General features: G+C 73.2%; 50 protein-coding genes and 2 tRNA genes (2 of these 52 only partly in view). 36 read left to right on the top strand and 16 right to left on the bottom strand.

Annotation, left to right across the window (positions count from 1 at the left end):
* On the bottom strand, nt 1-192 hold the start of the coding sequence (locus tag LUZ64_RS15720) for a lysylphosphatidylglycerol synthase transmembrane domain-containing protein (protein ID WP_095582148.1). Its footprint begins 2,574 nt before the window's first position; 192 of the gene's 2,766 nt are visible here — the first part of the coding sequence; it begins with the start codon at nt 190-192; the stop codon falls past the left edge of the window.
* Between the two features lie 186 nt (nt 193-378).
* On the opposite strand from LUZ64_RS15720, the gene LUZ64_RS15715 reads away from it, so the two are divergent.
* From LUZ64_RS15715 to nudC, 5 genes are all read left to right on the top strand, one after another.
* Nucleotides 379-765, top strand: a complete 387-nt coding sequence (locus tag LUZ64_RS15715) for an MGMT family protein (protein ID WP_276522576.1) — start codon at nt 379-381, stop codon at nt 763-765.
* A 230-nt stretch (nt 766-995) separates the two neighbouring features.
* Nucleotides 996-4,673 carry a UvrD-helicase domain-containing protein gene (locus LUZ64_RS15710; RefSeq protein ID WP_095582150.1) on the top strand — a complete coding sequence of 1,226 codons (3,678 nt, stop codon included), beginning with the start codon at nt 996-998 and terminating at the stop codon, nt 4,671-4,673.
* Nucleotides 4,674-4,717: 44 nt separating this feature from the next.
* Complete coding sequence (locus LUZ64_RS15705) at nt 4,718-8,290, top strand: ATP-dependent helicase (RefSeq protein WP_232390250.1); 3,573 nt, start codon at nt 4,718-4,720, stop codon at nt 8,288-8,290.
* A gap of 47 nt (nt 8,291-8,337) precedes the next feature.
* Nucleotides 8,338-9,738, top strand: a complete 1,401-nt coding sequence (locus LUZ64_RS15700) for a dipeptidase (RefSeq protein ID WP_095578687.1) — start codon at nt 8,338-8,340, stop codon at nt 9,736-9,738.
* A gap of 55 nt (nt 9,739-9,793) precedes the next feature.
* Nucleotides 9,794-10,741 carry an NAD(+) diphosphatase gene (gene nudC / locus LUZ64_RS15695; RefSeq protein WP_095578688.1) on the top strand — a complete coding sequence of 316 codons (948 nt, stop codon included), beginning with the start codon at nt 9,794-9,796 and terminating at the stop codon, nt 10,739-10,741.
* A gap of 68 nt (nt 10,742-10,809) precedes the next feature.
* Here the strand turns inward: nudC and LUZ64_RS15690 are convergent, their stop codons facing one another.
* Nucleotides 10,810-11,067, bottom strand: coding sequence for a mycoredoxin (locus LUZ64_RS15690; RefSeq protein ID WP_087926380.1), 258 nt, complete (start codon nt 11,065-11,067; stop codon nt 10,810-10,812).
* A gap of 145 nt (nt 11,068-11,212) precedes the next feature.
* Here LUZ64_RS15690 and LUZ64_RS15685 point away from each other — a divergent pair, with 145 nt between their 5' ends.
* The 5 genes from LUZ64_RS15685 (at nt 11,213) to LUZ64_RS15665 (ending at nt 15,034) form a co-directional block, all read left to right on the top strand.
* Nucleotides 11,213-13,414 carry an ATP-dependent DNA helicase UvrD2 gene (locus LUZ64_RS15685; RefSeq protein WP_232390249.1) on the top strand — a complete coding sequence of 734 codons (2,202 nt, stop codon included), beginning with the start codon at nt 11,213-11,215 and terminating at the stop codon, nt 13,412-13,414.
* Nucleotides 13,415-13,557: 143 nt separating this feature from the next.
* Nucleotides 13,558-13,857 carry a hypothetical protein gene (locus LUZ64_RS15680; protein ID WP_095578689.1) on the top strand — a complete coding sequence of 100 codons (300 nt, stop codon included), beginning with the start codon at nt 13,558-13,560 and terminating at the stop codon, nt 13,855-13,857.
* Nucleotides 13,858-13,995: 138 nt separating this feature from the next.
* Nucleotides 13,996-14,358 (top strand): WhiB family transcriptional regulator, encoded by a 363-nt coding sequence (locus tag LUZ64_RS15675; protein ID WP_095578690.1) that lies wholly within the window; start codon nt 13,996-13,998, stop codon nt 14,356-14,358.
* Nucleotides 14,355-14,681: a putative WhiB-interacting protein gene (locus LUZ64_RS15670; RefSeq protein ID WP_095578691.1), complete on the top strand. Its 327-nt coding sequence runs from the start codon at nt 14,355-14,357 to the stop codon at nt 14,679-14,681. The genes LUZ64_RS15675 and LUZ64_RS15670 overlap by 4 nt, the downstream gene beginning before the upstream one ends.
* A gap of 161 nt (nt 14,682-14,842) precedes the next feature.
* Entirely contained in the window at nt 14,843-15,034 is a 192-nt protein-coding gene (locus tag LUZ64_RS15665; RefSeq protein WP_170116640.1) for a hypothetical protein, read from the top strand.
* Between the two features lie 18 nt (nt 15,035-15,052).
* On the opposite strand, the gene LUZ64_RS15660 is transcribed toward LUZ64_RS15665, so the two are convergent.
* Together LUZ64_RS15660 and LUZ64_RS15655 are read right to left on the bottom strand one after the other, a co-directional pair.
* A complete protein-coding gene (locus LUZ64_RS15660; RefSeq protein WP_095578693.1) occupies nt 15,053-16,417 on the bottom strand; it encodes an ABC1 kinase family protein in 1,365 nt (454 codons plus the stop codon).
* Nucleotides 16,418-16,459: 42 nt separating this feature from the next.
* Nucleotides 16,460-17,599, bottom strand: coding sequence for a ThiF family adenylyltransferase (locus LUZ64_RS15655; protein ID WP_232390248.1), 1,140 nt, complete (start codon nt 17,597-17,599; stop codon nt 16,460-16,462).
* 249 nt (nt 17,600-17,848) lie between these two features.
* On the opposite strand from LUZ64_RS15655, the gene LUZ64_RS15650 reads away from it, so the two are divergent.
* The 4 genes from LUZ64_RS15650 (at nt 17,849) to LUZ64_RS15635 (ending at nt 21,787) form a co-directional block, all read left to right on the top strand.
* Nucleotides 17,849-18,445 carry a M48 metallopeptidase family protein gene (locus LUZ64_RS15650; RefSeq protein ID WP_095582199.1) on the top strand — a complete coding sequence of 199 codons (597 nt, stop codon included), beginning with the start codon at nt 17,849-17,851 and terminating at the stop codon, nt 18,443-18,445.
* A 119-nt stretch (nt 18,446-18,564) separates the two neighbouring features.
* Complete coding sequence (locus LUZ64_RS15645; RefSeq protein WP_232390247.1) at nt 18,565-20,310, top strand: TerD family protein; 1,746 nt, start codon at nt 18,565-18,567, stop codon at nt 20,308-20,310.
* A 17-nt stretch (nt 20,311-20,327) separates the two neighbouring features.
* Nucleotides 20,328-21,011: an AIM24 family protein gene (locus LUZ64_RS15640; protein ID WP_095584070.1), complete on the top strand. Its 684-nt coding sequence runs from the start codon at nt 20,328-20,330 to the stop codon at nt 21,009-21,011.
* 17 nt (nt 21,012-21,028) lie between these two features.
* Entirely contained in the window at nt 21,029-21,787 is a 759-nt protein-coding gene (locus LUZ64_RS15635; RefSeq protein ID WP_095584048.1) for an AIM24 family protein, read from the top strand.
* Nucleotides 21,788-21,876: 89 nt separating this feature from the next.
* On the opposite strand, the gene LUZ64_RS15630 is transcribed toward LUZ64_RS15635, so the two are convergent.
* Nucleotides 21,877-22,398, bottom strand: coding sequence for an NUDIX hydrolase (locus LUZ64_RS15630; protein WP_095584049.1), 522 nt, complete (start codon nt 22,396-22,398; stop codon nt 21,877-21,879).
* On the bottom strand, nt 22,395-23,852 hold the full coding sequence (locus LUZ64_RS15625; protein ID WP_095584050.1) for a zinc-dependent metalloprotease: 1,458 nt from the start codon (nt 23,850-23,852) through the stop codon (nt 22,395-22,397). The genes LUZ64_RS15630 and LUZ64_RS15625 overlap by 4 nt, the downstream gene beginning before the upstream one ends.
* Nucleotides 23,853-24,046: 194 nt before the next feature.
* Here LUZ64_RS15625 and LUZ64_RS15620 point away from each other — a divergent pair, with 194 nt between their 5' ends.
* The 4 genes from LUZ64_RS15620 (at nt 24,047) to LUZ64_RS15605 (ending at nt 27,462) form a co-directional block, all read left to right on the top strand.
* Nucleotides 24,047-25,171, top strand: coding sequence for an SDR family oxidoreductase (locus tag LUZ64_RS15620; protein ID WP_095584051.1), 1,125 nt, complete (start codon nt 24,047-24,049; stop codon nt 25,169-25,171).
* Nucleotides 25,172-25,267: 96 nt separating this feature from the next.
* Nucleotides 25,268-25,735 (top strand): molybdenum cofactor biosynthesis protein MoaE, encoded by a 468-nt coding sequence (locus LUZ64_RS15615; protein ID WP_095584052.1) that lies wholly within the window; start codon nt 25,268-25,270, stop codon nt 25,733-25,735.
* A gap of 337 nt (nt 25,736-26,072) precedes the next feature.
* Nucleotides 26,073-26,252 carry a hypothetical protein gene (locus LUZ64_RS15610; protein ID WP_095584053.1) on the top strand — a complete coding sequence of 60 codons (180 nt, stop codon included), beginning with the start codon at nt 26,073-26,075 and terminating at the stop codon, nt 26,250-26,252.
* 121 nt (nt 26,253-26,373) lie between these two features.
* Entirely contained in the window at nt 26,374-27,462 is a 1,089-nt protein-coding gene (locus LUZ64_RS15605; protein WP_095584054.1) for a YlbL family protein, read from the top strand.
* A gap of 95 nt (nt 27,463-27,557) precedes the next feature.
* Here LUZ64_RS15605 and LUZ64_RS15600 read toward each other — a convergent pair whose 3' ends face one another.
* Complete coding sequence (locus tag LUZ64_RS15600; protein ID WP_232390246.1) at nt 27,558-28,151, bottom strand: PPA1309 family protein; 594 nt, start codon at nt 28,149-28,151, stop codon at nt 27,558-27,560.
* 144 nt (nt 28,152-28,295) lie between these two features.
* Between LUZ64_RS15600 and LUZ64_RS15595 the strand changes: the two genes are divergently transcribed.
* The 4 genes from LUZ64_RS15595 (at nt 28,296) to LUZ64_RS15575 (ending at nt 33,692) form a co-directional block, all read left to right on the top strand.
* A complete protein-coding gene (locus LUZ64_RS15595; RefSeq protein ID WP_095584055.1) occupies nt 28,296-31,235 on the top strand; it encodes a UPF0182 family membrane protein in 2,940 nt (979 codons plus the stop codon).
* A gap of 53 nt (nt 31,236-31,288) precedes the next feature.
* Nucleotides 31,289-31,362: transfer RNA gene (locus LUZ64_RS15590), tRNA-Met, on the top strand.
* Nucleotides 31,363-31,609: 247 nt separating this feature from the next.
* Nucleotides 31,610-33,481: a tetratricopeptide repeat protein gene (locus tag LUZ64_RS15585; protein WP_095584056.1), complete on the top strand. Its 1,872-nt coding sequence runs from the start codon at nt 31,610-31,612 to the stop codon at nt 33,479-33,481.
* Nucleotides 33,482-33,618: 137 nt separating this feature from the next.
* Nucleotides 33,619-33,692: transfer RNA gene (locus LUZ64_RS15575), tRNA-Met, on the top strand.
* A gap of 128 nt (nt 33,693-33,820) precedes the next feature.
* On the opposite strand, the gene LUZ64_RS15570 is transcribed toward LUZ64_RS15575, so the two are convergent.
* Nucleotides 33,821-34,237 carry a Fur family transcriptional regulator gene (locus LUZ64_RS15570; RefSeq protein ID WP_095584057.1) on the bottom strand — a complete coding sequence of 139 codons (417 nt, stop codon included), beginning with the start codon at nt 34,235-34,237 and terminating at the stop codon, nt 33,821-33,823.
* A gap of 144 nt (nt 34,238-34,381) precedes the next feature.
* Here LUZ64_RS15570 and LUZ64_RS15565 point away from each other — a divergent pair, with 144 nt between their 5' ends.
* Nucleotides 34,382-35,875, top strand: coding sequence for a catalase (locus LUZ64_RS15565; protein WP_095584058.1), 1,494 nt, complete (start codon nt 34,382-34,384; stop codon nt 35,873-35,875).
* 135 nt (nt 35,876-36,010) lie between these two features.
* Here the strand turns inward: LUZ64_RS15565 and LUZ64_RS15560 are convergent, their stop codons facing one another.
* Both LUZ64_RS15560 and hisN read right to left on the bottom strand, forming a co-directional pair.
* Nucleotides 36,011-36,412, bottom strand: a complete 402-nt coding sequence (locus LUZ64_RS15560) for a CBS domain-containing protein (RefSeq protein WP_095584059.1) — start codon at nt 36,410-36,412, stop codon at nt 36,011-36,013.
* A 263-nt stretch (nt 36,413-36,675) separates the two neighbouring features.
* Nucleotides 36,676-37,470 carry a histidinol-phosphatase gene (gene hisN / locus LUZ64_RS15555; RefSeq protein WP_095584060.1) on the bottom strand — a complete coding sequence of 265 codons (795 nt, stop codon included), beginning with the start codon at nt 37,468-37,470 and terminating at the stop codon, nt 36,676-36,678.
* Between the two features lie 125 nt (nt 37,471-37,595).
* Here hisN and LUZ64_RS15550 point away from each other — a divergent pair, with 125 nt between their 5' ends.
* Nucleotides 37,596-38,291, top strand: a complete 696-nt coding sequence (locus LUZ64_RS15550; RefSeq protein WP_095584061.1) for a TetR/AcrR family transcriptional regulator — start codon at nt 37,596-37,598, stop codon at nt 38,289-38,291.
* On the opposite strand, the gene LUZ64_RS15545 is transcribed toward LUZ64_RS15550, so the two are convergent.
* Entirely contained in the window at nt 38,284-39,984 is a 1,701-nt protein-coding gene (locus LUZ64_RS15545; RefSeq protein WP_095584062.1) for an ABC transporter family substrate-binding protein, read from the bottom strand. The genes LUZ64_RS15550 and LUZ64_RS15545 overlap by 8 nt on opposite strands.
* A 169-nt stretch (nt 39,985-40,153) precedes the next feature.
* Here LUZ64_RS15545 and LUZ64_RS15540 point away from each other — a divergent pair, with 169 nt between their 5' ends.
* From LUZ64_RS15540 to LUZ64_RS15530, 3 genes are read left to right on the top strand one after another with little or no spacing between them, the layout of a single operon-like run.
* Nucleotides 40,154-41,137, top strand: coding sequence for an ABC transporter permease (locus LUZ64_RS15540; RefSeq protein WP_095584063.1), 984 nt, complete (start codon nt 40,154-40,156; stop codon nt 41,135-41,137).
* Between the two features lie 25 nt (nt 41,138-41,162).
* Complete coding sequence (locus LUZ64_RS15535; protein ID WP_095584064.1) at nt 41,163-42,134, top strand: ABC transporter permease; 972 nt, start codon at nt 41,163-41,165, stop codon at nt 42,132-42,134.
* Nucleotides 42,131-44,236 (top strand): ABC transporter ATP-binding protein, encoded by a 2,106-nt coding sequence (locus LUZ64_RS15530; RefSeq protein WP_095584065.1) that lies wholly within the window; start codon nt 42,131-42,133, stop codon nt 44,234-44,236. The genes LUZ64_RS15535 and LUZ64_RS15530 overlap by 4 nt, the downstream gene beginning before the upstream one ends.
* Here LUZ64_RS15530 and LUZ64_RS15525 read toward each other — a convergent pair.
* The 4 genes from LUZ64_RS15525 to LUZ64_RS15510 form a co-directional block, all read right to left on the bottom strand.
* The gene (locus LUZ64_RS15525; protein WP_095584066.1) at nt 44,202-44,525 is read right to left on the bottom strand and encodes a DMT family transporter; all 324 of its coding nucleotides are present in this window, start codon (nt 44,523-44,525) and stop codon (nt 44,202-44,204) included. The genes LUZ64_RS15530 and LUZ64_RS15525 overlap by 35 nt on opposite strands.
* Before the next feature lie 84 nt (nt 44,526-44,609).
* Nucleotides 44,610-45,614, bottom strand: coding sequence for a ribosome small subunit-dependent GTPase A (rsgA, locus tag LUZ64_RS15520; RefSeq protein WP_095584067.1), 1,005 nt, complete (start codon nt 45,612-45,614; stop codon nt 44,610-44,612).
* Nucleotides 45,615-45,630: 16 nt separating this feature from the next.
* Nucleotides 45,631-46,992, bottom strand: coding sequence for a 3-phosphoshikimate 1-carboxyvinyltransferase (gene aroA, locus LUZ64_RS15515; RefSeq protein ID WP_095584068.1), 1,362 nt, complete (start codon nt 46,990-46,992; stop codon nt 45,631-45,633).
* A gap of 27 nt (nt 46,993-47,019) precedes the next feature.
* Nucleotides 47,020-47,733: a M50 family metallopeptidase gene (locus LUZ64_RS15510; RefSeq protein ID WP_095584069.1), complete on the bottom strand. Its 714-nt coding sequence runs from the start codon at nt 47,731-47,733 to the stop codon at nt 47,020-47,022.
* Nucleotides 47,734-47,774: 41 nt separating this feature from the next.
* Between LUZ64_RS15510 and LUZ64_RS15505 the strand changes: the two genes are divergently transcribed.
* From LUZ64_RS15505 to def, 8 genes are all read left to right on the top strand, one after another.
* Nucleotides 47,775-48,593 carry an SOS response-associated peptidase gene (locus tag LUZ64_RS15505; RefSeq protein ID WP_095584072.1) on the top strand — a complete coding sequence of 273 codons (819 nt, stop codon included), beginning with the start codon at nt 47,775-47,777 and terminating at the stop codon, nt 48,591-48,593.
* Between the two features lie 300 nt (nt 48,594-48,893).
* On the top strand, nt 48,894-49,520 hold the full coding sequence (locus tag LUZ64_RS15500; RefSeq protein ID WP_372472008.1) for an alpha/beta hydrolase family protein: 627 nt from the start codon (nt 48,894-48,896) through the stop codon (nt 49,518-49,520).
* A 323-nt stretch (nt 49,521-49,843) separates the two neighbouring features.
* Nucleotides 49,844-50,524, top strand: a complete 681-nt coding sequence (locus LUZ64_RS15495) for a sigma-70 family RNA polymerase sigma factor (RefSeq protein ID WP_199843852.1) — start codon at nt 49,844-49,846, stop codon at nt 50,522-50,524.
* Nucleotides 50,521-50,856 carry a mycothiol system anti-sigma-R factor gene (rsrA, locus tag LUZ64_RS15490; protein ID WP_095581541.1) on the top strand — a complete coding sequence of 112 codons (336 nt, stop codon included), beginning with the start codon at nt 50,521-50,523 and terminating at the stop codon, nt 50,854-50,856. Before LUZ64_RS15495 ends, rsrA begins: the two co-directional genes overlap by 4 nt.
* A gap of 226 nt (nt 50,857-51,082) precedes the next feature.
* Entirely contained in the window at nt 51,083-52,429 is a 1,347-nt protein-coding gene (locus tag LUZ64_RS15485) for an HD-GYP domain-containing protein (protein WP_095581540.1), read from the top strand.
* Nucleotides 52,426-53,772, top strand: a complete 1,347-nt coding sequence (locus LUZ64_RS15480; RefSeq protein WP_232390245.1) for an HD domain-containing protein — start codon at nt 52,426-52,428, stop codon at nt 53,770-53,772. The genes LUZ64_RS15485 and LUZ64_RS15480 overlap by 4 nt, the downstream gene beginning before the upstream one ends.
* A 245-nt stretch (nt 53,773-54,017) precedes the next feature.
* On the top strand, nt 54,018-55,004 hold the full coding sequence (locus LUZ64_RS15475) for a tetratricopeptide repeat protein (protein WP_087926344.1): 987 nt from the start codon (nt 54,018-54,020) through the stop codon (nt 55,002-55,004).
* Nucleotides 55,005-55,074: 70 nt separating this feature from the next.
* Nucleotides 55,075-55,704, top strand: a complete 630-nt coding sequence (def, locus tag LUZ64_RS15470) for a peptide deformylase (RefSeq protein WP_095582370.1) — start codon at nt 55,075-55,077, stop codon at nt 55,702-55,704.
* Nucleotides 55,705-55,775: 71 nt separating this feature from the next.
* Here def and LUZ64_RS15465 read toward each other — a convergent pair whose 3' ends face one another.
* On the bottom strand, nt 55,776-56,204 hold the full coding sequence (locus LUZ64_RS15465) for a YciI family protein (protein WP_095582371.1): 429 nt from the start codon (nt 56,202-56,204) through the stop codon (nt 55,776-55,778).
* Nucleotides 56,205-56,407: 203 nt separating this feature from the next.
* Between LUZ64_RS15465 and LUZ64_RS15460 the strand changes: the two genes are divergently transcribed.
* A protein-coding gene (locus LUZ64_RS15460) for a hypothetical protein (protein ID WP_095582372.1) crosses the window boundary here: on the top strand, nt 56,408-56,727 show its 5' end (the start). Its footprint extends 328 nt past the window's final position; the window shows 320 of its 648 coding nt (coding positions 1-320); its start codon is at nt 56,408-56,410; the stop codon falls past the right edge of the window.

Raw genomic sequence — 56,727 nt, 5'->3', positions numbered from 1 at the left:
GCCGGAGACCCGGTCGATGTTCGCCTCCCCGCCCTCGCAGGCGTACGCGTCGTCACCGGCCGGCTTGCCCGTGGCGGAAGGATCCGCTCCGGGGCCGTCGCCGGACGCGGGCAGCTCTCCGGGGGCGCCGGCCTCTTCCCGAGGTCCCGCGCCCTGCTGCCGGTCCGTCTTCTCTTCTTGGTCTCGTATCACCAGTCACCGCCCGGAAGATGGTGGCATGGCCCCGCCGGGCGAGGGGGCATCAGGGTGCATTTCGGGGGCGCGGACTCCGGATCGTACGCCCTGTAGTGCGAAGACGCACTCTGGGTGATCTTCGCGGGGTCCCGGTAGGGGCCCGTGGACCGTGCGCTGTCCGTGCCGTGCGGCAGTATGGGCCGGATGAGCGAGGACGTGCGAGCGGGCGACAGCGCCTCCGGAGCGCCCGGCGAGCTGCCCGAGTACGCGGAGCGGGTGCTGGCCGTCGCCGAGCTGATTCCGCCCGGCCGGGTGATGACCTACGGGGACGTCGCCGAGTGGCTGGGCGAAGGGGGACCCCGGCAGGTCGGCCGGGTCATGGCGCTCTACGGCGGCGCGGTGCCGTGGTGGCGCGTGGTGCGCGCCGACGGCGCCCTGCTGCCGGGCCACGAGCTGCGGGCACTCGACCACTACCGCGAGGAGGGCACCCCGCTGCGGGAGGCCGGCCGGTCCGCCGGGGGACACCTGCCCCGGCTCGCCATGGCGCGGGCCCGGTGGGACGGCGACCCCGATGTGACTCCTCACACCTGACAGGATCCGCCGCCCGGGTGTCGCGGGACCACTCCGTGGCCGCTCCCCCCAAGGGCTGACCCGAACGGGTGAGGCCCCGACAGCCGTACCCCGGCTCCACGGACACCCTGCGCCCCGGCGGCCGGCTGGCGTAGCGTCGGTGGTCGCCGTCATTCCCAGGTCCCCCGCCCGGACCTCCGGCACCCACCGACGCACGACCCTCCGCACCCCCACCAGGACCGGCAACCCACGTGAGCTCCTCCCTTCCGCCCGGCGCGACCCGCCCGTCGCACCCCACGGGTACGTACCGGCTCGTCCGCACCCGGCCGGGCCCCTCGGCCCCTCCTGAGCTGGACGCACGCCAGCGCGCGGTGGTTGACCACGGGGACGGGCCGCTGCTGGTCCTCGCCGGACCCGGCACGGGGAAGACGACGACGCTGGTCGAGGCGGTCGCGGAGCGGGTGCGGCGGGGCACCGACCCGGAGCGGATCCTCGTGCTGACCTTCAGCCGCAAGGCCGCCGTCGAGCTGCGCGACCGGATGGCCGACCGGCTGGGCCGCCTCGGCGGCGTCCAGGGGCCCCGGGCGACGACCTTCCACTCGTACTGCTACGCCCTCGTCCGCGCCCACCAGGACGTGGACCTCTTCATCGACCCGCTGCGCCTGCTGTCCGGCCCCGAGCAGGACACCGTCGTGCGCGAGCTGCTCGCCGGCCAGGCCGAGCTGGAGCGGGCCGGGCGCGCCCGTGTGACCTGGCCCGACGAGCTGCGGGCCTGCCTGACCACCCGCGGGTTCGCCGACGAGGTCCGCGCCGTCCTCGCCCGCAGCCGCGAGCTCGGGCTCGGCCCCGGCGCCCTCGGTGACTTCGCCCACCGCACCGGCCGGCCCGACTGGGCCGCCGCCGCGTCCTTCCTCGCGGAGTACCTGGACGTCCTCGACGCCCGGGGCGTGCTCGACTACGCCGAGCTCGTCCACCGCGCCGTCCTGCTCGCCGAACGGGCCGAGGTCGCCGCGGACCTCGCCCTGCGCTACGACGCCGTCTTCGTCGACGAGTACCAGGACACCGACGCCGCCCAGGCGCGGCTGCTGCGCGCGCTCGCGGGCGGCGGCCGGACGCTGATCGCCTTCGGCGACCCGGACCAGTCGATCTACGCCTTCCGCGGCGCCGACGTCAACGGCATCCTCGAGTTCCCCGACGCCTTCCCGCGCCGCGACGGCACGCCCGCGCCCGTCGAGGTGCTGACCACCTCGCGCCGCTCCGCCGCGCACGTCCTCGCGGCCACCCGGCTGCTCACCGCCCGTATGCCCCTCACCCGCCTCCCCGCCCGGGCGGTACGCGCCCACCGGGAGCTCGCCGCCGTGCGCGAGGGCGGCCGGGTGGAGGCGTACACCTACCCGACCGCCGGCGCCGAGGTCGACAACATCGCCGACATCCTGCGCCGCGCCCACCTGGAGGACGGCGTCCCCTGGCACGGCATGGCGGTCCTCGTCCGCGCCGGCGCCCGCTCCCTGCCGGCCCTCCGCCGCGCCCTGACCTCGGCGGGCGTCCCCGTCGAGACGGACGGCGACGACATCCCCCTGCGCCACGAACCGGCGGTGGCCCCCTTGCTGACGGCCTTGCGCGCGGTCGCCGAGGCGGGGGCGCCCACGGGGGCGCCCGAAGGGGCGGTTCCCGGGGCGGGTGAGGAGGAGCCGGCGGCCGGCGACGCGCGGGGCGCGGCACGCACTGCGACTCCCGGGGCACCTGGCGCGGTGATCGCCGACGCTCATGGCGAGGCTGCTCCGGCGGGTGCCGACACCGGTGCCGACACCGCCGGCGTCCAGGCACCGGCCGGCCGTGGCGCCTACGGGCCGGGCCGGGATGCCCAGGCCCAGGACACGGGCGCGGCCCACGCCCCCGGGGGGACTCCTGGGGAGGGCGGCGTGGACAGCGCTGCCGGTATGCCGGTTCCGGAATTCTCGGATGCCTCCGGTGGCCCGGGCGCCCCCGGCGCCGACCACCCGGCCCCCGGAGAAGACGTGCCGGCGGATGACGCCGGGACGTCCTGGCTCGACGCCGAGACCGCGCTCGCCCTGCTCACCTCCCCGCTCGGCGGGATGGACGGCGCCGACCTGCGGCGGCTCGGGCGGGCGCTCCGGGAGGAGGAGCGGGCCGCCGGCGCCGAGGTGCCCCGGCCGTCCGACGTGCTCATCGCCGAGGCCCTCGCGGAGCCCGAGCGGCTCGCCGCGCACGCGCGCTCGTACGCGCGGGGCGCCCAGGTGCTCGGCAAGCTGCTGCGGCGCGTCCGCGAGATCCTCGCGGCCGGCGGCACCGCCGAGGAAGCCCTCTGGGCGCTCTGGAACGGCACCCGCTGGCCCGACCGCCTGCAGGGCGCCGCGCACCGCGGCGGTGCCGCCGGCCGCAACGCCGACCGCGACCTGGACGCCGTGTGCGCGCTGTTCGAGACCGCCGCGCGCGCGGAGGACCGTACCGGCGGCCGGGGCGCCCTGAACTTCCTGGACGAACTGGAGGCCCAGGACATAGCGGCCGACGTCCTTACGCGCAAAGCCGTGCGCCCCGACGCCGTAAGGCTGATGACCGCACACCGCTCCAAGGGCCTGGAGTGGCGGCTCGTCGTCGTCGCGGGCGTCCAGGAAGGTCTCTGGCCCGACCTGCGGCGCCGCGGCTCGCTCCTGGAGGCCGACCGCATCGGGCGGGACGGCCTCGCCGAACCGCTCAGCCCCGGCGCGCTCCTCGCCGAGGAGCGCCGCCTGTTCTACGTGGCCGCCACCCGCGCCCGCGACCGCCTGGTCGTCACCGCCGTCAAGGCGGCGGCCGAGGACGGCGACCAGCCGTCGCGGTTCCTCGCCGAGCTGGGCACCGAGCCCGTCGACGTCACCCAGCGCCCCCGCCGCCCCCTGGCCGTGGCGGCCCTGGTGGCCGAGCTGCGGGCCACCACCGTCGACCCCGCCGCCTCGGACGCCCTGCGCGCCGCCGCCGCCGAACGGCTCGCCCGGCTGGCCGCGCTGCGCGACGACGAGGGCCAGCCGCTCGTACCGTCCGCCCACCCCGACCGCTGGTGGGGCCTGAACGAGCCCACGCACAGCGAGGTGCCGCTGCGGGACCGCGACCACCCCCTCGCGCTGTCCGGCTCGGCCCTCGGCCAGCTCGCGGGCGGCCCGGGCTCCTGCTCGCTCCAGTGGTTCCTCGGCCGGGAGGTGAAGGCCGACGCCCCGGCCACGGCCGCCCAGGGGTTCGGCAACGTCGTGCACGTCCTCGCCGACGAGGTCGCCTCCGGCCGCACCCCGGCCGACCTCGCCGTCCTGATGGAGCGCCTCGACTCGGTGTGGGACGCGCTCGCCTTCGACGCCCCCTGGAAGTCCACGCAGGAGAAGGAGAACGCCCGCGCGGCCCTGGAGCGCTTCCTGCGCTGGCACGTCATGGAGCGCGGCGGCCGGGCGGCCGTCGCGACCGAGCACTCCTTCGACGTGACCCTGAAGGCCGCCGACCACCTGGTGCGCATCCGGGGCTCCATGGACCGCGTGGAGGCCGACCGGCACGGCCGCGCCTACGTCGTCGACTTCAAGACCGGCAAGAGCCCGGTGTCCGCGGGCGACGTCGAACGCCATCCGCAGCTGGCCGTCTACCAGCTCGCCGTCGAGCACGGCGCCGTCGACGACCTCTTCGCGGGCGCCCGGCCCGCGGCGGGCGGCGCCGAGCTCGTCCAGCTCCGGCAGGGCGCCGCGAAGCGGGACGGCGGGGACACCGTCCCCAAGGTGCAGGCGCAGCAGCCGGTCGGTGACGGCGAATGGATCGGCGACCTGCTCGCCGAGGCGGCCGGGCGGGTCCTGGAGGAGCGTTTCTCCCCGCGCCCCGGCCAGCACTGCGCCCACTGCTCCTTCCGCGCGTCCTGCTCCGCCCGCCCCGAGGGCCGGCAGATCGTCGAATGACGCGCGATGACCGGCTGTCGGTGGCGCCCGTTAGCGTGGATGCCGTGACCCCGCGCCTGACCGACCCCGAGCAGCTCAAGGAGCTCCTCGGCATCCCGTTCACCCCGGAGCAGACGGCCTGCATCACCGCGCCGCCCGCCCCGCAGGTCATCGTGGCCGGCGCCGGGTCCGGCAAGACCACGGTCATGGCCGCCCGGGTGGTCTGGCTGGTCGGCACCGGCCAGGTCGCCCCCGAGCAGGTCCTCGGCCTGACGTTCACCAACAAGGCGGCGGGCGAGCTGTCCGAGCGGGTGCGCAAGGCCCTCGCCGAGGCGGGCGTCACCGGCTCCGACGTCCCCGCCGACCCCGACCAGGCACCCGGCGACCCCCAGATCTCCACCTACCACGCCTTCGCCGGGCGCCTCCTCAAGGAGCACGGCCTGCGCATCGGCCTGGAGCCCGGCACCCGCCTCCTCGCCGACGCCACCCGCTTCCAGCTCGCCGCCCGGGTCCTGCGCACCTCGCCCGGCCCCTACCCGGCGCTCACCCGCTCCTTCGGCGACCTCGTCCCCGACCTCCTCGCCCTCGACGGAGAGCTCGCCGAGCACCTCGTACGGCCCGAGGAGCTCCGCGCCCACGACACCGCGCTGCTGGCCTCCCTGGAGGGCGCCCGGCTCTCCAACGCCGACCTGCGCAAGATCCCCGAGGCCGCCCGCGCCCGCCTCGAACTCCTGGAGCTGGTGGAGGCCTACCGCCGGGAGAAGTCCCGGCGCGACCTCCTGGACTTCGGCGACCAGATCGCCCGCTCCGCCGAGCTCGCCCTCACCCGCCCCGAGGTGGGCCGCATCCTGCGCGAGCAGTTCGCCGTCGTCCTCCTCGACGAGTACCAGGACACCTCCGTCGCCCAGCGGCTCCTGCTCTCCGGCCTCTTCGGCGGCGGCACCGGCCACGCCGTCACCGCCGTCGGAGACCCCTGCCAGGCCATCTACGGCTGGCGCGGCGCCTCCGTGGCCAACCTCGACGACTTCCCGCTCCACTTCCCGTACGCCGACGGCCGCCCCGCCCAGCGGTTCGCGCTCAGCGAGAACCGCCGCAGCGGCGGCCGCCTCCTCGACCTGGCCAACGGCCTGGCCGCCGAGCTCCGCGCCCGCCACGAGGGCGTCGAGGCGCTGCGGCCCGCCCCCGGCGCCGAGCGGGAGGGCGTGGTGCGCTGCGCCCTGCTGCCCACCCACGCCGAGGAGCTCGACTGGCTCGCCGGCTCCCTCGCGCACCTGGTGCGCACGGGCACCCGCCCCGGCGACATCGCCGTCCTGTGCCGCACCGCCACGGACTTCGCGCAGATCCAGGCCGCGCTCGTCGCGCGCGACCTTCCCGTCGAGGTCGTCGGCCTCTCCGGCCTGCTGCACCTGCCCGAGATCGCCGACCTCGTCGCCGTCTGCGAGGTGCTCCAGGACCCCACGGCCAACGCCGCGCTCGTCCGGCTCCTGACCGGCCCGCGCTGGCGGATCGGCGCCCGCGACCTCGCCCTGCTCGGCCGCCGCGCCCGTACGCTCGTGCCTTACGGCAGCACGGGATCCGACCCCGACCGCCGGCTCGCCGAAGCCGTCGAAGGCGTCGACCCCGCCGAGGTGATCTCCCTCGCCGACGCCCTCGACACCTTTCTCACGGCCGACGGCGCCGACGACGGCCTGCCGTTCTCGGCCGAGGCCCGCGTCCGCTTCGCCCGGCTCGCCGCGGAGCTGCGCGACCTGCGGCGCTCGCTGGCCGACCCGCTCATGGACGTCCTCCACCGGGTGCTCGCCACCACCGGCCTGGAGGTCGAGCTCTCGGCGTCGCCGCACGCCCTGGCCGCCCGCCGCCGCGAGACCCTCGCGCAGTTCCTGGACATCGCCGCGGGCTTCGCCGCCGTCGACGGCGAGGCCACGCTCCTGGCCTTCCTCGGCTTCCTGCGCACCGCCGCGCAGTACGAGAAGGGACTCGACAGCTCCCTGCCCGGCGGCGAGAACACCGTCAAGGTCCTCACCGCCCACAAGTCCAAGGGCCTGGAGTGGGACGTGGTCGCCGTCCCCGGACTGGTGACCAGGACGTTCCCCAGCGAGCAGGCCCGCGAGTCCTGGACGGCCCAGGCCAGGGTCCTCCCGCACGCCCTGCGCGGCGACGCCGACACCCTGCCCGAGGCCGGGCAGGGCGGCTGGGACGCCAAGGGCGTGACCGCCTTCAAGGCCGCCATGAAGGAACACCAGCGGATCGAGGAGCTCCGCCTCGGCTACGTCACCTTCACCCGGCCCCGGTCGCTGCTCCTGGGCTCCGGCCACTGGTGGGGCCCCAGCCAGAAGAAGCCCCGCGGCCCGTCCGCCTTCCTGGAGGCCCTGCGCGCGCACTGCGAGGCGGGCCACGGCGAGATCGAGATCTGGGCCGACGCCCCGGAGGAGGGCGCGGAGAACCCCGCCCTGGACGAGCCGGACACGGACCGCTCCTGGCCGCTGCCCCTGGACCCGGCGTCCTTCGCCCGCCGTAAGGAGGCCGCCGCCGCCGTCCTGGCCCACCTCGACCGCCTGGCCGAGCCGCGGGAGGAGTGGCCGAGCGTGACGGGGCCCGTCCACGACCCCGAGTGGCCGCCCCCGCCCGAGGACGACCCGGAGGGCGAGGAGCACGCCTCCTTCGAGCCTTTCGAGCCCTTCGAGCCCTTCGAGGAAGAGCCGGAGCTCGCCGACTGGGACGCTCTGACGACCGTCCGGCCCGAGCCCACGGCCGCACCGGATGCCGTGGTGCCCCCGCCCGCCGCCGCACCGGGCCTGGTGCCGCCCGCCGTTCCGGTCTCCGGGACCGCGTCGCCCGAGCCCGTGGCCGCTCCGGACGTCGTGCTGCCCGCCCCCCGGCAGGCACCGCCCCAGCCGCCCCGCCCGCCCGCGGGGGGCTCCCTGACACCCGAGGAGGCCCGGCTGGCCGGCTCCTGGGACCGCGACCTGGACGCCCTCGCCGGCGAGCTGCGCCGGGCACGCGCGCGCGTGCGCGACGTGGCCCTGCCGTCGTCCCTCAGCGCCACCCAGCTGGTCCGCCTCGCCGCCGACCCGGACGGCTTCGCGCGCGAGCTGGCCCGGCCCATGCCCCGGCCGCCGCAGCCCGCCGCGCGCCGCGGCACCCGCTTCCACGCCTGGGTCGAGTCCCGCTTCGAGGCGCTGCCGCTGCCCCTGCTCGGCCCCGACGAACTGCCGGGCGCCGACGACGACGCGTACGACGGGCCCGGTCAGGAGATCACCGACGAGCGGGACCTCGCCGCGCTCAAGGAGGCGTTCGAGCGCACCCCGTACGCCCGCCGCGCCCCTTACCGCGTGGAGGTGCCCTTCCAGCTCACCCTCTCGGGCCGAGTGATCCGCGGCCGCATTGACGCCGTCTACCGCGAGCGCGGCCCCGAGGGCGACACCTTCGAGATCGTCGACTGGAAGACCGGCCGCACCCAGGACGCGGACCCCCTCCAGCTCGCGATCTACCGCGTCGCCTGGGCCGAGCTCCACGGTCTGCCCCTGTCGTCGGTCACCGCCGCCTTCGTCTACGTGCGCGACGGCGAGACGGTCCACCCCGCCGGCCTCCCCGACCGGGCCCGCCTGGAGGAACTCCTGCTCGGGGAGCGGATGTGACCAAGCCCGGTCATGGTCACGCCGCGTGTCCGGATAGGCTCGATGCCATGAGCGACTCACCGGACAGCGCCGTCCGCGCGTTTATAGAGGGCCACCGCGCCGCCTTCCTCGACGACCTCGTCGAATGGCTCCGCATCCCGTCCGTCTCGGCCGAGCCCGCGCGCGCCGGCGACGTCCGCCGCAGCGCGGAGTGGCTGGTCGCCAAGCTGGCCGGGACCGGCTTCCCGACCGCCGAGATCTGGGAGACCGGCGGCGCCCCGGCGGTGTTCGCCGAGTGGCCCTCGGGCGACCCCGACGCTCCGACCGTGCTCGTCTACGGCCACCACGACGTCCAGCCCGCCGCCCGCGAGGACGGCTGGCACACCGAGCCCTTCGAGCCCGTGATCAAGGACGGCCGGATGTACGGCCGCGGCGCGGCCGACGACAAGGGCCAGGTCCTCTTCCACACGCTGGGTGTCCGTGCCCACCTGGCCGTCACCGGCCGTACGGCCCCCGCGGTCAACCTCAAGATGCTCATCGAGGGCGAGGAGGAGTCGGGCTCGGCCCACTTCGCCGACCTCGTCCGCGCGAACGCCGACCGCCTCGCCTGCGACACCGTGATCGTGTCCGACACCGGCATGTGGTCCGAGGACACCCCGACCGTCTGCACGGGCATGCGCGGCCTCACCGACTGCCAGATCGACCTCTACGGCCCGGACCAGGACATCCACTCCGGCACCTTCGGCGGCGCCGTGCCCAACCCGGCCACCGAGGCCGCCCGGCTGGTCGCCGGACTGCACGACGAGGACCGCCGCGTCGCGATCCCGGGCTTCTACGACGGCGTCGTCGAGCTGACCGATCACGAGCGCGAGCTCTTCGCCCAGCTGCCCTTCGACGAGAAGCGCTGGCTGCGCACCGCCCACTCGCACGCCGCGCTCGGCGAGGCCGGCAGCACCGTCCTGGAGCGCATCTGGGCCCGCCCCACCGCCGAGGTCAACGGCATGAGCGGCGGCTACCAGGGCCCCGGCGGCAAGACGATCGTGCCGTCCAGCGCCCAGCTGAAGCTGTCCTTCCGGCTCGTCGCCGGGCAGGACGCCGACGCAGTGCAGCGGGCCGTCCGCCAGTGGGTGGCCGACCGCCTGCCGGAGGGCATCCGCCACGAGATCACCTTCTGGGGCGCCACCCGCCCCTGCCTGACCCCGCTCGACCACCCGTACCTCCAGTCCGTGGTGCGGTCGATGGAGCGCGCCTTCGAGCAGAAGATCCTCTTCACCCGGGAAGGCGGTGCGGGCCCCGCCGCCGACCTCCAGGACGTGCTCGGCGTCCCGGTGCTCTTCCTGGGCATCTCGGTGCCCTCGGACGGCTGGCACGCGCCGAACGAGAAGGTCGAGCTGGACCTGCTCATGAAGGGCGTCGAGACCGCCGCCCACCTCTGGGCCGACCTCGCGGAGACCGGGCGCGCCCGTTAGCGCGTCACCGCCCTTGACGTACCACCACCATTCGCAGGGGGAGTTGGAAGCAGCCGTGACCACCTGGACCGATCTCGCCGCCGCCCGGCCCATCACGCTCAGCGGCGACAGCGGCATCGACCGCGCCGCGCACCACCGCCTGGACGAGGCGTGGCTGGCCGCCGCCTGGAGCCACCCCTCCACGCGGGTGTTCGTGGTCTCCGGGGGGCAGGCGCTGATCGACGACACCCCCGACGGCCGCACCGAGCTCGTCATGACCCCCGCCTTCGAGGCGCCGGTGACGGAGACGCACCGCTACTTCCTGGGCGAGGACGAGGACGGCATCGCCTACTTCGCCCTCCAGAAGGACGCCCTGCCGGGCCGGATGGACCAGTCGGCGCGCCCCGCCGGGCTGCGCGAGGCGGGGCTGCTGCTCTCGCCGCGCGACGCCGGTCTGCTCGTCCACGCGGTGGCGCTGGAGAACTGGCAGCGGCTGCACCGCTTCTGCTCGCGCTGCGGCGAGCGCACGGTGGTGGCCGCGGCGGGCCACATCCGCCGCTGCCCGGCCTGCGGCGCCGAGCACTACCCGCGCACCGACCCGGCCGTGATCATGCTGGTCACGGACGACGCCGACCGGGCGCTGCTCGGCCGGCAGATGCACTGGCCGGAGGGCCGCTTCTCGACGCTCGCGGGCTTCGTGGAGCCGGGCGAGTCCATCGAGCAGGCGGTGCGCCGGGAGGTCGCCGAGGAGGCGGGCGTGGTCGTCGGCGAGGTGGAGTACGTCGCCAGCCAGCCCTGGCCCTTCCCGTCCAGCCTGATGCTCGGCTTCATGGCGCGGGCCACGTCCTCCGACATCCAGGTGGACGGCGAGGAGATCCACGAGGCCCGCTGGTTCTCGCGGGACGACCTGCGGACGGCCTTCGCCTCGGGCGAGGTGCTGCCGCCGACGGGCATCTCCATCGCGGCCCGGCTGCTGGAGCTCTGGTACGGCGAGCCGCTGCCGCAGAGCCCGACCTGGAGCTGACACGACGGCGGGGGCGCCGACTCCGTGGAGTCGGCGCCCCCGCGGTCACCTGAGGGCCGTGGCGCGCGTCAGGACGCGAGCGCCTGCTTGACCTGGGCCAGGGACGGGTTGGTCATCGTGACCGAGGCGCCGCCGCCCACCGGGGTCACCAGGACCGTCGGGACCGTCTGGTTGCCGTCGTTCGCCTTCTCGACGAAGGCCGCCGACTCGGCGTCGTGCTCGATGTTGATCTCGTTGTACGCGATCCCCTCGCGGTCCAGCTGGCTCTTCAGCCGCCGGCAGTAACCGCACCAGGTCGTGCTGTACATCGTCACGGTGCCCGACATGCGCCCTCGCTCTCCTCGGTGATGGGTGTTGTTCCGGTGGTAGAACGTGCACCCGTCCCCAGCCATTCCCGCATTAGTACGACCGGCTCGTCCCGCCTGTGGACGACATTCCCGGTCGCCCCCGCGGACCTGGCAGCATGGCGGAGTGACAGCAGCAACGCACTCCTCCCTCTTCCCGCCGGTTCCGGACTCCCCGGACGCGGTGCTCGACGGGCTCGACCCCGAGCAGCGCGCGGTGGCGACGGCCCTGAGCGGCCCGGTGTGCGTGCTGGCCGGAGCCGGCACGGGCAAGACCCGCGCGATCACCCACCGCATCGCCTACGGCGTCCGCTCGGGGGTGCTCCAGCCCTCCAGTGTGCTCGCCGTCACCTTCACCAACCGCGCCGCGGGCGAGATGCGCGGCCGGCTCCGCCAGCTCGGCGCGGGCGGCGTCCAGGCCCGGACGTTCCACTCCGCCGCCCTGCGCCAGCTCCAGTACTTCTGGCCCAAGGCCGTCGGCGGCGAGGTCCCGCGCCTGGTCGAGCGGAAGGTCCAGCTGGTCGCCGAGGCCGCGGCCCGCTGCCGGGTCCGCCTCGACCGCAATGAGCTGCGGGACGTCACGGGCGAGATCGAATGGTCCAAGGTCACCCAGACGGTCCCCGAGGACTACGCCCCCGCCGCCGCCAAGGCCGGCCGGGAGGCCCCCCGCGACCCCGCCGAGATCGGCCGGATCTACGCGATGTACGAGCAGCTCAAGCGCGACCGCGGCGTGATCGACTTCGAGGACGTCCTGCTGCTCACCGTCGGCGTCCTCCAGGACCGGCACGACATCGCCGAGACCGTCCGCCGCCAGTACCAGCACTTCGTGGTCGACGAGTACCAGGACGTCAGCCCGCTCCAGCAGCGGCTTCTGGAGCTGTGGCTCGGCGACCGGGACAATCTCTGCGTGGTCGGCGACGCCAGCCAGACGATCTATTCCTTCACCGGTGCCACCCCCGACCACCTGCTGAACTTCCGCACCCGCCACCCGCGCGCCACGGTCGTCAAGCTCGTCCGGGACTACCGCTCCACGCCCCAGGTCGTGCACCTGGCCAACGGCCTGCTCTCGCAGGCCCGCGGCCGGGCCGCCGAGCACCGCCTGGAGCTGATCTCGCAGCGCGACCCCGGCCCCGAGCCCGGCTGGGCCGAGTGCGCCGACGAACCGGCCGAGGCCGAGGGCACCGCCCGCCGGGTCCGCGATCTCATCGACTCCGGGGTGCCCGCCAGCGAGATCGCGATCCTCTACCGCATCAACGCCCAGTCGGAGGTCTACGAACAGGCCCTCGCCGACCTCGGGGTGCCGTATCAGCTGCGCGGCGCCGAGCGGTTCTTCGAGCGCCCGGAGGTCCGCGAGGCAGGGCTGCTGCTGCGGGGCGCCGCCCGGGCCGGCGGCCACACCGACCCCCAGCTCGCCGGTGCCGACGACGTGCCCTCCCAGGTGCGGGCCGTGCTCGGCACCCGCGGCTGGAAGCCCGAGCCGCCCGTCGGCTCCGGCGCGGTCCGGGACCGCTGGGAGTCCCTGGCGGCCCTGGTGCGGCTCGCCGAGGACTTCGTCCGGGCCCGGCCCGACGCCACCCTCGCCGATCTGGTCGCCGAGCTCGACGAGCGGGCGAGCGCCCAGCACGCGCCGACCGTCGAGGGTGTGACTCTCGCCTCACTTCACGCGGCCAAGGGCCTCGAATGGGACGCCGTCTTCCTCGTCGGTCTCACCGAGGGCATGATGCCGATCACTTACGCCAAGACCGACGAGCAGATCGAGGAGGAGCGCAGGCTGCTCTATGTGGGCGTGACCCGGGCCCGCTCCCACCTCTTCCTGTCGTGGTCGCTCTCCCGCGCCCCTGGCGGCCGGCCCGTCCGGCGCCCCAGCCGCTTCCTGAACGGCCTGCGGCCGGGCTCCGCCGCCGCTCGCGCGGCCGGCGGCCCCCGGTCCGGCAGCACCGCCGCGGGTGCCCCGGGCGGCGTCCCCGGCGGCGAGCGGCCCGCCCGCAAGCGGCGCGGGCCCGCCCGCTGCCGGGTCTGCGGGCGCACGCTGACCGACGCGGGCGAGATCAAGCTGATGCGCTGCGAGGACTGCCCCTCCGACCTCGACGAGGCGCTCTACGAACGGCTGCGCGACTGGCGTGCCGGACAGGCCGAGCGGCTCGGCCAGCCCGCCTACTGCGTCTTCACCGACAAGACCCTCCTCGCGATCGCCGAGGCCGTGCCGGGAACCGAATCGGAGCTCTCGTGCATCTCAGGTGTGGGAGGACGGAAGCTCGCCGCTTTCGGGGCCGACGTCCTGGCCCTGTGCGCCGGCGAGGACCCTTCGGAAGATTCTCCGGAAAAATAGTTTGCGCACGCGGACGGCATACCCATAGCCTTCCGAACACGGAGAACAGCGGTACTTCCGAGTTCCGGTGGATCCGTGCTGTACTGAGCCGACCCGGACTGGTTTCGACCGGTCCCCAAGACGCCGAGAGGAGGCGGAGACCAATGATCAGCTTCAACACCATCAGCAAAATGACCGATCGCCCGGTCGTCGCCACCCGTTCCCTCGGCTTCCCCTTCGGCTCTCTCGCGCTCCCGTCCCAGGGCACCGGTCTGTCCAACGCCGGTATTGCCCTGATCAATGAGCGACCGACCGAGGCGCCCAAGGTAACGGCAGCAGCATCGGCACAGGCCCAGGCCTATGCCCTTGAAGCGAGGACGACCGCCGGCGCCGGATCCACGCAGCACCAGCACAGCACGATGTGGGCCTTCCGTGGGCTCGAACCCTGGAGAGATCCAGCCTGATCGGCATGATCAGGTCGGCACCTTCCAGGGCCGCGGAACCCACACCGGGATCCGCGGCCCTTTTGTTTGCCCTTCGCCAGGACGGGGGGCGTAAAGCCCGGCCACAAGCCGGCACACACAGACGAGGAAAAGACAACCGTGCAGCTCAAGGCACATACCCCGTCAGTAGCGACCGACCTGATCCCGCCGCCTGTCCCCACGGAGGACTCCTTGACCCCCCTCACCGCGCTCACCGATCTCGACGACGCCATCGAGAACCTGGGCACCCCCGTCCCCTGCCGCAGCTATGACCCCGAGGTCTTCTTCGCCGAGACCCCGGCCGACGTCGAGTACGCCAAGTCGCTGTGCCGCACCTGCCCGCTCCGCGAGGCCTGCCTCGCCGGAGCTCTGGACCGCCGCGAGCCGTGGGGCGTCTGGGGCGGCGAGCTGTTCGTCCAGGGCGTGGTGGTCGCCCGCAAGCGGCCCCGTGGCCGTCCGCGCAAGAACCCGGTCGCCGCATGAACGTCCTAGGCACCATCGACCGCCCCACCACGCACGACCCCAAGAAGCAGGATCCGACGATGCACCGCCCCGCCGCCGAGCCATTCGGCTCCGAAGTCCTCTCCCGCAACACCTCCGGTGTGCCCACGGCACGCCAGAACAGGAACCGTGACATGCAACTCATCCCAGAAGCCCTGGCTCGTGCGCATATGCACGAGCGTCTCCGGGAGGCCGAGTCCGAACGCAGGGCCGTCCGCCTGGCCGCCGCGCGCCGCATGCAGCGCCGCGCCGAGCGCGCCTCGATGCGCGCCCGCCGCGCTCTGGCCATGGCGGTCATGCACTGAGACCCCGCCGGGACCCCACCGGGCCCCGTCGGTCTCCCACCGAACAAGCCTGCGGGGCCGGTCCGAACGGACCGGCCCCGCAGGCCGTTGGGTGCGTCTGTGCCCTCCCGGCCCGTTCGCGGGGATATCGTCTGGGAGTGGACCAGAAGACGCATGAATCAGTGCAGTTGGACCCTGAGGCCACCGAGAACGCCACGCCCATCACGTGCGCTCGCTGTGGCACCGCCGCCGACGGTACGCCGCCGACCTGGACCTGCTCCGTCGAGAACGGCAGCCGCCGCTACTTCTGCGACGACTGCGCCCGAGCCAACATCAGAGCCATCGAGGGCCGACTCGATTCCTCCTGGTGGTGAGGGCGGCCCCGCGGGCCGTCAGGCCGGTGTCTCCTGACTCTCGTCGGCCGCCGCGAACCCGGGCACCCACGCCTCCATCTCCTCCCGCAGCCGCACGGTCGCGCCCAGCTGGCACAGCACCCCGATGGTGCTGGTCGTCACCCGGTGTATCAGCAGATACGCCGGCGGCAGATTGAGCTGCCGCGCCAGCTGGTACGCGGGGGAGCGGGGGTCGGCGATCCGCGTCGCCTGGGCGCGCATCCAGCCCCGGGTGAAGGTGAACTCCGCCACCTGAGCCGGCTCGATGATCGGCAGGAGGTAATCCAGCACCGCGCCGGGCTCCAGCTCGATGCCCGGCTTGACGAACCCCTCCGCTCTCAGCAGCTCGTGGACCTCGTCGGCCGCGCCGTCCAGGGTCATCCGCAGGGCGGTGCCGATCTCCTTCGGCAGGCCCTGCGGCAGGCGGTCCACCGTGCCGAAGTCCAGCACGCCCAGCCGCCACTTCTCCGGCGGCACGTCGGGGGCGTCCCCCGTCAGCAGCCGGAAGTTGCCCGGGTGCGGGTCGGCGTGCAGCAGTCCCGTGCGCGCCGCGCCCGAGAAGAGGAAGCGCGCCAGCAACTGCCCGGCCCGGTCCCGCTGCTCCGGCGTGCCCTCCGCTATCACCTCGGACAGCGGCACGCCCTCCAGCCACTCCGTGACCAGCACCTGATCGCTCTGGTGCACCACGGCCGGCACCGTCACATCGGGGTCGCCCGCGAACTCCCGGGCGTGCGCGCTCTGGGCCCGGGCCTCCAGGCCGTAGTCCAGCTCCTCGGAGACGCGGTCCCGCAGCTCCGAGATCAGCGGCTTGATATCCATCCCCGGGATCAGCGGCCCCAGCAGCCGGGCGAACCGGCTCAATTGGGTGAGGTCCGACAGCAGGGCCTCGCCCGCCCCCGGATACTGCACCTTGACCGCGACCGCGCGCCCGTCGTGCCAGACCGCCCGGTGCACCTGGCCGATCGACGCGGCCGCCGCCGGCTGGTCGTCGAACTCCTCGAACAGATCCCGCCAGTCCTCGCCGAGCCGCTCCGCCAGCGCCGCGTGCACCGACTTCACCGGCATCGGCGGCGCCGCCTCCTGGAGCTTGGTCAGCGCCGCCCGATAGGGCCCGGCGATCTGCTCCGGGAGCGCCGACTCGAAGACCGACAGCGCCTGGCCGAGCTTCATCGCACCCCCCTTGAGCTGCCCCAAGGTCGCGAAGAGCTGCTCCGCCGTGCGCTGCTGAAGCTCCGTCGCGATCAGCTCCGCCGACCGGCCGCCGATGCGCTTCCCCAGGCCGAGCGCCGTACGCCCCGCGAACCCCAAGGGCAGCGCGGCCAACTTGGCGGTACGAGTGACCGCCTTGCGGGGTAGATCAGACATGCGCCCCTCCAACTAGCTGAACAGCCACGCCGCGGACGGCGGTTACCTGCTCATTGTCCCGTGCGGTGCCCCCACGGCCGAGGCGTATACCGAATCGGAAGATCCAGCCGCGCCGCACGGGCACCGCGGATGCGGCTCGACGGGCCGCGGGGACCAGGCCGGACCCGGCAGCGCCAGCTCCAGCCGCACCCCCGCGCCCGCCGGGGACCCACCGTCGAGAAAGGCCAGCGCCCGCGCCACGGTGAGCCCCGCCACCACCGTGGCCAGTGCCATGTCGCAAGACGGTACCCCCGGCCCGCGGCCGGACCGCCACTGGGCGAGCATCCGGGGCCAGGCGGGGTCCCGCTCGGCCCGCCCCAGCTCGACGCACCCGGCGCACGCCGACCCGCCCGGCAGCACCAGCGGGCCCACCAGACCGGTGGCCTCCAGCACGCCCGCGTACAGATGGGGCACGCCCGCCGCGACCAGCTCACGGGCCGCTTCCGGGTCCGGGGCGTAGGCGGCGAGTCCGTCCCGGGGAGCCCACACCACCAGCGACAGCGGAGGCTCCGCTTCCGCGCTCTCGCCCCCGCGGGCCCGGGGGCGGGGCCCCGGCGCCGCCTCCCGCACCACCCGCCGGGCCGCGGCGTCCCGCCGCTCCCCGATCCGCTCGGCGCCCACCCCGGCCGGTGCCACGTCCCACGGCTCCACACAGCCGCCGTCCCGCACATCGACCCGGCCCACGCCCGACGCCGACAGCAGCGCGGCCACCGCCGCCCCCACCCGGCCCGCGCCCCGCACCTGCACCCGCATCGCCTGCCGGGCACCCATCAGCTCCATCGCCGTCCCCGCGCCGGCGTGCAGCACGGACAAGGACGCCAGATCCGGCCGCAGCCGCTCCAGCGCCGGCCCCCGGTCCCGCACGGCCGCCGCGCGCTCGCCGCCCCCGTGCGGATCGTCGAGCAGCCCGGCCCGCGTGAGCCGCTCCACCAGACCGTCCACCCGCCCCTCGGACAGCCCGACGGCCCTTCCCTGCTCACGGAGCAGCGGCAGCCCCCGGGTGCCGTCGAGCAGCGTGAGGAAGCTGCTCGTCGCGGTGTCGACCGGCCCCACCCGCGTCGCGTGGGCCGGGGCCACACCGAACTGCACGGTGTCACGGCTGTGCCAGGCGCGCCGCAGCGCGGGCTTGAGCATCGGATGCATGAGATTCCCCCGTCGTTCCCCGTGATTCCCGTCGTTCCCCTGATGCCGCCGTGCCCGGTCGTTCCCCGCCGTGCCCCGTCGTTCCTCTGTGTTCCGGCCCCCAGCATGGGCCTTCCGGCGGAACGCCGCCCGAAGTTGTCCACAGGCCCGGACGGATAGTCGTACAAGCCAGGTGCTCTCCGGCTCTTTCGCCCCGACAACGACCGATGGGCGGGACTTCACGCCTCGCCAGCGGGTAACGTCGGGGCCGTGCCCGTCGACCCCCTGCACAGTGCCGCACGATCACCGCGCAGCGCCCCGAGCCCGCTCACCGGCGGCACGGGCACCGGTGCGGTGGAGGTCAGACGGAGCGCACGGCGCCGCAGGACGGTCTCGGCGTACCGCGAGGCCGACCGCACCGTCGTGCTCATCCCGGCCCGGATGTCCGAGGCCGAGGAGCAGCGCTGGGTGCGGGTGATGCTCGACAAGCTCGCGGCCCAGGAGAGCCGGCGGATGCTGGGCGACACCGAGCTGGCCGAGCGGGCCGGGCGGCTGTCGGAGCAGTACCTCGGCGGCCGGGCCCGCCCCGCGACGGTCCGCTGGGTCACCAATCAGAACACCCGCTGGGGTTCGTGCACCCCGGCCGAGGGCAGCATCCGCCTCTCCCACCGCCTCCAGGGCATGCCCGAGTACGTCGTGGACTACGTCCTCCTCCACGAGCTGTCCCATTTGCTCGTGCCCGGCCACGGGCCGGACTTCTGGCGGCTGCTGGACGCCTATCCGCGCACCGAGCGCGCCCGGGGCTACCTCGAAGGGGTGGCGGCCTCCGACCGGCTGCCCCATCTGCCCGCCGCGCGGAGCGAATGACTCCGCGACGCCCGGGCGCGGCCCGCCACGCCCCCGAACGAATGCGAGAAGCACAGGCGTAACCGTTAGCCTGACGCAACGCATTCATCACATGTTCGGATGGGGGACGGTCGTTACGCATGGCCAGGGAATTCCAGCGCGGCCACAAGGCCAAGATCAGTGATCTGACGGCGGGGACCGATCTGTACGTGGGTGTGCAGATCGCCGGCCCCGGCCTGACCTTCGACATCAGCTGCTTCGGCCTCGACGCCCAGGAGCGGCTCTCCGACGACCGGTACTTCGTCTTCTTCAACCAGCCCAAGTCGCCCGAGGGTGCCATCCAGCAGCTCGGCGCGCAGGCCGGTGACACCGAGTCCTTCCGCGTCACCCTGGACCAGATCCCCGCCCAGGTACGGAAGCTCAGCTTCACGGCGACGGTCGACGGCGCGGGACAGATGTCGCAGATCGGCCCCGGCTATCTGCGCATCGTCGCGGGCGGCGAGGAAGTCGCCCGCTATTCCTTCACCGGCACCGAATTCAGCACGGAACGCGCCGTGATGCTCGGCGACTTCTATCTGAAGGACGTCTGGCGGTTCGCCGCGGTCGGACAGGGATTCGACGGCGGGCTGGAGGCGCTGCTGCGGAACTTCGGCGGCGAGGTGCTGGACGAGGAGCCGGAGACCCCCGCCTTCCAGGCCCCTCCGGAGCCCGCCCGGGCCGCCCCCGCGTTCGCGCCCCCGGCACAGTCGGGCCCGCCCCCGGCCTTCGCGGCCCCGGCCGCCCCCGTACCCCCGCCCGCCCCGGAACCGGCCCCCTCCTTCCAGACGCCGCCGGCCCCCGCCTACCAGGCCGCCCCCACCCCGCCGCCGCACCAGGGCTTCCCGCCCCCGCCCGGCAGCACCCCGCCCCCGGCCGCCCCGCCGCAGATGCACGTGGCGCCCACCCTCGCCGCGCCCATCGCCCCGCCCGGCTACTTCGCCGACCAGACAACGCCCCCCGGCGGCCAGTTCCCGCCGCCCCCCGGCCCCCCTGGCGTGCCCGGCCAGCCCGCTCCGTACGGCCGGCAGCAGCCGGGCCCGTACGGCCAGCAGCCTTACGGTCAGCCCCCGCAGGCGCCCCAGCAAGCCCCTCAGCCTTACGGGCAGCCGGTACCGCAGCAGCCCTTCCCGGGCCAGCCCGCGCCCTCGTACGGTCAGCCCGTCGCCGCCCACGGCGCTCCGGGCGCCGCAGGTGTCCAGGCAGGCCTGGAGAAGTACCGCGAGGTTCCCACCGGACAGCGCTGGACGCCGCAGAACCCCAAGCTCATCCGCGTCGACCTCGGCGTCGACCAGCAGCCCGTGCTCGCCCGCCAGGGCAGCATGGTGCTCTACCAGGGCAAGGTCGACTTCGGCTACAAGGGCGCGGGCTTCGCCGGCCGCATCGTCGGCAACGCCACCGGCCAGGAGATGCAGCTGATGCGCTGCACCGGGCGCGGACAGGTCTTCCTGGCGGAGAACTCCGCGCACGTCCACCCCATCGAGCTCCAGGGCGACGCCCTCTGCGTCTCCGCCGAGTCCGTGCTCGCCTTCGACGAGTCCCTCCAGCACGAGGTACGCCGGATCGAGGGCCACGGCATCCCCGGCGGCGCGCTGTTCACCATGCAGTTCCAGGGCCACGGCACCGTCGTGGTCAAGACCCACGGCACCCCCGTGGTGCTGCCGGTCACCCCGACCACCTTCGCGGACAGCAACGCCGTCGTCGCCTGGTCCGCCGGCGCCCAGGTGATCGTCTCCAGCCAGGTGCGGCTGCGTCGCAGCTCCTACCCGGGCCACAGCGGGGAGGCCGTCAACCTCCAGTTCCGTGGCGCCCCCGGCAATTTCGTCGTCGTCCAGCCCTACGAGGTCTGAGGGAGCCCGCAATGACCATGAACCAGACTCCGATCCAGGGCTACGCCCCGACCCCGGTAACCGCCCGCATGGAGAACCACGGCAGCAGCATGCTGAAGGTGGCACTCCAGACGGGCCACGACGTCTTCGCGCGCAGCGGCTCGATGGTCGCCTACGAGGGCTACGTCCAGTACGACCCCAACCCGCCTGCCGTACGGCAGATGGCCTCCCAGTGGATCACCGGCGAGGGCCTGCCGCTGATGCGCTGCCACGGCGACGGCCTGCTCTACCTCGCGGACTACGGCGCCGACGTCGTCTGCCTCCAGCTCAACGGCGACTCCCTCTCCGTCAACGGCACCAACATCCTCGCCTTCGACTCCCACCTCCAGTGGGGCGTGGAACGCGTCAAGGGCATGGCGAAGTTCGCCGGGCAGGGCCTGTTCAACGTCGGTATCAGCGGCACCGGATGGGTGGCTCTGACCTCCCGCGGCACCCCGATCGTCGTGGACTGCGGGCGCGGCGAGGACGAGACCTACGTCGACCCCGACGCGCTCGTCGCCTGGTCCGGCAACCTCCGGATGAAGGGCAAGCGCAGCTTCAAGGCGTCCTCGCTCATCGGCCGGGGCAGCGGCGAGGCCTACCAACTGGGCTTCTCCGGCGAGGGATTCGTGGTCGTACAGCCCAGCGAGGACAGCACAGACCGGCTCCGGGCGCGGGGCTGAGGGGAAGCGAAGACACCATGCAGAGCCCGCTTTTCGGCTTCACCGAGGCCCAGACCCAGGACCGCTACGCCCTCCAGAACCCGCAGTTGCTGCGGGTCTCGCTCACCGGCCACGACGACGTCCTCGCCCGTAAGGGCTCGATGGTCGCCTACCAGGGCCTGATCGAGTTCGACGGCGAGTACCAGACGCGCGGCCAGCGCGACTCCCGCTCCCGCACCGGCGAGGGCCTGGACCTGATGCGCTGCTCGGGGCAGGGGACGGTCTACTTCGCCAACCTCGCGCAGTACGTCCACGTGCTCGACGTCGACCGGGACGGGCTGACCGTCGACGGCGCCTACGTCCTCGCGCTGGACTCCACCCTGCACTGGGAGACCATCGCCGTCGACAGCCACGAGGGGATCTCCGGCACCGGCTCCCACCAGCTCAACATCACCGGACAGGGCAAGGTCGCCCTGATGACCTCCGGCCAGCCGCTGATGCTCCAGGTCACCCCGGACAAGGTCGTCAGCGCCGACGCGGACGCCGTCATCGCCTGGTCGACGTCGCTGCGCGTCAACATGCAGGCGCAGACGTCCTCGTCCGGCGTGTGGCGGCGGCGCGGCAGCACGGGCGAGGGCTGGGAGCTGAGCTTCGCCGGCCACGGCCACGCGCTCGTCCAGCCCAGCGAGCTGCTGCCGCCCCAGGGCGCGCAGATCGGCCAGGGGCTCATGGCCCAGTACGGCGTCGGCCAGCAGGGCGCCCACGGCCGCAACCAGGGCAACATCTGGTCCAACTGACACCCGGCCCCGAGGCCGCGTCCAGGACATGCGTAAGGGGCGGTCACCCATGGTGACCGCCCCTTACCGCTGCCTGTGGGCGCGGGCCCCTACAGGCGCGCCAGCGTCCGCTTCACCAGCTGGACCACGGAGTCGTCCGCGACCTCGCCCACCTCGTCGTACGCGAACCAGCGCAGCTCCAGCGACTCGTCGCTGATGGCCTCCGAGGCGCCCTCCGGCACCAGCGCGGCGTACTGCACGTCCAGGTGCCAGTTGCAGGGCGAGGGGATCGGATGCCGGTCCAGGCGCACCGGGCCGCCCGGCAGCAGCGTCAGGCCGGCGATGCCGGACTCCTCCGTCGCCTCCCGCAGGGCCGCGGCCTCCACCGTGGCGTCACCGGCCTCGCAGTGGCCGCCCATCTGCAGCCACATCCGCAGCTTGCGGTGGAGCGTGAGCAGCACCTGCCCGCGCGCCGGATCGATCACCAGCGCGCTCGCCGTGACGTGTCCGGCCGTGCAGGGCTTCCCCATGCCGTCAGGGTGGGCCGCCAGGTGCTCCAGATAGAGCCCGCGCAGCTCCTCCTGGTCCGGGTACGCGCTCAGCACCCGGACCGCGTCGTCGTGCAGGCTCACTTCTTGTCGTCGCCGTCCTTGTCGTCACCGGTCGCCGGACCGGTGTCCTCACCGGCGTCCTTACCGGTGTCCTTCGACAGGTCCGGCTTGGCCGCTCCGCCGCTCGCCGCCTCGCCGAGCATCTTGTCGATCTCGGAGAAGTCCAGGTGCTCGCGGTGGACGAAGCCGTCCGGGTCGTCGAGGTCACCGGCGGTCGGCAGCATGTCCGGGTGCTCCCAGAGGGCGTCCCGGCCCTCCAGGCCGCGCGCGTCCGTCAGCGACGCCCACAGCCGGGAGGCGTCCCGCAGGCGGCGCGGGCGCAGCTCCAGGCCGATCAGGGTGGCGAAGGTCTGCTCCGCCGGGCCGCCCGAGGCGCGGCGGCGGCGCAGCGTCTCGCGCAGCGCGTCGGCCGACGGCAGGTGCGGGGCCGCGGCGGCGTGCACGACCGCGTCCACCCAGCCCTCGACGAGCGCCAGGGCGGTCTCCAGGCGGGCCAGGGCGGCCTTCTGCGCCGGGGTGTCCTCCGGCTGGAACATGCCCTGCTGGAGAGCCTCCTGGAGCTGCTCCGGGTGCGTCGGGTCCAGCTGGCCGACGACGTCCTCCAGCTTGGAGGTGTCGACCTTGATGCCCCGGGCGTAGCCCTCGACGGCACCGAAGAGGTGCGAGCGCAGCCACGGCACATGGGCGAAGAGCCGCTGGTGGGCGGCCTCGCGCAGGGCCAGGTACAGCCGGACCTCGTCCTGCGGGACGCCGAGGCCCGAGCCGAGGGCCGCGATGTTCACCGGCAGCAGCGCGGCCTTGCCGGCCGGACCGAGCGGCAGGCCGATGTCCGTGGAGCCCACGACCTCGCCCGCCAGAACGCCGACGGCCTGGCCGATCTGGGTGCCGAACATGGCGCCGCCCATGGACCGCATCATGCCGATCAGCGGGCCCGCCATGGCCTGCATCTCCTCGGGCAGCACATCGCCCATGGCCGCGCCGACGCGCTCGGCGACCGGGTCCACCAGGTCCTTCCACACCGGGAGGGTCGCCTCGACCCACTCGGCGCGGCTCCAGGCCACGGCGGTGCCCGAGCCCGACGGCAGCGACGTCACGCCGTCCAGCCAGAGATCGGCCAGGCGGACGGCCTCCTCGACCGCGGACCGCTCACCGGCGGTGACGCTGGCGTCCTTGGTGCCGTCGGCGGTGCCCTGCGCGACGGTCTGGCGCGCGATGTCCTTGGCCATGTCCCAGTTCACCGGGCCGCCCTCGTAGGAGAGCATCTGGCCCAGCTGCTGGAAGGCGGCGCCCAGGTCGCCCGGGTTCATCGAGGACCCGAACATCGCGGCGAAGGGGTTGTCCCCGCCGCCGGGCCCGCCGAACCCGAACGGATTCGCGGGTCCCTGGCCGCCCTGGCCACCGGGGGTCTTCTTGCCGTCGCCGCCGTTCTCCGGCTCCTCCGGCGGAAGACCGAATCCGAATGGGGTGTCACTCACGGGTTTCCTCGGCTCGTAGGGCCGCCGGCTTTCAGGACCGGCGGCGAATGCCCGACAACACCACCCAGCGTAGACACCTCGCCGGTATCCGGGCTTGGTGCTTCGCCGACCCGGGGCCTGCGGCAGGATGGACGTCACCTGGTCCGTACGCGTCATCTCACGTACGTACTGAAGACAACCGCTGGAGACGCCCGGTGAGTTCCCCCGACCGAGAAGTTCGCGCAGCGCGAAACGGTTCCGCGCGAGACACCACGCGCCCGCATGCCCGGCGACCCGTCGTCGCGGTCACCGGCGCCGCCCGCGGCGTCGGCGCGCTGCTCACGCGGCGCCTCGCCGCCTCCGAGGAGGTCAGGCGGGTCGTCGCCATCGACGAGCGCCGCGGCGACGTGCCCGAGGCGCAGTGGCACGTCCTGGACGTGCGCGACCCCGCCATCGCCGAGAAGCTGCGCGGCGCCGACGTCGTGGTGCACCTCGCCCTCGACCTGGACCTGGAGACCGACCCCGCCGCCCGCACCGCCTACAACGTCCGGGGCACCCAGACCGTGCTCACGGCCGCCGCGGCCGCCGGGGTGCACCGGGTGGTGCTCTGCACCTCCGCCATGGTCTACGGCGCCCTCCCCGACAACGACGTGCCCCTCGCCGAGGACGCCGAGCTCCGCGCCACCGCCGAGGCGACCGGAGTGGGAGACCTGCTCGAGATAGAGCGGCTCGCCAGGCGTGCGCCCCGCGCGCACCCCGGCCTGAACGTCACGGTGCTGCGCCCGGCCGTCCTCGTCGGCGGCACCGACACGGCACTGACCCGTTACTTCGAGTCACCGCGTCTCCTGGTCGTCGCCGGATCCCGGCCCACCTGGCAGTTCTGCCACGTGGACGATCTGGTGAGCGCTCTGGAGTTCGCCGCCCTGGAGAAGGCGGAGGGGGAGCTCGCGGTCGGCTGCGACGGCTGGCTGGAGCAGGAGGAGGTCGAGGAGCTCACCGGCATCCGGCGCATGGAGCTGCCCTCGGCCGTCGCGCTCGGCGCCGCCTCCCGGCTGCACCGCCTGGGCCTGACCCCCTCGCCCGCGGGCGACCTGGAATACACGATGCACCCCTGGGTGGTCAGCGGCAGCAGGCTGCACGCCGCTGGCTGGCGGCCCCGCTGGACCAACGAGGAGGTCCTCGCGGAGCTGCTGGCGGAGGTCGCCGGCCGGCACACGGTCGCGGGCCGCCGCCTCGGGCGCAAGGACGCCACCGCCGCGGGCGCCGCGGGGGCGACCGTGGCACTGCTCGGCGCCGCCGCCGTGGTCCGCCGCGCCCGTAAGGCGCGCCGCAGGCTCTGACGGTGCCGGGTGCGCGGCCCCCTCGGGGGTCGCACGCGCGAGTGGTCGCACAGAAGACCGCCCGCCCGTGGTCCGCCGCCCCGCGGGTGCGGCACGATGGACCGCATGGCCCGCACACATGACCACCCCGGCGAGCTCGCCGCCACGGACCCCGTCCGCCTTCTCGCGATCCGTGACACCCCCCTGTCCGTGGACGAGGTCCTCGCGGCGGTCGGCGAGTCCTCGGCGGGTGGCACGGCCCTCTTCGTGGGCACGGTCCGTGACCACGACGGTGGCGCGGACGTCGACGGGCTCGGCTATTCCGCGCACCCCTCCGCCGAGGCGGAGCTGCGCCGGGTCGCGGAGAAGGTCGCGGCGGACTTCCCGGTACGCGCGCTGGCCGCGGTCCACCGGGTCGGCGACCTGGCCGTCGGTGACCTGGCCGTGGTGGTGGCCGTCTCCTGCCCGCACCGCGCGGAGGCGTTCGACGCCTGCCGCCGGCTGATCGACGACCTCAAGAACGAGGTGCCGATCTGGAAGCACCAGAGGTTCTCGGACGGGACAGAAGAGTGGGTGGGCGCGTAGCGCCCTCGGACAGGACATCGGGGGTACCTCCCAGCGGTAGCTGGGGGCGGGTGGGCGCGTAGCGCCCTCGAGCGGCGAAATTGGGGGTACCTCCCAGCGTTAGCTGGGGGAGGGTGGGCGCGTAGCGCCCTCGAGCGGGACATCGGGGGTACCTCCCAGCGTTAGCCGGGGGAGGGTGGGGGCCTGATTCGGCCCCCTTTGGATCGTCCTGAGCCACCCCCACCCCTGACGGGTGCGTTCCGCTTGCGTAACCGGCCCCCTGACGTGAGCGTTGAGGGGGCGGAAGATTAATCTGCTCATCAGTCAGTCATGGTGGCGCGAGGGTCGGGAGGGTGGCATGACAGCGCTCGTGTGGTTGCTGATCCCGGTCGCCGCGGCTGTCGTCGCGGCGCTGTGGGGCACCTGGGCTGCGTACGCGTCCCGCAACCGGAGAACCGGGGACGTCTCGGAGCTCGCCGGCTACGCGCGCTTCCGGGAGGCGATGGAGCGCTCGGACACCGGCAGCGGAGTCTCCTGAGCGCCGTCCGGAACGGCGCCGGGCCCGTCCCGAGCGCCCCGCGTGAGGCCGCGCGCCCCCCGCTTCCCCGGACGGACCGCCCCGCGGGTGGACCGCCCGACCGGTCCCGTACTGTCGTTCCATGCCCCGCCGCACCGCGACGATGCTCGCCTCCCTCCTGACACTGATCGCGCTGATCTGTGCCGGGGTGCTGATCCCCGTGCCGTATTCGGAGATGTCGCCGGGGCCGACCTACAACACCCTGGGTGAGCACGGCGGTGAGCCGGTGCTCCAGATCTCCGGCCGCAAGACGTATCCGACCTCCGGTCACCTCAACATGACGACCGTCCGCGTCACCGGTTCCCAGTACCGGATGAACCTGGTCGAAGCGATCGCCGGCTGGCTGGGCCACGACAATCTCGTCGTCCCGCACAGCACGCTCTATCCGGACGACAAGACCCCGGACCAGCTGAACCAGGAGACCGCTGAGGAGTTCAGCCAGTCCCAGGAGAGCGCCAAGGTCGCGGCGCTCAAGCAGCTGGACATCCCGGTGGGCACCCGCGTCGTCGTGGCGTCCGTCGTCAAGGGCAGCCCGGCCGAGGGCAAGCTGCACGCCGGTGACGTGATCAAGTCCGTGGACGGCACGGAGATCAAGCAGCCCGGCGATGTCGCCAAGCTCGTCACGGGGCACAAGCCGGGCGAAAAGGTGTCGTTCGTGATCGTGCCCGCCAAGGAGGCGGCCGCGGCGGAGAAGGAGAAGCGGGAGCCGAAGGGCGAGCAGACCGTCACCCTCACCACCGGCGAGGCGACCGACGACAAGCGGGCGATCGTCGGGATCCAGGCGGGCACCGACCACACCTTCCCGTTCACCATCGACATCAAGCTGACGGACGTCGGCGGTCCGAGCGCGGGCCTGATGTTCGCCCTCGGGATAGTCGACAAGCTCACGCCGGACGACCTCACGGGCGGCAAGTTCGTCGCCGGTACGGGCACGATCGACGAGAACGGCAAGGTCGGGCCGATCGGCGGCATCGAGATGAAGACGGTAGGCGCGCGCTCCAAGGGCGCGCGCTACTTCCTGACGCCCAAGGCCAACTGCGCCGCGGCGGCGAAGGACGTTCCGTCGGGGCTGACGCTGGTCAAGGTCGACACCATCGGCGACGCGATGAAGTCCCTGGAGAAGATCCGCAAGGGCGACGCGGCGGGCCTGCCGCAGTGCGCCAGGGGCTGACCGCACGGTCTTCGCCAAAAACGCCGGGCGGGCTGGAGGATCCAGCCCGCCCGGCGTTCTAGCGGATAAATCGGTAGGTTTCCGGCTGCCCGGTCTCAGTCGGCGAACGTGGCGGACAGTGCCTCCGCCAGCCCCGGCACCAGATCGGCGCCGGTCAGCACCTCGGTCGGGGAGTCCTTCTCCCGCAGTCGCACGGCGGAGTCGCGGGCGCCGTCGCGCAGCACCGCCACCGTCATCCGGACCTCCTGGCGGTCCGGGTGGGCGGCGACCCACTTGGCGAGCTGCTTCTCGTTCAGGCCGTTGGGCACGGTGCCCTCGGCGGACGGCGGCAGCATCAGGCGCTCCACGGTCAGGGCGCACCCGGTCACCGCGTCCGGCCAGGCGATCGTGCCGAGGAACTTGTCCAGCGGCGTGCCGGCGGGCACCTCGTCCTGCTCGATCGGGGTGTACGAGCCGGCCGTGGCGTCGGCGTCCAGGCCGAGCTGGGCGGCCAGGCCGGGCTCCTGGGCCCGCAGCTTGGCGGTGTCGACGAGGGCGAACAGCCGGGCCGGCTGGTCCCAGCCGAGGGTGGAGGCGTACTCGTCGATCTCAAGGACGGCGCGGGTCAGGGGGTTCGCCGCCATGGGGGTGTTCGGGGCGGCGGCGCCGGAGGCGTCGTGGGGGTCGGGAAGGCTGGAAGTGCTGGGCATGCTCAATATCGTGCCCTGAGAGTGACCAAAAACGGGAACTGAGTAAAGCCTCGGTAAGTTGCCATCGTGGGCCCTAGGATCACTGGGCCCTGATCGACAGCTCCATTGACAGCGAACTTCGAGGTGCGCACCTTGGCTTTCCAGATGCCGGACCGCGGCGGAGGCCCGTCAGGGCCACGGATCAGAGTCGGCCGCCCGTCCCGGCGGATCCGGACCCTGCTGATGACATTGGGCGTGCTGGCCGCACTGGCCATGCTCTTCGTCATGTTCGCTGGGTTCTGGACGGACTGGCTCTGGTACCGCTCGGTGAAGTACTCCTCGGTGTTCACCACCACCCTTGGTACCAAGGTCGGCCTCTTCGCCGTCTTCGGGCTTCTGATGGCCGTCGTGGTGGGGGTCAACATCTGGCTCGCCCACCGGCTGCGGCCGCCGCTGAGCGCGATGTCGATGGAGCAGCAGAGCCTCGACCGCTACCGCATGAGCATCGCCCCGTACAAGAAGTGGGTGCTGCTCGCGGTCTCCGCGCTCGTCGGGCTGGTCGCGGGAGCCTCCGCCGCCGGGCAGTGGCGCACGTGGCTGATGTGGATCAACGGCGTGTCCTTCCAGCAGAAGGACCCGCAGTTCCACAAGGACATCTCCTTCTACACCTTCGATCTGCCCTGGTACCGCTTCCTGCTGAGCTTCGGCTTCGCGGCGGCGGTCCTGTCGCTGATCGCCGCCGCCCTGGTGCACTACCTCTACGGCGGCCTGCGGCTGACCAGTCCGGGCGGCCGGGCCACCGCGGCGGCCACCGGGCACCTCTCCGTCCTGCTCGGCCTCTTCGTGACGCTGAAGGCCATCGCGTACTGGCTGGACCGGTACGGCCTGGCGGTGAAGTCCAGCGGGCTGAAGTCGACGGACGGCTGGACGGGTCTGCGCTATGTGGACGCCAACGCCTATCTGCCGGCCAAGACGATCCTTTTCATCATCGCGCTGATCTGCGCGGTGCTGTTCTTCGCCACCCTCTGGCGCCGTACCTGGCAGCTGCCGGTGATCGGTTTCGGCCTGATGGTGCTCTCGGCGGTCCTGATCGGCGGGCTCTACCCGGCGATCGTGCAGAAATTCCAGGTCCAGCCGAACGAGCAGGCCAAGGAAGCGCCGTACATCAAGAAGAACATCACGGCCACGCGCGAGGCCTATGACATCGACGGCTCCGATGTGAAGGACTACAAGGGCACGAGCGACGTCAAGGGCAAGGACGCGGAGAAGCTGCGCGCCGCGGCGAACTCCACGGCCAGCCTGCGCCTGCTCGACCCGAACATCGTCTCGCCGACGTTCCAGCAGCAACAGCAGATCCGCGGCTACTACCAATTCCCGTCCACCCTCGACGTCGACCGCTACAAGATCGACGGCAAGGAGCAGGACACGGTCATCGGTCTGCGCGAGCTCAACATCAAGGGCATTCCCGAGCGCAATTGGATCAACGACCACTTCAAGTACACCCACGGCTACGGCGCCATCACCGCGAAGGGCACGACGACCGACGGCGCCGGCGCCCCGGACTTCACCGACAAGAACCTGCCCACCGAGGGCATGCTCAAGAAGTACGAGCAGCGGGTCTACTACGGCGAGAAGACCACGCAGTACTCCATCGTGGGCGGCCCGCAGAAGGAGCTGGACTACTCCAGCGACAGCGGTGAGAAGAGCTACTCGTACCAGGGCAAGAGCGGTGTGAGCCTCTCCAACCCGGTCAACCGCGCCGCGTACGCGGTGGCCTTCGGCGAGCCCCAGATCCTCTACTCGGGCGCCATCGGCGACGGCTCGCGGATCCTGTACAACCGCACGCCCAAGGAGCGCGTCGAATCCGTCGCCCCCTGGCTGACCATCGACGGCGACGCCTATCCGGCCGTGGTCGACGGGCGCATCCAGTGGATCGTGGACGCCTACACCACGAGCAACGGATATCCGTACGCCTCCCGCACCACCCTCGGTGACACCACCGCGGATTCCCTGACCACGGGGCAGCGGGCCGTGGTGGCCCAGCAGAACCAGGTCAATTACATCCGCAATTCCGTCAAGGCGACCGTGGACGCCTACGACGGCACGGTGAAGCTCTACCAGTGGGACACCAAGGACCCGGTCCTCAAGACCTGGATGAAGGCCTTCCCGGGGACGGTCAAGGCGAAGAGCGAGATCAGCGGCACCCTGATGGACCACCTGCGCTACCCGCAGGATCTCTTCAAGGTCCAGCGCGAGCTGCTCACCCGCTACCACGTCACCGACCCGGGCACCTTCTACACCGGCAGTGAGCGCTGGCAGGTCCCGGACGACCCGACCAAGAGCAAGGGCAACGCGGTCCCGCCGTACTACCTGAGCATGAAGATGCCGGGCCAGTCGCAGCAGGCGTTCTCGCTGACGACCACGTTCACCCCCAAGAGCAGGGAGAACCTGGGCGCCTTCATGGCGATCGACGCCGACGCGAAGAGCAAGGACTACGGCAGGATCAGAATCCTGAAGCTGCCGACCGAGAATCCGGTGCTGGGCCCCCAGCAGGTCCAGAGCAAGTTCAACAGCGAGACCGAGATCGCCAACGAGATCAACATTCTCAAGAAGGGCGACTCCGAGATCGAGTACGGCAATCTGCTGACCGTTCCCCTGGACGGCGGGCTGCTGTACGTGGAGCCGGTGTACGTGCGCGGCAACCGCACGAACTACCCGCTGCTGAAGAAGGTGCTGGTCACCTACGGGGACCGGACCGCCTTCAAGAACACCCTGGACGAGGCGCTCGGGGAGATCTTCGGCGGCAAGGCCGACAGCGGCACCAAGCCCCCGGAGGCCACCAAGCCGCCCGAGGGCACGCCGCAGCCGCCCGCGGAGAGCGCCACGGTCAAGCAGGCCGTCAAGGACGCCCAGACGGCGTACGAGGCCGGGGAGAAGGCCCTGGAGGCCAAGGACTGGGCGGCCTACGGCAAGGCCCAGAAGGACCTCAAGGACGCCCTGGACCGGATCGCCAAGGCCGAGGCCGGCTCCGGGAGCTCGGACAAGGGCGACGGCAAGGGCAACAGCGGCGACAAGCCCGACAGCGGCGGTAAACCGAACAGCTGACGGGCGGCGGACAAGCCCCCGCCCCGCGCCGTGGTACGGTTGTTCCACAACGGCGCGGGGTGGAGCAGCTCGGTAGCTCGCTGGGCTCATAACCCAGAGGTCGCAGGTTCAAATCCTGTCCCCGCTACTCAAAGACAAGGCCCGGAGTCCTCGGACTCCGGGCCTTGTCGTGTGCCCGGACCCGGGCGGACCGGACCGTGAGGCGCCCGGACCGCGAGGTGTCCGGGAGGCGCGGACTGTGCGGGTTGTGTGCGGGGCTTCTGTGGAGAGTTTGGAGCCCCGTCGTGTCGGGAAGTCGGGAAGTCGACAAAACGCTGAAGTGACCTCACTGGCTGCGGCATACCAGGTGTACGCGGGTTGCGGGTGGTGCGACGATGGAGCTTATGGGGGACAGGACGAGGCTGTGGGAGACAGGTCGGCTTGTAGAAGCTCCCGGTGACGGGAGCGAACAGGAAGTGCCGGCGTACGCCCGGACGGCGGATTCCGCCGACGCGGGCGACCCCGCCGACCTCGAGCTGGAGACTGCCCGCCGCCGCGCCGCGGAGACGGGCGACCCCGCCGCCCTGAGCATGCTCGGCGCCCTGCTGCTGCGCCGTGGCGACCTCGACGGGGCGGAGCGCCACCTCCGGGCCGCGACCGCCGACGGCGACCGCTCGGCCGCCAACAACCTGGGCGTCCTGCTGCACCAGCGGGGCTACGCCGACGAGGCCGCCGGCTGGTGGCGCATCGCCGCCGTCGCCGGTTCCGCCGCCGCCGCGCACGCCCTCGGCCGCTATCACCGCGAGCGCGGCGACGAGCCCGCCGCCGAGTACTGGCTGCGCCAGTCGGCGGAGTCCGGGCACGCCCTCGGCGCGTACGCCCTCGCCGACCTGCTGGAGCACCGCAGCGACGTCGGCGCCGAGCGCTGGTTCCGGGCCGCCGCCGAGCGGGGCCACCGCGAGGCGGCGTACCGCCTGGCGCGCATCCTGGGCGGCCGGGCGCCGCGCGCCCGCTCCGGCGGCCTCGGCCCCGGCGGCGTGGAGACCTCCGTCCGCGAGCTGCGGGCCGCCGCGGCCGACGGCCGGGACGGCGGCCCGGCCGGCGAGGCCGAGCAGTGGTACCGGCAGGCCGCCGCCCGCGGCCACCGCCGCGCCGCCCTGCACCTGGGCACGCTCCTGGAGGGCCGCGGCGAGATCCAGGAGGCCGCCCGCTGGTATCTGACGTCCGCCAAGGACGGCGAGGCGCGCGCCGCCTGCGCGCTCGGCTTCCTGCTGCGCGACGCCGGTGACACCGACAGCGCAGCCGTCTGGTGGCGCCGCGCCGCCCAGGACGGCGACGGCAACGCCGCCAACGCCCTGGGCGCCCTGCACGCCGACCGCGGCGAGTCCGGCGAGGCCGAGCGCTGGTACCGCGCGGCCCTCGACGCCGGCGACATCAACGGCGCCTACAACCTCGGCCTGCTCTGCGCCGAGCAGGGCCGCACGGCCCAGGCCGAGCAGTGGTACCGCCGCGCGGCCTACGCCGGGCACAAGGAGGCGGCGAACGCCCTGGCCGTGCTGCTGCTCCAGGGCGGTGACGCGGCGGGCGCCGAGCCCTGGTTCTCCAAGGCCGCGGAGGCCGGCAGCGTCGACGCCGCCTTCAACCTGGGCATCCTCTACGCCGGCCGGGACGAGGACCGGCAGGCCTTCCAGTGGTACGAGCGCGCCGCCACCGCCGGGCACACCGACGCCGCCCTCCAGGTGGCCATGGCCCTGATGCGGGACGGCGACGAGGAGGCCGCCGAGCGCCATCTGCGGGTCGCCGTGCGCGGCGGCAACGCCGAGGCGGCCTTCCGGCTGGGCGCCCTCCTCGACCGCGACGACGACGCGCGGGAAGAGTGCGAGGAGTGGTACGGCAAGGCGGCCCGGCAGGGTCACCGGCGCGCCCAGGTCCGGCTCGGCATGCTCGTCGCCGAGCGGGGCGACGTGGTGGAGGCCGCGCACTGGTACCGCGAGGCCGCGGAGGCGGGCAGCCGCAACGGCGCTTTCAACCTCGGTCTGCTCCTGGCCCGCGAGGGCAGCGAGCCGGAGGCCGCCCTGTGGTGGGCCCGCGCGGCCGAGGCGGGCCACGGCCGCGCCGCCCTGCGGCTGGCCCTGCTGGCGGCCCGGCGGGGTGACCTCACGGAGGGCCGGCACTGGTGCGACTGCGCCGTGGAGCTGGGGCCGGCGGAGGTCTCGGAGCGGGCGGCGCGCCTGCGCGACGCGTTGCAGCAGGAGCTGACGGCCTGATCCCCGGGCCCGTCTCCCGGGCCGTTCCCGGGCCCGTCTCCCGGCCCCGCCCCCGGGGCCCGGGGATCAGGCCCGGGCCCCGGGGGCCTCACCCGTTTGCCATGGTCGTCTCCGGCGGGTTAGAGTGGCGTTACCGACGCGGGGTGGAGCAGCTCGGTAGCTCGCTGGGCTCATAACCCAGAGGTCGCAGGTTCAAATCCTGTCCCCGCTACTTGCGGACGAAGGCCCGGATCCTCAGGATCCGGGCCTTCGTCGTATGCGCACGCGAATGACGAAGCGCGTGCATGTGCGGATGTGTGTGCGGACGGTGAAGCGCGGGCGGCGCGAGGCCGCCCGCCGTCAGCCCGCCGCGCAGTTGGGGCACAGGCCCCGGTAGGTCACCTCGACGGCCGCGACCTGGAAGCCGAAGCGCTCCTCCGGCGGCAGCTCCGCCAGGAGGTCCCCCGACGGGTGGACGTCACGGATCGTGCCGCACTGGGAACACACCAGGTGCTGATGGGCGTGGTGCGCGTTCGGGTCGTAGCGCTTGGCGCGTCCGTCCGTGCTCACCTCCATGATCTCGCCCAGGGAGACCAGCTCCCCGAGGGTGTTGTACACCGTGGCGCGCGAGATCTCCGGCAGCAGATCCGCCGCCCGGGCGTGCACCTCGTCCGCGGTGTAGTGCACATGGTCCCCATCGAGGACCTCGGCGACGACGCGTCGCTGCGCGGTCAGCCGCCAGCCGCGTCCCCGGAGCCGTTCCAGCAGGTCACTCATGCCATTCACCTATCAGTCAGATGGGACCAGCGTAGCAGCGGGCCCCGTCCATCACTGGACCTGATATTTATCTCTCCCTCTTCTTGACTTAGACAAAGTCCAATGTAGGATCGAGCTCGGTTCAGGCCAAGGTGGCAGGGCGAGATGACGACGGAGGCAGACGTGTCGGTTCAGAGCGAGGCCGTGACGCAGACGGGTCCGCTGACCACGGAGTCCGGAGCTCCGGTCGCGGACAACCAGAACAGCGAGACCGCGGGCATCGGTGGCCCCGTCCTGGTCCAGGACCAGCTCCTGATGGAGAAGCTCGCGCACTTCAACCGCGAGCGCATCCCGGAGCGCGTGGTGCACGCCCGTGGCGCCGGCGCCTACGGCACCTTCACCGTGACCGCGGACGTCAGCCGGTGGACCCGCGCCGCCTTCCTCTCCGAGGTCGGCAAGCAGACGGAGACCTTCCTCCGCTTCTCCACCGTCGCCGGCAACCTCGGCTCGGCCGACGCGGTCCGCGACCCCCGTGGATTCGCGCTGAAGTTCTACACCGAAGAGGGCAACTACGACCTCGTCGGCAACAACACCCCGGTGTTCTTCATCAAGGACGCCATCAAGTTCCCCGACTTCATCCACACCCAGAAGCGCGACCCGTACACCGGCTCGCAGGAGGCGGACAACGTCTGGGACTTCTGGGGCCTGTCGCCCGAGTCCACCCACCAGGTGACCTGGCTGTTCGGTGACCGCGGCATCCCGGCGACGCTGCGCCACATGAACGGCTACGGCTCGCACACCTACCAGTGGAACAACGAGGCCGGCGAGGTCTTCTGGGTCAAGTACCACTTCAAGACCGACCAGGGCATCGAGAACCTCACCCAGGACGAGGCCAACAAGCTCGCCGGTGAGGACCCGGACTCCCACCAGCGCGACCTGCGCGAGGCCATCGAGCGCGGCGACTTCCCGAGCTGGACCGTCCAGGTGCAGATCATGCCGGCGGCCGACGCGGCCACGTACCGCTTCAACCCGTTCGACCTCACCAAGGTGTGGCCGCACGAGGACTACCCGCCGATCGAGATCGGCAAGCTGGAGCTCAACCGCAACCCGGAGAACGTCTTCGCCGAGGTCGAGCAGTCGATCTTCTCTCCGGCGCACTTCGTGCCGGGCATCGGCCCCTCCCCGGACAAGATGCTCCAGGGCCGGCTCTTCGCCTACGGCGACGCCCACCGCTACCGCGTCGGCATCAACGCCGACCACCTGCCGGTGAACCGTCCGCACGCCACCGAGGCCCGGACGAACAGCCGCGACGGCTACGCCTACGACGGCCGCCACGGCCGCGCCAAGAACTACGAGCCCAACAGCTTCGGCGGCCCGGCCGAGACCGGCCGTCCGCTGTGGCAGCCGGTCCCCGTGACCGGTGCGACGGGCAACACCGCCGCCCCCTCGCACGCCGAGGACAACGACTTCGTCCAGGCGGGCAACCTCTACCGGCTGATGTCGGAGGAGGAGAAGGAGCGCCTGATCGGCAACCTCGCCGGCTTCATCGCCAAGGTGTCGCGCGACGACATCGCCGAGCGCGCGATCAACAACTTCCGCCAGGCGGACCCCGACTACGGCAAGCGGCTCGAAGCCGCCGTCCAGGCCCTGCGCGGCTGAGCGCCCCGCGGCGGGTGAACCGCCGCGGGAGCTGTCCCACCAGCCGCTTGCCGTAAGAACGGAGAGGCCGGACGCCAATGGGCTCCGGCCTCTCCGGCTGCCCGCGGGGGCCCTGTCCGGAGCCGTCCGGCCCCCTCAGGCCGACAGCGCGCCCTCGCGCGCCCGCTGGGACACCCAGGAGCGGATGATGTCGCGCACCGACACCACGCCCACCGGCCCCTGGCCGTCCAGGACGACGAGGTGCCGGAAGCCGCCGCGCGACATGGCGTTCGCGGCCTCGTCGAGGGTCCACTCGGGGGCCGCGAAGACCACGTCGGTGGTGGTGTGGGCCTGGGCCGTCTCCCGGTCGGGGTCCTGGCCGGCGCCGACCGAGTTGAGGATGTCGCGCTCGGTGAGGATGCCGAGCCCGCACGTATCGGGGTCCAGGACGACCGCGGCGCCTATCCTGCGCGCGGACATCAGCCGTGCTGCCTGTCGGAGGGTGTGTGCGGGACCGATGGTGAGGACCACCGTGCTCATGGCGTCGCGGACGAGCATGGCTGAAGCCACCTCCTTGGCGGACCGTGAACTCCGAGAAGGAATTCACAAGTTCACAAGCATGGAGTTCTCATCGTCACACGGTCCCGGGGGGACAACAAGGGGCGCGCGGCGCCGGAATGCCCCTGCCGCCCGCTCCGGGGCGTGACACCCCGGAGCGGGGCGCGCGCCGGGCCCTGCGACGCCCGGCCCCACGAAGCCGGGATCGACCGCCGGGACCCACGGCCGGGATCCACGGCGCCCGGAGCCACCGCGTCCGCGACCTACGACTGGAGGTAGCCCAGCAGCTCGTCGTGGAGCAGGCCGTTCGAGGCGACGGCGTTGCCGCTGTGCGGGCCGGGCACCCCGTCCAGGCCGGTGAAGCGGCCGCCCGCCTCCTCGACGATGACGACGTTGGCGGCCATGTCCCACAGGGACAGCTCCGGCTCGGCGCAGATGTCCACCGATCCCTCGGCGACCATCATGTACGGCCAGAAGTCGCCGTAGCCGCGCGTCCGCCAGCAGTCACGGGTCAGGTCCAGGAAGCCCGGCAGCATCCCGCGCTCCTCCCAGCCGCTCAGCGAGGAGTACGCGAACGACGCGTCCGAGATCCGGCCGACCCGGGAGACCTGGAGCCGGGTCGCCGACGTCAGGCTGCGGCCGGTGTAGGCGCCCGAGTCCTTGGCGGCCCACCAGCGGCGGCCCAGGGCCGGTGCCGAGACCACGCCGACGACCGGCTGGTAGCCGCCCTCGCCCTGCACCATCAGCGAGATCAGCGTGGCCCAGACCGGCACCCCGCGGACGTAGTTCTTCGTGCCGTCGATGGGGTCGATGACCCAGCGGCGCGGCCCGGTGCCGTCGCTGCCGAACTCCTCGCCCAGGACGGCGTCGCGCGGACGGGCCCGCTGCAGATGGCCGCGGATCAGCTCCTCGGCGGCCTTGTCCGCCTCGCTCACCGGAGTCATGTCCGGTTTGGTCTCGACCTTGAGGTCGAGAGCCTTGAACCGGTCCATGGTCGCCGCGTCGGCGGCGTCCGCCAGGACATGGGCCAGGCGCAGATCATCGTGGTAGTCGGACATGGCTGAACAGTACCTGTGGGTGCCCTTCGGTCGGCCGAGGCCCGCCAGGACTCTTGACACCGTATGGCGGTACGTCAATTCTGTGCGCACGACCGCCGTGCGGCCGCACGGCCGGGGAGGCGACGATGCCCGCGGCACGAGAGCTCTTGCTGGACGCGGCCTTCGCGGCGCTCGGCAGCCGGCCCTGGAGCGGGGTCCGGATGGTCGACGTCGCGGCCGCCGCCGGGGTCTCCCGGCAGACGCTCTACAACGAATTCGGCAGCAAGGACGGCCTGGCGCGCGCCCTGGTGCGGCGTGAGACGGAGGCGTTCCTCGCGGGGGTCGTCAGGGCCCTCGCCGGGCCCGGCCCCGGCGCGGACGCGGGGGAGCGCTGCGCCGCCGGAGCCTTATGGATCCTGCGTACGGCCCGTGTCAACCCCCTCGTGCGGGCCGCGCTGACCGGTTGCCGGGGCGACCGGGTCCCCGCGGCGGCGGCCCCCGCCGACCCCACGCGCCGGGTCCAGCCCGGCTCCGCCGCCGCCCGGGCCACCCCGACACCGGGGGGCCTGGCCGACGGCGTCCGGGACCGTGTCGTCGAGGCGGTCACGGCCGGGACCGCGGGTGCGCGGGGTCCCGCGAGGGGCGCCGGAGGCGGGGCGCCGGAGCCGGCCGGGGACGCCGGCCGGCCGGTGGGCGGGGTGCCGTGGGCCTGTGAGCTGGCCGTCCGGCTGACGCTCTCCTATGTGGTCGCGCCGGTCGGGCCGGACGACGAGGCCGCCGCGGATGTCGCCCGTCTGGTCCGCGCTCTTGTGGGCGACGGTCGCGGCGGCGGGTTCACTTGAGCCAGCCGATCCGGACGCTCGTCTCGCTGCCGAGCCCCGGTGCGCCGGTGTTGGCGAGGCCCTTGCGGACGGCCAGGATCTGGGGGCGCTGGTAGAGCGGCAGGGAGTGGCCGAGCTCCCAGACCTTCGCGTCCGCCTCGTTGTAGAGCGCGATCTGCTTCTGCGGATCCGTGGTCCGGGACGCCTCCACCATCAGCTTGTCGACCTCGGGCGAGGAGACGCGGCCGTAGTTGCCGAAGGAGTTGTCGCCGTCCGGCTGCCGGTAGTCCTGGTAGGAGTCGGAGCGGTAGACCCGGTCGACCTGGCGGAACTGTGTGAGGTCGTAGTTGCTCCGGTGGACGTACCGGTCGAAGTAGTCGTCGCCCGGAACCTTGCGCAGCTCGGTCTTCACGCCGATCTCGCCGAGCATCTGCTGGGTGAGCTTGGCCTGGTCCTCCGCGAGCCCGTTGGCGTCGGAGGGCATCACGTACTCCAGGGTCAGCGGCTTGCCGTCCTTGACGCGCGGCTTGCCCGCGCCCCCGTCCTTCCAGCCCGCCTCGTCCAGCAGCTTCTTGGCCCGTGCGACGTCGCGCTTGGCGAAGGCGCCCGCGTTGTCCTTGTAGCCCTCCTGGTTCGGCATGAAGAAGTGGTTGTTCACCACCTTGGGCTGGAAGGGGAGGTCCTTTCCGGCCACCTTCACCAGCGCCTCGCGGTCCACGCCCAGCGTCACCGCCTGACGGACCTTGACGTCCTGGAGCGGGCCGCGCCCGCCGTTGAGGCTGAGCGTCACCTGGTCCCAGCGGGCGCCGACCCGGAAGTCGGTGTCCTTGTCGTCCTTCAGCCGCTTGTACGCCTCGGGGGTGACCGCGGGGGTCTCGTGGATCTCCTTGTTGAGATACGCGTCGGTCCGGGCCGTGCCGTCCATGGCCCAGAAGATGTACTTGTCCAGCTTCGGCTTCTCGCCCCACCAGGCGGGGTCCGGCACCAGGGTGATCGTCTTCGCGGTCTTGTCGTACTGCCCGACCTTCCAGGCGTTCGACGTGACGGGCACGGTTCCGGCCCAGCTCTTGTTGAAGCTGTCCGGGTCGGCGTTGAGGGACGCCGGGAGCAGCGGGTCGAAGAGCCGCTGCCAGTCGGCGAACGGGGTGGCGAAGGTGACCCGGACCTCGTGGTCGTCCTTGCCCCGCTCGACCTTGGCTATCTGGTCGTAGCCGCTGGTGGTGGCGACCTGGTAGCCCTTGTCCTTGCCGCTGAGCGCCTTCCACTGGGCCTCGAAGTCGGCGACGCCCAGCGGCTTGCCGTCCGACCACTTGGCCTTCGGGTTCAGTTCGTACGACACGACCTGAGGGTCGGTGGAGACGACCTTGGCGGAGGCGAGGAAGTCCGGGTTGGAATGCGGGACGCCCTTGGCGTCGAAGGTGAACAGGTCAGGTTCCACCAGCTCGGTGATGGCGGAGGCGTCGCCCTGCGTCCCGTCCGTCTGGTTGGGGTTGTACTGGTTGATCCACTGCTGGATCGCCACCTTGTAGACGCCGCCCTGCTTGATGTCGGCCGCCGGATGCGGGTTGAGGTCCTGCGTGCCCGCCGCGGGCGCGGCCTTGCCCTGCGCGTCGTCATCGGCGGATCCGCTCCCTCCGCCTCCGCAGGCGGTGAGCACCAGCGCGGCGGACACGGTCGCGGCGACGACGGCAGCGGCTCTGACGGCGCTGATCATGGGCGGAGTTCCTCTCGGCTGACGGACATACGGGCCCGGTCACCGTATGCACGTAACTCCTGTCCCAACAGGTCAGTTGAATAGGCGTTCGAAGCATTTATCACGCCCGAAACACCTTTGAAACATGAAGAAACCAGTCCGCTTCATCCAGCGGATAGCGTCACCCACCGTGCTCGCCTATCTGACCAAACGGCTCGGGTACTACGCCGTGCTCCTGGCCGTGGCCGTCTTCGTGTCCTACGTGCTCTCGTCGCTCGCGCTGTCCCCGCGCGGCTACTTCGAGGGCCGCCAACCCCCGCCGCCCGCCGAGTCGGTGGAGGCGCAGCTGACCGCGCTCGGCATCAACGACCACACCCCGCTGCTCGAACGCTTCACCACCTGGCTCTCGCACGCCGTGCGCGGCGACCTCGGCCGCACCATCGACAGCGGCAGCGTGGGCGAGGAGTTCGGCCGCCGGATCGGCGTCAGCCTGCGGCTGCTGCTGGCGGGCACGGTGCTCGGCACGGCCGCCGGAATCCTCGCCGGGGCCTGGGGAGCACTCCGGCAGTATCGTTTCTCCGACCGTGCGGTCACCGTCTTCGCGTTCCTGCTCCTCTCCACGCCCACCTTCCTCCTCGCCGTGCTCCTCAAGGTCGGCGCGATGAAGGTGAATCAGAGCGCGGGCACCGAGCTGATCTCCTTCACCGGCGAGAAGACCCCCGGACTCACCGGTTCCGTGGGCACGTTGCTCGGCGACCGCGCCGTCCACCTGCTGCTGCCCACCCTGTCCATCGCCCTGGGCACCGCCGCCGCGTACAGCCGCTACCAGCGCGGCACCATGCTCGACGTGCTCGGCTCCGACTTCCTGCGCACCGCCCGGGCCAAGGGGCTGACCTACCGCAGGGCCGTCCTCACCCACGGTCTGCGCACCGCGCTCGTGCCCATGTCCACCTTCTTCGCCTACGGCTTCCTGGCGCTGTTCACCGGCGCCGCGTTCACCGAGAAGATCTTCGGCTGGCACGGCATGGGCTCCTGGTTCATCGACTCCATCGGCAAGAGCGACGTCAACTCCGTCGTCGCGGTCAATGTGTTCGCCGCCGTGATGGTGCTGCTCTCGGGCTTCCTGGCCGACGTCCTCCACGCCGCGCTCGACCCGCGCGTCCGCACCAGCTGAGCCTTGACCGAGTGAGGCCCTCACCATGACCACCACCGCCACCCCGCCCGCGGCCGGACCGGAGCACACCCCGGAACGGCACGCCTCCCCCGAGCGGGCCGCCCCGCCCGGCCGGGCTCGCGTCGCCCTGCGCCGCTTCGCCGGCAGCCCCAACGCCGTCGTCGGCGCCGCCGTGCTGCTCCTGCTCTTCCTGCTCGCCTTCGCCGGCCCCTACCTCACCCCGTGGAACCACACGGACATCGACTACACCGCCCTGCGCGAGGGCCCCTCCGCCGACCACTGGTGGGGCACCACCCGCATCGGCCAGGACGTCTACGCCCAAGTCCTGCACGGCCTGCGGAAATCCCTGCTCATCGGGCTGCTCGTCGCGCTGTTCGCCACCGTCCTCGCCTCCGTCGTCGGCGCCTGCGCCGGCTACTTCGGCGGCTGGACCGACCGGCTCGTCACCTTCTTCATCGACCTGCTGCTCGTCTTCCCGGCCTTCCTGATCATCGCCATCGTCTCGCCCCGGCTGCGCGACACCGGCTGGCTCGCCTTCGTCGGCCTGCTCGCCGTCTTCGGCTGGATGATCACGGCCCGGGTGGTCCGCTCGATGACCCGCTCCCTGAAGGAGCGCGACTTCGTCCGCGCCGCCGAACTCATGGGCGTGCACCCGCTGCGCATCGTCTTCCGGCACATCCTGCCGAACGTCTCCTCCTTCCTCATCGTCGACGCCACCATCGCCGTCGGCGGCGCCGTGATGAGCGAGACCGGCCTGTCGTACTTCGGGTTCGGCGTGCAGCCGCCCGACGTCTCCCTCGGCACCCTCATCGCCGACGGCTCCGACGCCGCCCTCACCTACCCGTGGATGTTCTTCTTCGCCGCCGGACTGCTCGTGCTCTTCGTCCTCGCCGTGAACTTCCTCGGGGACGGCCTCCGCGACGCCCTGGACCCCACCTCCGACCGGACCCCGGCACAGAAGAGGCGCCGCGCGCGCCGGAAGGGAACGCGCCCATGAGCGCCCCGCTCACCGACGTCCCCCTCACCGGCGCCCCCCTCGCCGACGGCCCGCCGGTCCTCGACATCCGCGGCCTGAAGGTCGGCTTCGACGGCCCGGACGGGCCCGTGCCCGCCGTCCGCGGCGTCGACCTCACCCTGCGCCGCGGCGAGGTCCTCGGCCTGGTCGGCGAATCCGGCTCCGGGAAGTCCACCGTCGCCCTCGCCACCATGGGCCTGCTGCCTCGCACCGCCCGCGTGCACGGCTCCGTACGCGTCGCCGGCACCGAGCTGCTCGGCCTCGGCGACCGGGCCCTGTCCGGCATCCGCGGCCGCCGGATCGCCATGGTCTTCCAGGACCCGCTCTCCGCGCTCACCCCCGTCCACCGCGTCGGCGACCAGATCGCCGAGGCGGTCCGCGCCCACCAGGACGTCTCCCGCGACCGGGCACGCCGCCGCGCCGTCGAACTCCTCGACCTCGTCGGCATCCCCGAGCCCGCCCGCCGCGCCGACGCCTACCCCCACGAGTTCTCCGGCGGCATGCGCCAGCGGGCCGTGATCGCCATGGCCGTCGCCAACGACCCCGACGTCCTCCTCGCCGACGAACCCACCACCGCCCTCGACGTCACCGTGCAGGCCCAGATCCTCGACGTGCTGCGGACCGCGCGCCGCGAGACCGGCGCCGCCCTGCTGCTCGTCAGCCACGACCTCGGGGTGATCGCCGGCATGGCCGACCGGGTCGCCGTGATGTACGCGGGCAAGGTCGTCGAGAGCGCCCCCGCCGCCGAGCTGTTCGCCGCGCCCCGCATGCCCTACACCATCGGCCTCCTCGGGGCCGTGCCCCGGCCCGACGCCGCGGACCGCCCGCTCACCCCGATACCCGGCTCACCGCCCGAGCTCCACCTGCTGCCCCAGGGCTGCGCCTTCGCACCGCGCTGCCCCCTCGCCGCCGACGCCTGCGCCACCACCGAACCCGCCCTCACCGGCGCGGGGGACCACCTCGCGGCCTGCCTCGAACCGCCCGCCGCCGACCCGGCCGCCCTGTACCCCGTACCCGAACACACCCCCGCCAGGGAGGTCGTGCCCCGCGGCGAACTGCCCTCCGTGCTCCGGGTGCGGGGCCTCGCCCGGACCTTCCCGGTCCGCAAGGGCGGCGCCTTCCGCCGCCGCGCCGGCAGCGTGTACGCCGTCGACGGCGTGGACCTCGACATCCGGCGCGGCGAGACCCTCGGCCTCGTCGGGGAGTCCGGCTCCGGCAAGTCGACCACGCTCATGGAGATCCTGCGGCTGGCCGCCCCCGAGGCCGGCGAGGTCGAACTCCTCGGCCGGTCCACCAGCGAACTGACGAAGCGTCAAGCGCATGCCCTGCGGGGCTCCGTGCAGATCGTCTTCCAGGACCCCATGGCCAGCCTCGACCCCAGGATGCCGGTCGGCGACATCGTCGCCGAACCGCTGCGCGCCCAGGGCGCGAGCCGCGCGACCGTGGCCCGGCGGACACCGGAACTGCTGCGCCTGGTCGGCCTGGAGGCCGCCCACGCCGGCCGCTTCCCGCACGAGTTCTCCGGCGGCCAGCGGCAGCGCGTCGGGATCGCCCGGGCCCTCGCCGTGGAGCCGGAGCTGCTGGTCCTGGACGAGCCGGTGTCCGCGCTCGACGTGTCCGTACAGGCCGGCGTGCTCAACCTGCTGCGGCGGCTCAAGGAAGAGCTGGGCCTCGCCTACCTCTTCGTCTCCCACGACCTCGCCGTCGTACGGCACATCGCCGACCGCGTCAGCGTGATGTACCTCGGCCGGACCGTGGAGTCGGGCCCGGTCGAGGAGGTCTTCGCCCGCCCCCGCCACCCCTACACCCGGGCCCTGCTCTCGGCCGTGCCCGTGCCGGACCCCGCGCGGGAGCGGCACCGGGAGCGGATCCTCCTCGCCGGCGACCCGCCGAGCCCGGTGCTGAGGGAGCCCGGCTGCCGCTTCCGCGGCCGGTGCCCGGTCTACGCGGGGCTGGCCGCGGACGAGCGGGCGCGCTGCGAGCGGGAGCGGCCCAAGGATCGGGCGTTCGGGCCGGAGCGGACGGCGGCCTGCCACTTCGCGGAGCGCGTCAGTGCGCCGACCCCGACAGCTGCAACCCCATGACCCCCAGGATCACCAGACCGATGGAGACGAGCTTGAGGGTGGAGACCAGGTCACCGAGGAAGACCATGCCGTAGAGGGCGGTGCCGGCCGCGCCGATGCCCGTCCACACCGCGTAGGCCGGGCCGACGTCGAGCTTCTTCAGGGAGAGCGTCAGCAGACCGAAGCTGCCCAGCGCGAAGCAGGCGAAGGCGATGGTCGGCCAGAGCCGGGTGAAGCCGTGCGAGAGCTTGAGACAGACGGCGAAGCCGGTTTCCAGCAGACCGGCGACCACCACCAGCAGCCACGCCATCAGATTGCCTCCCGTTGCTCGGTGACCGCCGTCCGTCCGGTGCTGTTGCCCTTGCCGCTGACGGTCACCCGCAAACGTAGGCGATCAGTCGCCTTCGCGCCGCTCCCGCGTCGCGAGCAGCCGTCGCAGGGAGTAGAGCCGCTGCGGATCGGCGTGGCCGTCCGACACCCACTGGTCCAGGGCGCAGTCCTGCTCGTCGTGGCTGCACGCGCGCGGGCAGCCCTCGGTGCCCGGCTCCAGGTCGGGGAAGGCGTGGATGACGCGCGAGGGATCGATGTGGTTCAGCCCGAAGGAGCGCACGCCCGGGGTGTCGATGACCCAGCCCGAGCCGTCCGGCAGCGGCAGGGCCAGCGCCGAGGTCGTGGTGTGCCGGCCGCGGCCGGTGACCGCGTTGACGTGCCCGGTGGCCCGCTGCCGTTCGACGAGGGCGTTGACGAGGGTGGTCTTGCCGACGCCGGAGTGGCCGACGAAGGCGGTGACCCGGCCCGTCAGCTGCTCGCGGACCCGCTCGGCGGCCCCGCCGTCCGCCAGCTCCTCCCGGCTGGTCACCACATGGCGCACCCCGAGCGTCCCGTACGACTCCAGGAGCTTGTCCGCCGAGGCCAGGTCGGACTTGGTCAGCACGAGCAGCGGCTCCAGGCCGGCGTCGTAGGCCGCGACCAGACAGCGGTCGATCAGCCGGGGGCGCGGCTCGGGGTCGGCCAGCGCGGTGACGATCGCCAGCTGGTCGGCGTTGGCGACGACGACCCGCTCGTAGGGGTCGTCGTCGTCGGCCGTGCGGCGCAGCACGGAGGAGCGCCCCTCGACCCGGACGATCCGCGCCAGGGTGTCCTTCGCGCCGCTCAGGTCGCCCACGACGGCGACCCGGTCACCGACGACGGCGCCCTTGCGGCCCAGCTCGCGCGCCTTCATCGCCACGATGGTGCGGTCCTCGACGAGGACGTGCAGCCGGCCGCGGTCCACGGTGAGGACGAAGCCCTCGGCGGCGTCCTCGTGCTTGGGGCGGATGTTGGTGCGGGGGCGGTTGCCCTTGCGGTTGGGGCGGACGCGGACGTCGTCCTCGTCGGGGTTCTTGCCGTAGCGGCGCATGGTGCTCTTCGTTCTCTCAGGCTCTCGACACCGTCGTCGCCCCCGCGACGGGCCCCAGCATCCCGGTCCACAGCTCCGGGAAGTCGGGCAGGGTCTTGGCGGTGGTGGCGACGTTCTCCACCTGGACGCCGTCGACAGCCAGGCCGATGACCGCGGCGGCGGTGGCCAGCCGGTGGTCCTCGTAGGTGTGGAAGACCCCGCCGTGCAGGGCGCGCGGGCGGATGCGCAGCCCGTCCGCCGTCTCGACGACGTCGCCGCCCAGCTCGTTGATCTCCTTGGCCAGCGCGGCCAGCCGGTCCGTCTCGTGCAGTCGCAGGTGGGCGATGCCGCGCAGGACGGACTCGGAGTCGGCGAGCGCGGCGACCGCGGCGATCACCGGGGTGAGCTCGCCGACCTCGTGCAGATCGGCGTCGATGCCGGTGATCCGGCCGGTGCCGGTGAAGGTCAGGCCCGCCTCGGACAGCTCACAGCTGCCGCCCATGGCGGTGAAGATGTCGCGCAGCGCGTCGCCGGGCTGCGTGGTGTGCTCGGGCCAGTCCGGGATGGTGACCCGGCCGCCGGTGACCAGGGCCGCGGCCAGGAACGGCGCGGCGTTGGACAGGTCGGGCTCCACGACGATGTCCCGGCCGAGCAGGGCGCTGGGGGAGACCCGCCAGACGTTCGGCTCGCCGCCGGACTCCGGGGTGTCGACCTGCGCGCCGGCCATCCGCAGCATGTCCACGGTCATCCGGATGTGCGGCATGGACGGCAGGACGGCACCGACGTGCCGGACCTCGACGCCCTGGTTGAAGCGCGGGCCGGAGAGCAGCAGCGCGCTGACGAACTGGGAGGACGAGGAGGCGTCGATCTCCACCGGGCCGCCGTCCAGCGCCCCGGCGCCGTGCACGGTCAGCGGCAGGGCGCCGCGGTCGTTGTCGTCGATACGGGCGCCCAGGGCGCGCAGCGCGTCGATCACGCCGTGCAGCGGGCGCTCGTAGCTGCGCGGGTCGCCGTCGAAGCGGATGGGGCCGTCGGCCAGCGCGGCGACGGGCGGCAGGAAGCGCATGACCGTGCCGGCGTTGCCGACGTCCACGGTGGCCGGGCCGCGCAGCCGGGCCGGGATGACCCGCCACGCCTCGCCCTCGCCGGCGCCCGCGGCGCTGCTGGAGGACACCGTCTCCTCGATGCCGACGCCCATGGCGCGCAGGGCCTCGGCCATCAGCAGCGTGTCGCGGGAGCGCAGCGGCCGGCGCACCCAGCCCGGCTCGGCGGCGAGCGCGGCCAGGACGAGGGCGCGGTTGGTGACCGATTTCGAACCGGGCACGGTGACGGTCGCGTCGACCGCCCCCGTGGCGAGGGGGGCGGGCCAGAGATCGGTATGCGTGCTGCTCTCGGTCATGCCTTCACCTTAGTGGCTCGTACCGGGTCACAGTCCGAGCAGCCAGCGCCCGCCTCCGGTCAGCGCGCACAGCGAGACGAGGTGGAAGAAGCCCAGCCAGACCACGGCGGGCAGATGGGTGAGCCGCGCGAGCTGGTCGGCGTCGGAGTCCGCCGCGCCGCCGAGGCGCCGCCTGCGCTGGAGCTCGAAGGCCGGCCGGACCCCGCCGAACAGCAGGAACCAGACGACCCCGTAGGCGAACAGGGCCTGCACGGCCGGGCCGGTCAGCCAGGAGACCAGCACGAACGCGGCCCCGGTGACCACGACCGTCAGCAGGCCGAAGGCGTTGCGGACCATCACCAGGAGCGCGGCGAGCAGCGCCGTCGCACCCCACAGCAGCGCCGTGATGTGGCCGGCCGCGAGCAGCCAGGCACCGGCGAGACCGAGCAGCGACGCGGCGGGATAGCCGGCCGCGGCGGTGAGGATCATCCCGATACCGGTCGGTTTGCCCCGGGAGACGGTGAGTCCCGAGGTGTCGGAGTGCAACCGGATGCCGTCCAGCCTGCGCCCGCTCAGCAGGGCCGTCAGGCCGTGGCCGCCCTCGTGGGCGATGGTGATGGCGTTACGGGTGACCAGCCAGACACCGCGCGGGACGACCGCCGCCAGGGCCACGACCCCCGTGACGACCACCAGCCACAGGTCGGGGTCGGGCTGGGTCGCGAAGACACGGTCCCAGAGGTCGGTGGAGTGGGTGCTGTCCATTTGTGCGCGGCTCCTGGTGGGTCCGTGGCAGGGTGGCGATCATGTGTGGTCGATATGCGGCGGGCCGGAGTCCCGAGGATCTCGTGGGGTTCTTCGGGGTCGAGAAGTGGGAACCGACGGAGACGCTCGCTCCCGACTGGAACGTGGCACCCACGAAGAGTGTCCACGTTGTTCTCGAGCGTCCTCTGAAAGACGCCAGGGACCGGGGTCCGGTTCGCCAGCTGCGCTCACTGAGGTGGGGATTGGTTCCCTCGTGGGCGAAATCGCCGGAGGGCGCGGCGAAGATGATCAACGCACGGGCCGAGACCGTGCACGAGAAGCCGTCCTTCCGGGACGCCTTCGCGTCACGCCGCTGCCTGATACCCGCCGACGGCTACTACGAGTGGGTCACCGGCGCGGCGGAGCGCGAACTGGAGGAACAGGGCCGGCGCAAGCGCGCTCGTAAGCAGCCCTACTTCGTCACTCCGGTGGACGGTTCGGTCATGGCGATGGCGGGGCTGTACGAGTTCTGGCGGGACCCGGCGCTGCCGGGCGACGACCCCCGGGCGTGGTGGGTGACCTGCTCGGTGATCACCACGGAGGCGGAACGGGAGCCGTTCGCCTCCGGCGGGGCCCTGGAGGGGGCGCCGCGGTCCCTGGCGGAGATCCATCCGCGGATGCCGCTGGTGCTGCCGGGGGAACGGTGGGGGGAGTGGCTGGATCCGTCGACGCCGGGGGATGTCGTGCGGTCTCTTATGACGGCGCCGCCCGCTCGGTCGGTCCGGGCGTACCCGGTCGCCACGGCGGTCAGCGACGTCCGCAGGAACGGGCCGGAACTCCTGACGGAACTGGAGGCGCCGGAGGAGGGGACGCTGTTCTGACTTTTCCCCGTCCCGCCCCACCCCGCCCCACCCCACCCCGCCCCTTCCCGTAACCGGAGGGCAAGCCCCCCCCCGGGCCCCCTTCCCGCGCTACCGCGCGGTGTCCTCAAGCGCCGGACGGGCTGAAACGCTTGCCCGGAACGGGGCGGGAAAGCTGCCCCGGGCGCGAGGGAAAGCCGGCCTCGGACAGGGGAAGCCCAGCCCGCCCGGCCTTTGAGGCCACCGCGCGGTAGCGCGGAAAGGGGCCCGGGGGCGTGCCCCCGGTATCGGGAAGGGGCGGGGTGGGGAAAGCTGGCGCCCGTGATCGACATCGTTCCCACCCCCGCCGGTGACGCCCGTATCCACTGGTACCGCGCCCCCAGGCCCCGCCTGACCCTCGCCCTCGGCCACGGCGCCGGCGGCGGCGTCGAGGCCCGCGACCTCCAGGCCCTCGCCGCCGCGCTGCCCGCCCACCACGTCACCGTCGCCCTCGTCGAACAGCCCTGGCGCGTCGCCGGCCGCAAGGTCGCCCCCGCGCCGAAGACGCTGGACACCGCCTGGACCGCCCTGTGGCCCGCGCTGGCCGCGCCCGGCCTGCCCGTCGTCGCGGGCGGCCGCAGCGCCGGCGCCCGGGTCGCCTGCCGGACCTCGGCGGAGCTCGGCGCCGCCGCCGTCCTCGCGCTGAGCTTTCCGCTGCACCCGCCGGGCAAGCCGGAGAAGTCGAGGGCGGACGAGCTGACCGGCACCGGGCTGCCCACACTCGTCGTGCAGGGCGCCAAGGACCCCTTCGGCCGGCCCGGGGAGTTCCCGCCGGGCACCGCGCTCGTGCCCGTACCCGACGCGGACCACGGCTTCGCGGTGCCCAAGAAGGCCGCCACCGGCGGGAAGGAGGCGCTGGAAGTGATCACACGGGCCGTCGCCGACTGGCTCGGCGAAATCCGGAAGTAATCCCTCCGGTATTTCCCCGGGCACCCGTTCGGCCGGATGCGCGCGTCCGGGAATGCGTCGTGACCCTTGGCTGTTGTGTACATCGTCACGACAGACCCGCTGGATACCGGCGTCCCGCCGGAGCGCAACGGCACGACAGAGGAATGGGAGCTCGCCGCATGGGTTCGATCGCATGCCTGTCCCGCCCGCAGCAGGCTGACCTGGGATGGTCCGCGCTGCATGTGGCGCAGCCCGCCCCTGCTGGAGCGGCGGACGGGCGGGATCGTCGTCTATTCTCCGATTCGAGCGGATCCGTTTCCGGTTCCGCCAGGGTGTTGGAGGAGGTGGGTCCGGTCACCGGGACCGACGAGGGGACCAAGGACAGCGCCGCCGGTGCCGAGAGCGCCGCCGAGCGCAACGCCCGTTTCGAGCGGGACGCGCTCACCTTCCTCGACCAGATGTACTCGGCCGCCCTGCGGATGACGCGCAATCCCGCCGACGCCGAGGACCTGGTCCAGGAGACCTACGCAAAGGCGTACGCGTCCTTCCACCAGTTCCGCGACGGCACCAACCTCAAGGCGTGGCTGTACCGCATCCTGACCAACACCTTCATCAACTCCTACCGCAAGAAGCAGCGCGAGCCGCTGCGCAGCGCGTCGGAGGAGATCGAGGACTGGCAGCTGGCGCGCGCCGAGTCGCATATGTCGACCGGTCTGCGCTCCGCCGAGTCCCAGGCTCTGGACCACCTGCCCGACTCCGATGTCAAGGAGGCCCTTCAGGCCATCCCCGAGGAATTCCGCATAGCGGTCTATCTCGCGGACGTGGAGGGCTTTGCCTACAAGGAGATCGCGGACATCATGGGTACCCCCATCGGCACGGTCATGTCCCGGCTGCACCGTGGCCGCCGCCAGCTGCGCGGCATGCTGGAGGACTACGCCCGCGAGCGCGGTCTGGTCCCGGCCGGTACGGCACCCGTGCCGCATGGTTCCGACGGGTCGCACAATCGGAAAGGCTCGGACTCATGAGCTGCGGAGAGCCGCACGACACGGACTGCTCTGAAGTCCTCGATCATCTTTACGAGTTCCTCGACCACGAGATGCCCGACGGCGACTGCGCCAAGTTCGAGGTGCACATCGACGAGTGCTCCCCGTGCCTGGAGAAGTACGGGCTGGAGCAGGCGGTGAAGAAGCTCGTCAAGCGCTGCTGCGGCCATGACGACGTCCCCGCCGACCTCCGCTCCAAGGTCATGGGCCGGATCGAGCTGATCCGGTCCGGCCAGTCGGTGCCCGAGCAGGACGTCGTGGCCGAGGCGCGGGCGGCGGAGAAGGCCGCCGGCTCCCCGGTCGCCCAGGACTGAGCCCGCGCCCCGGCGCGGGCCGCCCGGGCCACCTCGCGGGAGTCCCGGGCCACCTCGTGGGAGTCCCGCCAAACGCCCTCCCCGAGGAACATCACCCGAAGGTGTGCATCCGCACGTCTCGGGCGGGGTAATACCCGAATGCGCCGTTCCCGGGCCTTTCCTGAGCCTATTCTCCCCATCCTGACGGCAAGCTTGTCGGCACCCGACGGGACGGGGAGGTCGCGCGATGAGGGCACTTCCGGCGACGGCGCGCGCGTGCATCGCCTGCGCCGTCCTGGCCGCCGCCCTCTGCGTCGCCCCCGCGGCACCGGCCGCGGCGGACGTCCCCTGGTCCGCGGTCGCCCTGCTCGCCGCCGTCTGCGCGGCCTGCGAGCGGCTGCCGCGCCGCACCCTGACGCTCCCCGTGCTGCTCGCCGGGGCCTTTCTGCTGCCGCCCGCGGCCGCGGGCCTGGTCGCCGTGCCCGGCGCGCTCGCCGGGCGGGTCGAGCAGCGCCCGGCGGGCGTGCGCCGGCTGTGGCACGCCGCCCAGCTCTCCCTCGCCGCCTGCGCCGCCTCCTACGTCTTCGGCCTCGCCGCGCCCGGCCCCGGCCGCCCCGGCGGCTTCCCCGCCGCCCTGCCGCCCGCCCTCGCCGCCGCGCTCGCCTTCTCGCTCGTCTCCGCGGCCCTCGACGGCGCGATCCACGTCACCGCCGAGCGCCGGACCCCGCGCGCCGCGTGGCGCGGCCTGCTGCCCGGCCCGCTGCTGCCGGTGCTGGTCTCCGGGCCGACGGGACTGATGACGGCCGTCCTCTGGCGCAGCGTCTACGGGCCGCCCGCCGCGCTCCTCGTCCTGCTGCCGGTCTCCGTCTCCTCCTGGTTCCTGGACCGCTACGAACGCGAGCGCGCCTCCCACCAGGCCACCATCCGCGCCCTGGTGCAGGCCGTCGACCTCAAGGACCGCTACACCCGCGGCCACAGCGAGCGCGTGGGCCGCGCCTCCGTGCTGATCGCCCGCGAGCTCGGCATGGCCGGGGAGCGGCTGGAGGCGCTGCGCTTCGCGGGCATCCTGCACGACGTCGGCAAACTCGGCGTCCCCACCCGGCTGTTGCGCAAGGAGGGCCCGCTCACCCCGGAGGAGCGGCGCGTGATCCAGCTCCATCCCGAGTACGGGCACGAGATGGTGCGCGGCATCGGCTTCCTGGACGAGGCGCGCGCGGCCATCCTGCACCACCACGAACGGCTGGACGGCAGCGGCTACCCCTACGGTCTGAGAGGGCGTCAGATCCCGTTGTTCGCCCGGATCGTGGCCGTCGCCGACGCGTTCGACGCCATGACCTCCACCCGTAGTTACAGCCGGGCCCGCCCGGTCCCGGCCGCCCTCGCCGAGCTCGACCGCTGCGCCGGCACCCAGTTCGACCCCCGCATGGTCGGGGCGCTCGTGGAGGCGCTCGACCGGCACGGCTGGCACCCCTCCGTCACCGCCGGGAGCGGCACGGGCGCGACGCTCACGGAATGCATAATTCTGCCCAGCGGAAACGTCCCTTCTACCCGGGACCCGGTCACCGGAGCGACCCGCAAGGGCGGTGACGGATGACCGCCGCCCCGTACCCGGGGGCACCGCCCGGCCCACGCGGCCACGCGGAGCGCCGGCCGGGCGCCCGTCCCGGCGCCCGCACCGCCCGCCGGCTGCGCGCCGCCGCCGCGGCGCTCGCCCTGACCGGCCTCGGCTGGACCGCCTGGCACGGCCTCGCCCAGCCCCGCGTCGCCCTCGCCTTCGGCGTGCTGATCGCCCTCGGCGAGGCGGCCCGGCGCCGCCACCCCGCCACCGTCGAGGCCCGCGACACCGCGCCCGTCGGGGCCGCGGGCGGCCTCGCCTACGCCCTGCTGGGCGAGGTCGCCGGGGCACCCGCCGCACCCGGCCCCGCCCAGGTCGTCGCCGTCGTCCTCGCCGCCACCCTCACCGGCGCCCTCGGCCGCCCGCCCGCCCGCGACCACCTCGCCCGCCGCCTGCTGACCACCGGCTTCGCCGCCACCTGCTTCCAGCCCCTGCACCACTCCGGCGCCCTCGACCGGTGGATCGGCCACGGCCCGTACTACGCCCCGTTCCTGCTGCTCCTGCTCGCCCTCACCGCCCTCTGCGACGCCGTGCTCGCCGCCGCCCTCGGCCGGGCCCGCACCGGCGGCCCCTACGGCCCGGCCCTCCGCGACGAGCTGCGCGCCCTGCCCGGCATCGGCGGCGCCGTCTGCGCCACCGGCACCGTGATGGCCCTCGCCGTGGCCGTCGCCGGCCTCTGGGCCCTGCCCGTCTTCTGCCTGCCGCTGCTGCTCGCCCAGCTGTCCTTCCGCCGCTGGTCGGCCGTCCGCGCCACCTGCCACCAGACGATCGCCTCCCTGGCCCGCTCCACCGAGATCGCCGGGCACACCCGGCCCGGCCACGCCCGCCGGGTCGCCGCCCTGAGCCGGGCCACCGGGCGCGAGCTGGGCCTGCGCGCGCCCGACCTCACCGTTCTGGAGTACGCGGCGCTCATGCACGACATCGGCCAGCTCTCGCTCGTCGACCCCGTGCCCGCCGGGGCCACCGAGCCGCTGCCGCCCGCGGAGCGCCGCCGGATCGCCCTGCTGGGCGGCGCCGTGGTCCGCCAGACCGGGGTGCCCGCCGAGGTCGCGGTCGTCGTGGAGCGCCAGGCCGATCCGTACCGTGAGCAGCCGCTCGCCGCCCGTATCGTGCGCACCGTCAACGCCTTCGAGGACCTGACCGGTGACCGGGCGGTCGGCCCGCTGCTCGCGCTGGAACGGCTGCGCCTGGCCACCGCCCACGAGCACGATCCGCAGGTGGTGGAGGCCCTCGGCCGGGTCCTCGCCCGTGGCCCCGACTCCTGGGGCCCGGCCCGCGGGCCCGCCCGTAAGAGTCCGGGCAAAACCGGAGTAGGGGGCTGAACCCACGGGTAATGAGCGGGCGTCCAAAGGGGCATGGTTGGATGCGAAGAGCACGAAGAAAACGGCATGCAGAACGCAGAACGCGGTCTTCGGGGGGTGTCGGGCGCGCGACCGTCGGCAAGGAGGAACGGTAGGCGCAGCTTCCCGGAGCGAGTGAGATGTGGCAGGTTGTCCGTCAGGGAGGACGGCGGCCGTCACCTGGGACATCCGGCGTGGTCGCACGCAGAAACCGGCAGGCGGGAATCGTGAGGATCTTCGGCAAGGTACGGCATCGGCCTTCCGCCTCGTGGCGGCAGGCCACCGACCGCGCTTTCACTTTGATCGGCGACGGCCGGTACGAGGACGCGGGCGCGCTGCTGACCAGGGCGGCCGACATGGAGCCATGGCTGTCGGAGTCGTGGTTCAACCTCGCTCTGCTGCACAAGTTCCGGCACGACTGGGAGCAGGCCCGCGCCGCCGGGCTGCGCGCCGTGGCCCTGCTGGACCGCGAGGCCGGCGCCCCGGACTGGTGGAACGTCGGCATCGCCGCCACCGCGCTCCAGGACTGGCCGCTGGCCCGCCGCGCCTGGCAGGCGTACGGCCTGCGGGTGCCCGGCGAGGGCGGCCCGGCCGGTGAGCCGGTGGGCATGGAGCTGGGCAGCGCGGCCGTCAGGCTCTCCCCGGAGGGCGAGGCGGAGGTCGTGTGGGGCCGCAGGCTGGACCCGGCGCGCATGGAGGTGCTCTCCATCCCGCTGCCGTCCTCCGGGCGCCGCTGGGGCGAGGTCGTGCTGCACGACGGCGTCCCGCACGGCGAGCGCGTCACGGCCGCCGGCCCGTCCTACCCCGTCTTCGACGAGATCGAGCTGTGGGCCCCGTCACCCGTCCCCACCTGGGTCGTCCTGCTGGAGGCGGCGACCGAGGCCGACCGGGACGCCCTGGAGCGGCTCGCGGCCGACGCCGGCTTCGCCGCCGAGGACTGGTCCTCGTCCGTGCGGCTGCTGTGCCGCACGTGCTCCGAGAGCCGGATGCCCAGCGACGAGGGCGACGGCGAGCACCTCGACCCGCACGACCACAGCGAGCCCGGCCACCCCGGCCCGCTGGGCCACCGCACGGCCGGCTCCGGCTCGCTGTGGGTGCCCGAGCGCGAGTGCGGCATCGCGGCGCCCGCCGGGCTGGTCCGGGGCCTGCTGGACGGCTGGGTCGCGGACAGCCCCGATACGCGCGAGTGGCGCGATCTCGAAGAGGTCTGCTGACCCTCGGAGGCGGCCGCCCTTACCCTGTACAGGCATCCTTTTGGATTCTGAGAGAGGCATAACGGCGGACATGGCGCAGCACGAGACCGACCAGCCGGTGAACGACGAGTTCATCGTGGACACCGAGGACTGCGAGGAGCGCGAGCTCGCGCACCGCGAGCGCGGCACGTCCCGCCCGATCACGGTCGTGGGCAACCCGGTGCTGCACCGGGAGTGCAAGGACGTCACGTCCTTCGACGCCGAGCTCGCCCAGCTCGTCGACGACATGTTCGCCAGCCAGCGCACGGCGGAGGGCGTCGGCCTCGCGGCCAACCAGATCGGTGTCGATCTGAAGGTCTTCGTCTACGACTGCATGGACGACGAGGGCGTCCGCCACGTCGGCACGGTCTGCAACCCCGTCCTGGAGGAGCTGCCGGCCGAGTACCGCCTGCTCGACGACTCCAACGAGGGCTGCCTGTCGGTCCCGACCGCCTACGCCTCGCTGGCCCGCCCCGACTACGCCGTCGTGCGCGGCCAGGACGCCGAGGGCAACCCCATCCGCGTCGAGGGCACCGGCTACTTCGCCCGCTGCCTCCAGCACGAGACCGACCACCTCTACGGCCGGCTCTACATCGACCGCCTCTCCAAGCGCGACCGCAAGGACGCCCTGAAGCAGATGGCCGAGGGCACGCCCCGCTACCCCGTCGTCGCCAACGACTGACGGCCCCGCCCTGGCCCGTACGAGCGCGCGCTCCCCGCTGGAGCGCGCGCTCACGCGTATCCGGCCGGGGGTCAGCCCTCCGCCCGTCTCCGGAGCTCCTCGCGCAGGGCCTCCTCGCGGGCGGCCTCCTCCGGCGGGAGGACGTCGGCGGGGAAGTCCTCCAGCTCGAAGATCCGGCGGACCTCGACCTCCCCCTCCTTGAACGGCACCTGCCGGGCCCACTCCAGGGCCTCGTCCAGATCCGCGGCCCGGATCACCCAGAAGCCGGCGACCAGCTGGTCCGCCCCGGCGAACGGGCCCTCGGTCACGACCGGCCGGCCGGCCGAGAACGTCACCCTGGCCCCCGCCGCGGACTCCCGCAGGCCCTCGCCCGCGAGCATCACCCCGGCGGCCGCCATCCGCTCGTTGAACCGGCCCATCTCGGAGATCTCCTCCTTGGTCGGCATCACACCGGCCTCGGACTCCTCGCTCGCCTTCACGATCATCATGAACCGCGCCATGGCACACCTTCCGTTCGTTCCGCACGGGCCCGTGGCCGGACCCTCACCCTTCATCTATGCGTCGAAAAGGGCGCCGCAGGATGGGCAGAGCGGGTGAACGGCTTTCCGGGACGCCGGGGAAGGGGCGGTGGAACAGTGGGGGACGGCGGCTTCCGCGCCGTCCGTACCGTGCCCGCAGTGCTCGTACGACAGGGGGAGGACCCATGTCCGCTCGTACCGCCCGCGCCCGTTCCGGCAGACCCGCCGCCGGTGTCCTGGCCGCCGCCGTCGCCGTCACCCTGGCCGTGACGACCACCGGTATCGCCCGGGCCGAGGGCGTACGGGCCGCCGGGCCCGCCTTCCTGGAGCCGTCGGAGCTGCCGCCGCACCCGGGAGGCTGGCGGGCCGGGGCGGTCGAGCCGGGCCTGCCCGAGGGAGGCGTCCCCTGTGTCGAGGACGGGGTGCTCGCCGGTATGGAGGGCCGGGCCGCCCACCGGCGCTTCCACACCGACCTGGACACGGGCGCCTCCCAGGTGACGCTCAC

It is taken from the genome of Streptomyces albireticuli, from assembly GCF_021228125.1.
GTDB classification, from domain to species: domain Bacteria; phylum Actinomycetota; class Actinomycetes; order Streptomycetales; family Streptomycetaceae; genus Streptomyces; species Streptomyces albireticuli.
The sequence above is the reverse complement of the archived record's forward strand: the minus strand, read 5'-3'. Positions and strand labels throughout refer to the sequence as shown.

Coding starts and splice junctions, on each gene's coding strand:
- LUZ64_RS15655 (WP_232390248.1), bottom strand. CDS start 17,599: ATGCATCCGATGCTCAAGCCCGCGCTGCGGCGCGCCTGGCACAGCCGT.
- def (WP_095582370.1), top strand. CDS start 55,075: ATGGCGCAGCACGAGACCGACCAGCCGGTGAACGACGAGTTCATCGTG.
- LUZ64_RS15615 (WP_095584052.1), top strand. CDS start 25,268: ATGGACCGCATGGCCCGCACACATGACCACCCCGGCGAGCTCGCCGCC.
- LUZ64_RS15700 (WP_095578687.1), top strand. CDS start 8,338: ATGAGCGACTCACCGGACAGCGCCGTCCGCGCGTTTATAGAGGGCCAC.
- rsrA (WP_095581541.1), top strand. CDS start 50,521: ATGAGCTGCGGAGAGCCGCACGACACGGACTGCTCTGAAGTCCTCGAT.
- LUZ64_RS15680 (WP_095578689.1), top strand. CDS start 13,558: ATGATCAGCTTCAACACCATCAGCAAAATGACCGATCGCCCGGTCGTC.
- LUZ64_RS15645 (WP_232390247.1), top strand. CDS start 18,565: ATGGCCAGGGAATTCCAGCGCGGCCACAAGGCCAAGATCAGTGATCTG.
- hisN (WP_095584060.1), bottom strand. CDS start 37,470: ATGTCCGACTACCACGATGATCTGCGCCTGGCCCATGTCCTGGCGGAC.
- LUZ64_RS15505 (WP_095584072.1), top strand. CDS start 47,775: ATGTGTGGTCGATATGCGGCGGGCCGGAGTCCCGAGGATCTCGTGGGG.
- LUZ64_RS15560 (WP_095584059.1), bottom strand. CDS start 36,412: ATGCTCGTCCGCGACGCCATGAGCACGGTGGTCCTCACCATCGGTCCC.
- LUZ64_RS15510 (WP_095584069.1), bottom strand. CDS start 47,733: ATGGACAGCACCCACTCCACCGACCTCTGGGACCGTGTCTTCGCGACC.
- LUZ64_RS15565 (WP_095584058.1), top strand. CDS start 34,382: ATGACGACGGAGGCAGACGTGTCGGTTCAGAGCGAGGCCGTGACGCAG.
- LUZ64_RS15690 (WP_087926380.1), bottom strand. CDS start 11,067: ATGTCGGGCACCGTGACGATGTACAGCACGACCTGGTGCGGTTACTGC.
- LUZ64_RS15600 (WP_232390246.1), bottom strand. CDS start 28,151: ATGCCCAGCACTTCCAGCCTTCCCGACCCCCACGACGCCTCCGGCGCC.
- LUZ64_RS15595 (WP_095584055.1), top strand. CDS start 28,296: ATGCCGGACCGCGGCGGAGGCCCGTCAGGGCCACGGATCAGAGTCGGC.
- LUZ64_RS15525 (WP_095584066.1), bottom strand. CDS start 44,525: ATGGCGTGGCTGCTGGTGGTGGTCGCCGGTCTGCTGGAAACCGGCTTC.
- LUZ64_RS15610 (WP_095584053.1), top strand. CDS start 26,073: ATGACAGCGCTCGTGTGGTTGCTGATCCCGGTCGCCGCGGCTGTCGTC.
- LUZ64_RS15670 (WP_095578691.1), top strand. CDS start 14,355: ATGAACGTCCTAGGCACCATCGACCGCCCCACCACGCACGACCCCAAG.
- LUZ64_RS15570 (WP_095584057.1), bottom strand. CDS start 34,237: ATGAGTGACCTGCTGGAACGGCTCCGGGGACGCGGCTGGCGGCTGACC.
- aroA (WP_095584068.1), bottom strand. CDS start 46,992: ATGACCGAGAGCAGCACGCATACCGATCTCTGGCCCGCCCCCCTCGCC.
- LUZ64_RS15660 (WP_095578693.1), bottom strand. CDS start 16,417: ATGTCTGATCTACCCCGCAAGGCGGTCACTCGTACCGCCAAGTTGGCC.
- LUZ64_RS15715 (WP_276522576.1), top strand. CDS start 379: ATGAGCGAGGACGTGCGAGCGGGCGACAGCGCCTCCGGAGCGCCCGGC.
- LUZ64_RS15585 (WP_095584056.1), top strand. CDS start 31,610: ATGGAGCTTATGGGGGACAGGACGAGGCTGTGGGAGACAGGTCGGCTT.
- LUZ64_RS15550 (WP_095584061.1), top strand. CDS start 37,596: ATGCCCGCGGCACGAGAGCTCTTGCTGGACGCGGCCTTCGCGGCGCTC.
- LUZ64_RS15465 (WP_095582371.1), bottom strand. CDS start 56,204: ATGGCGCGGTTCATGATGATCGTGAAGGCGAGCGAGGAGTCCGAGGCC.
- LUZ64_RS15530 (WP_095584065.1), top strand. CDS start 42,131: ATGAGCGCCCCGCTCACCGACGTCCCCCTCACCGGCGCCCCCCTCGCC.
- rsgA (WP_095584067.1), bottom strand. CDS start 45,614: ATGCGCCGCTACGGCAAGAACCCCGACGAGGACGACGTCCGCGTCCGC.
- LUZ64_RS15545 (WP_095584062.1), bottom strand. CDS start 39,984: ATGATCAGCGCCGTCAGAGCCGCTGCCGTCGTCGCCGCGACCGTGTCC.
- LUZ64_RS15640 (WP_095584070.1), top strand. CDS start 20,328: ATGAACCAGACTCCGATCCAGGGCTACGCCCCGACCCCGGTAACCGCC.
- LUZ64_RS15535 (WP_095584064.1), top strand. CDS start 41,163: ATGACCACCACCGCCACCCCGCCCGCGGCCGGACCGGAGCACACCCCG.
- LUZ64_RS15605 (WP_095584054.1), top strand. CDS start 26,374: ATGCCCCGCCGCACCGCGACGATGCTCGCCTCCCTCCTGACACTGATC.
- LUZ64_RS15635 (WP_095584048.1), top strand. CDS start 21,029: ATGCAGAGCCCGCTTTTCGGCTTCACCGAGGCCCAGACCCAGGACCGC.
- LUZ64_RS15485 (WP_095581540.1), top strand. CDS start 51,083: ATGAGGGCACTTCCGGCGACGGCGCGCGCGTGCATCGCCTGCGCCGTC.
- LUZ64_RS15480 (WP_232390245.1), top strand. CDS start 52,426: ATGACCGCCGCCCCGTACCCGGGGGCACCGCCCGGCCCACGCGGCCAC.